This window comes from Pelomonas dachongensis, from assembly GCF_043555865.1.
Taxonomy (GTDB): Bacteria; Pseudomonadota; Gammaproteobacteria; order Burkholderiales; family Burkholderiaceae_C; genus Pelomonas; species Pelomonas dachongensis.
On record NZ_JBIGHY010000003.1, the window covers coordinates 1 to 54,999 of the forward strand.

The 54,999-nt window shown below is 68.7% G+C and carries 53 protein-coding genes, 1 pseudogene and 1 riboswitch (1 of these 55 only partly in view); of the genes and pseudogenes, 33 read left to right on the top strand and 21 right to left on the bottom strand.

Annotated elements, in window-relative coordinates:
- Positions 1-376: pseudogene (locus ACG02S_RS09235) on the bottom strand (IS481 family transposase); the annotation flags it as partial.
- 538 nt (positions 377-914) lie between these two features.
- On the opposite strand from ACG02S_RS09235, the gene ACG02S_RS09240 reads away from it, so the two are divergent.
- From ACG02S_RS09240 to ACG02S_RS09250, 3 genes are read left to right on the top strand one after another with little or no spacing between them, the layout of a single operon-like run.
- Positions 915-1,268 (top strand): GntR family transcriptional regulator, encoded by a 354-nt coding sequence (locus ACG02S_RS09240; protein ID WP_394470162.1) that lies wholly within the window; start codon positions 915-917, stop codon positions 1,266-1,268.
- Entirely contained in the window at positions 1,265-2,134 is an 870-nt protein-coding gene (locus ACG02S_RS09245) for an ABC transporter ATP-binding protein (RefSeq protein WP_394470163.1), read from the top strand. Before ACG02S_RS09240 ends, ACG02S_RS09245 begins: the two co-directional genes overlap by 4 nt.
- Positions 2,135-2,145: 11 nt before the next feature.
- Positions 2,146-3,030, top strand: coding sequence for a hypothetical protein (locus tag ACG02S_RS09250; RefSeq protein WP_394470164.1), 885 nt, complete (start codon positions 2,146-2,148; stop codon positions 3,028-3,030).
- Between the two features lie 74 nt (positions 3,031-3,104).
- On the opposite strand, the gene ACG02S_RS09255 is transcribed toward ACG02S_RS09250, so the two are convergent.
- Together ACG02S_RS09255 and corA are read right to left on the bottom strand one after the other, a co-directional pair.
- Complete coding sequence (locus tag ACG02S_RS09255; protein ID WP_394470165.1) at positions 3,105-3,962, bottom strand: ferritin family protein; 858 nt, start codon at positions 3,960-3,962, stop codon at positions 3,105-3,107.
- Between the two features lie 479 nt (positions 3,963-4,441).
- The gene (gene corA / locus ACG02S_RS09260) at positions 4,442-5,431 is read right to left on the bottom strand and encodes a magnesium/cobalt transporter CorA (RefSeq protein ID WP_394470166.1); all 990 of its coding nucleotides are present in this window, start codon (positions 5,429-5,431) and stop codon (positions 4,442-4,444) included.
- A 381-nt stretch (positions 5,432-5,812) separates the two neighbouring features.
- On the opposite strand from corA, the gene hpf reads away from it, so the two are divergent.
- The 3 genes from hpf (at position 5,813) to hprK (ending at position 7,956) form a co-directional block, all read left to right on the top strand.
- On the top strand, positions 5,813-6,154 hold the full coding sequence (gene hpf / locus ACG02S_RS09265) for a ribosome hibernation-promoting factor, HPF/YfiA family (protein WP_348009756.1): 342 nt from the start codon (positions 5,813-5,815) through the stop codon (positions 6,152-6,154).
- A gap of 241 nt (positions 6,155-6,395) precedes the next feature.
- Positions 6,396-6,866 carry a PTS sugar transporter subunit IIA gene (locus ACG02S_RS09270; protein ID WP_394470167.1) on the top strand — a complete coding sequence of 157 codons (471 nt, stop codon included), beginning with the start codon at positions 6,396-6,398 and terminating at the stop codon, positions 6,864-6,866.
- 133 nt (positions 6,867-6,999) lie between these two features.
- Positions 7,000-7,956: an HPr(Ser) kinase/phosphatase gene (gene hprK / locus ACG02S_RS09275; protein ID WP_394470168.1), complete on the top strand. Its 957-nt coding sequence runs from the start codon at positions 7,000-7,002 to the stop codon at positions 7,954-7,956.
- Positions 7,957-7,972: 16 nt separating this feature from the next.
- Here hprK and fur read toward each other — a convergent pair whose 3' ends face one another.
- Positions 7,973-8,419: a ferric iron uptake transcriptional regulator gene (gene fur, locus ACG02S_RS09280; RefSeq protein ID WP_394470169.1), complete on the bottom strand. Its 447-nt coding sequence runs from the start codon at positions 8,417-8,419 to the stop codon at positions 7,973-7,975.
- Positions 8,420-8,519: 100 nt separating this feature from the next.
- On the opposite strand from fur, the gene ACG02S_RS09285 reads away from it, so the two are divergent.
- The 9 genes from ACG02S_RS09285 to ACG02S_RS09325 all read left to right on the top strand — a co-directional run bounded on the left by ACG02S_RS09285 (position 8,520) and on the right by ACG02S_RS09325 (position 18,325).
- Complete coding sequence (locus ACG02S_RS09285; RefSeq protein WP_394470170.1) at positions 8,520-9,092, top strand: outer membrane protein assembly factor BamE; 573 nt, start codon at positions 8,520-8,522, stop codon at positions 9,090-9,092.
- Positions 9,092-9,829 carry a 4-hydroxy-tetrahydrodipicolinate reductase gene (gene dapB / locus ACG02S_RS09290; RefSeq protein WP_394470171.1) on the top strand — a complete coding sequence of 246 codons (738 nt, stop codon included), beginning with the start codon at positions 9,092-9,094 and terminating at the stop codon, positions 9,827-9,829. Before ACG02S_RS09285 ends, dapB begins: the two co-directional genes overlap by 1 nt.
- Before the next feature lie 93 nt (positions 9,830-9,922).
- Positions 9,923-10,561, top strand: a complete 639-nt coding sequence (locus ACG02S_RS09295; protein WP_394470172.1) for a MotA/TolQ/ExbB proton channel family protein — start codon at positions 9,923-9,925, stop codon at positions 10,559-10,561.
- On the top strand, positions 10,561-10,986 hold the full coding sequence (locus tag ACG02S_RS09300; RefSeq protein ID WP_394470173.1) for an ExbD/TolR family protein: 426 nt from the start codon (positions 10,561-10,563) through the stop codon (positions 10,984-10,986). The genes ACG02S_RS09295 and ACG02S_RS09300 overlap by 1 nt, the downstream gene beginning before the upstream one ends.
- 40 nt (positions 10,987-11,026) lie before the next feature.
- Positions 11,027-13,657, top strand: a complete 2,631-nt coding sequence (leuS, locus tag ACG02S_RS09305) for a leucine--tRNA ligase (protein WP_394470174.1) — start codon at positions 11,027-11,029, stop codon at positions 13,655-13,657.
- Positions 13,658-13,661: 4 nt separating this feature from the next.
- A complete protein-coding gene (locus ACG02S_RS09310) occupies positions 13,662-14,228 on the top strand; it encodes an LPS-assembly lipoprotein LptE (RefSeq protein WP_394470175.1) in 567 nt (188 codons plus the stop codon).
- The gene (gene holA / locus ACG02S_RS09315; RefSeq protein ID WP_394470176.1) at positions 14,228-15,298 is read left to right on the top strand and encodes a DNA polymerase III subunit delta; all 1,071 of its coding nucleotides are present in this window, start codon (positions 14,228-14,230) and stop codon (positions 15,296-15,298) included. Before ACG02S_RS09310 ends, holA begins: the two co-directional genes overlap by 1 nt.
- 39 nt (positions 15,299-15,337) lie before the next feature.
- Positions 15,338-15,925, top strand: coding sequence for a methylamine utilization protein (locus ACG02S_RS09320; protein WP_394470177.1), 588 nt, complete (start codon positions 15,338-15,340; stop codon positions 15,923-15,925).
- A gap of 6 nt (positions 15,926-15,931) precedes the next feature.
- Positions 15,932-18,325 carry a putative bifunctional diguanylate cyclase/phosphodiesterase gene (locus tag ACG02S_RS09325; protein ID WP_394470178.1) on the top strand — a complete coding sequence of 798 codons (2,394 nt, stop codon included), beginning with the start codon at positions 15,932-15,934 and terminating at the stop codon, positions 18,323-18,325.
- A gap of 71 nt (positions 18,326-18,396) precedes the next feature.
- Here the strand turns inward: ACG02S_RS09325 and ACG02S_RS09330 are convergent, their stop codons facing one another.
- From ACG02S_RS09330 to thiL, 3 genes are read right to left on the bottom strand one after another with little or no spacing between them, the layout of a single operon-like run.
- A complete protein-coding gene (locus ACG02S_RS09330; protein ID WP_394470179.1) occupies positions 18,397-18,894 on the bottom strand; it encodes a CinA family protein in 498 nt (165 codons plus the stop codon).
- 4 nt (positions 18,895-18,898) lie between these two features.
- Complete coding sequence (locus tag ACG02S_RS09335) at positions 18,899-19,426, bottom strand: phosphatidylglycerophosphatase A family protein (protein WP_394470180.1); 528 nt, start codon at positions 19,424-19,426, stop codon at positions 18,899-18,901.
- Complete coding sequence (thiL, locus tag ACG02S_RS09340; RefSeq protein ID WP_394470181.1) at positions 19,423-20,361, bottom strand: thiamine-phosphate kinase; 939 nt, start codon at positions 20,359-20,361, stop codon at positions 19,423-19,425. The genes ACG02S_RS09335 and thiL overlap by 4 nt, the downstream gene beginning before the upstream one ends.
- A gap of 97 nt (positions 20,362-20,458) precedes the next feature.
- On the opposite strand from thiL, the gene ACG02S_RS09345 reads away from it, so the two are divergent.
- The 3 genes from ACG02S_RS09345 (at position 20,459) to ACG02S_RS09355 (ending at position 23,842) form a co-directional block, all read left to right on the top strand.
- Entirely contained in the window at positions 20,459-22,756 is a 2,298-nt protein-coding gene (locus ACG02S_RS09345; RefSeq protein WP_394470707.1) for an NADP-dependent malic enzyme, read from the top strand.
- Positions 22,757-23,048: 292 nt separating this feature from the next.
- Positions 23,049-23,390: a guanyl-specific ribonuclease gene (locus ACG02S_RS09350; protein WP_394470708.1), complete on the top strand. Its 342-nt coding sequence runs from the start codon at positions 23,049-23,051 to the stop codon at positions 23,388-23,390.
- Between the two features lie 56 nt (positions 23,391-23,446).
- Positions 23,447-23,842 carry a barstar family protein gene (locus tag ACG02S_RS09355; RefSeq protein ID WP_394470182.1) on the top strand — a complete coding sequence of 132 codons (396 nt, stop codon included), beginning with the start codon at positions 23,447-23,449 and terminating at the stop codon, positions 23,840-23,842.
- Between the two features lie 217 nt (positions 23,843-24,059).
- Here ACG02S_RS09355 and rsmA read toward each other — a convergent pair whose 3' ends face one another.
- From rsmA to ACG02S_RS09370, 3 genes are read right to left on the bottom strand one after another with little or no spacing between them, the layout of a single operon-like run.
- Positions 24,060-24,842 carry a 16S rRNA (adenine(1518)-N(6)/adenine(1519)-N(6))-dimethyltransferase RsmA gene (gene rsmA / locus ACG02S_RS09360; RefSeq protein ID WP_394470183.1) on the bottom strand — a complete coding sequence of 261 codons (783 nt, stop codon included), beginning with the start codon at positions 24,840-24,842 and terminating at the stop codon, positions 24,060-24,062.
- 54 nt (positions 24,843-24,896) lie between these two features.
- Positions 24,897-26,207: a peptidylprolyl isomerase gene (locus tag ACG02S_RS09365; RefSeq protein WP_394470184.1), complete on the bottom strand. Its 1,311-nt coding sequence runs from the start codon at positions 26,205-26,207 to the stop codon at positions 24,897-24,899.
- On the bottom strand, positions 26,204-28,468 hold the full coding sequence (locus ACG02S_RS09370) for an LPS-assembly protein LptD (protein ID WP_394470185.1): 2,265 nt from the start codon (positions 28,466-28,468) through the stop codon (positions 26,204-26,206). The genes ACG02S_RS09365 and ACG02S_RS09370 overlap by 4 nt, the downstream gene beginning before the upstream one ends.
- A 201-nt stretch (positions 28,469-28,669) precedes the next feature.
- Between ACG02S_RS09370 and ACG02S_RS09375 the strand changes: the two genes are divergently transcribed.
- Entirely contained in the window at positions 28,670-29,221 is a 552-nt protein-coding gene (locus tag ACG02S_RS09375; protein ID WP_394470186.1) for a hypothetical protein, read from the top strand.
- 3 nt (positions 29,222-29,224) lie between these two features.
- Here ACG02S_RS09375 and ACG02S_RS09380 read toward each other — a convergent pair whose 3' ends face one another.
- Entirely contained in the window at positions 29,225-30,172 is a 948-nt protein-coding gene (locus ACG02S_RS09380) for a LysR family transcriptional regulator (protein ID WP_394470187.1), read from the bottom strand.
- 11 nt (positions 30,173-30,183) lie between these two features.
- The gene (locus tag ACG02S_RS09385; protein WP_394470188.1) at positions 30,184-31,659 is read right to left on the bottom strand and encodes a M20 family metallopeptidase; all 1,476 of its coding nucleotides are present in this window, start codon (positions 31,657-31,659) and stop codon (positions 30,184-30,186) included.
- Positions 31,660-31,747: 88 nt separating this feature from the next.
- On the opposite strand from ACG02S_RS09385, the gene ACG02S_RS09390 reads away from it, so the two are divergent.
- The 4 genes from ACG02S_RS09390 (at position 31,748) to ACG02S_RS09405 (ending at position 37,132) form a co-directional block, all read left to right on the top strand.
- On the top strand, positions 31,748-33,520 hold the full coding sequence (locus ACG02S_RS09390; protein WP_394470189.1) for a GGDEF domain-containing protein: 1,773 nt from the start codon (positions 31,748-31,750) through the stop codon (positions 33,518-33,520).
- A gap of 79 nt (positions 33,521-33,599) precedes the next feature.
- Positions 33,600-34,937 (top strand): hypothetical protein, encoded by a 1,338-nt coding sequence (locus ACG02S_RS09395; protein WP_394470190.1) that lies wholly within the window; start codon positions 33,600-33,602, stop codon positions 34,935-34,937.
- Positions 34,934-36,685 carry an MORN repeat-containing protein gene (locus tag ACG02S_RS09400; protein WP_394470191.1) on the top strand — a complete coding sequence of 584 codons (1,752 nt, stop codon included), beginning with the start codon at positions 34,934-34,936 and terminating at the stop codon, positions 36,683-36,685. The genes ACG02S_RS09395 and ACG02S_RS09400 overlap by 4 nt, the downstream gene beginning before the upstream one ends.
- A gap of 246 nt (positions 36,686-36,931) precedes the next feature.
- Positions 36,932-37,132: a hypothetical protein gene (locus ACG02S_RS09405; RefSeq protein ID WP_394470192.1), complete on the top strand. Its 201-nt coding sequence runs from the start codon at positions 36,932-36,934 to the stop codon at positions 37,130-37,132.
- A 241-nt stretch (positions 37,133-37,373) separates the two neighbouring features.
- Here the strand turns inward: ACG02S_RS09405 and metW are convergent, their stop codons facing one another.
- From metW to ACG02S_RS09425, 4 genes are all read right to left on the bottom strand, one after another.
- Complete coding sequence (gene metW / locus ACG02S_RS09410; RefSeq protein WP_394470193.1) at positions 37,374-37,949, bottom strand: methionine biosynthesis protein MetW; 576 nt, start codon at positions 37,947-37,949, stop codon at positions 37,374-37,376.
- A complete protein-coding gene (gene metX, locus ACG02S_RS09415; protein WP_394470194.1) occupies positions 37,946-39,124 on the bottom strand; it encodes a homoserine O-succinyltransferase MetX in 1,179 nt (392 codons plus the stop codon). Before metX ends, metW begins: the two co-directional genes overlap by 4 nt.
- A 45-nt stretch (positions 39,125-39,169) precedes the next feature.
- Positions 39,170-39,245, bottom strand: a riboswitch (SAM riboswitch).
- Between the two features lie 49 nt (positions 39,246-39,294).
- Positions 39,295-40,854 carry a methyl-accepting chemotaxis protein gene (locus ACG02S_RS09420; protein WP_394470195.1) on the bottom strand — a complete coding sequence of 520 codons (1,560 nt, stop codon included), beginning with the start codon at positions 40,852-40,854 and terminating at the stop codon, positions 39,295-39,297.
- A 121-nt stretch (positions 40,855-40,975) separates the two neighbouring features.
- Complete coding sequence (locus ACG02S_RS09425; protein ID WP_394470196.1) at positions 40,976-41,596, bottom strand: glutathione S-transferase; 621 nt, start codon at positions 41,594-41,596, stop codon at positions 40,976-40,978.
- 43 nt (positions 41,597-41,639) lie between these two features.
- Here ACG02S_RS09425 and ACG02S_RS09430 point away from each other — a divergent pair, with 43 nt between their 5' ends.
- Positions 41,640-42,113, top strand: coding sequence for a hypothetical protein (locus ACG02S_RS09430; protein WP_394470197.1), 474 nt, complete (start codon positions 41,640-41,642; stop codon positions 42,111-42,113).
- Between the two features lie 138 nt (positions 42,114-42,251).
- A complete protein-coding gene (locus ACG02S_RS09435; protein WP_394470198.1) occupies positions 42,252-43,631 on the top strand; it encodes a hypothetical protein in 1,380 nt (459 codons plus the stop codon).
- A gap of 56 nt (positions 43,632-43,687) precedes the next feature.
- Here ACG02S_RS09435 and ACG02S_RS09440 read toward each other — a convergent pair whose 3' ends face one another.
- The 5 genes from ACG02S_RS09440 to bufA2 all read right to left on the bottom strand — a co-directional run bounded on the left by ACG02S_RS09440 (position 43,688) and on the right by bufA2 (position 47,546).
- Positions 43,688-45,076, bottom strand: coding sequence for an amidase (locus ACG02S_RS09440; protein ID WP_394470709.1), 1,389 nt, complete (start codon positions 45,074-45,076; stop codon positions 43,688-43,690).
- Positions 45,076-45,603 carry a peroxiredoxin gene (locus ACG02S_RS09445; RefSeq protein ID WP_394470199.1) on the bottom strand — a complete coding sequence of 176 codons (528 nt, stop codon included), beginning with the start codon at positions 45,601-45,603 and terminating at the stop codon, positions 45,076-45,078. The genes ACG02S_RS09440 and ACG02S_RS09445 overlap by 1 nt, the downstream gene beginning before the upstream one ends.
- A gap of 67 nt (positions 45,604-45,670) precedes the next feature.
- The gene (locus ACG02S_RS09450; protein WP_394470200.1) at positions 45,671-46,426 is read right to left on the bottom strand and encodes an HvfC/BufC family peptide modification chaperone; all 756 of its coding nucleotides are present in this window, start codon (positions 46,424-46,426) and stop codon (positions 45,671-45,673) included.
- Positions 46,423-47,238 (bottom strand): MNIO family bufferin maturase, encoded by an 816-nt coding sequence (gene bufB / locus ACG02S_RS09455; RefSeq protein ID WP_394470201.1) that lies wholly within the window; start codon positions 47,236-47,238, stop codon positions 46,423-46,425. The genes ACG02S_RS09450 and bufB overlap by 4 nt, the downstream gene beginning before the upstream one ends.
- 53 nt (positions 47,239-47,291) lie before the next feature.
- Positions 47,292-47,546, bottom strand: a complete 255-nt coding sequence (bufA2, locus tag ACG02S_RS09460) for a BufA2 family periplasmic bufferin-type metallophore (RefSeq protein WP_394470202.1) — start codon at positions 47,544-47,546, stop codon at positions 47,292-47,294.
- Between the two features lie 218 nt (positions 47,547-47,764).
- Between bufA2 and ACG02S_RS09465 the strand changes: the two genes are divergently transcribed.
- The 8 genes from ACG02S_RS09465 to ACG02S_RS09500 all read left to right on the top strand — a co-directional run.
- Positions 47,765-48,646, top strand: a complete 882-nt coding sequence (locus tag ACG02S_RS09465) for an N-acetylmuramic acid 6-phosphate etherase (protein ID WP_394470203.1) — start codon at positions 47,765-47,767, stop codon at positions 48,644-48,646.
- Positions 48,643-49,914: an MFS transporter gene (locus tag ACG02S_RS09470; protein WP_394470204.1), complete on the top strand. Its 1,272-nt coding sequence runs from the start codon at positions 48,643-48,645 to the stop codon at positions 49,912-49,914. The genes ACG02S_RS09465 and ACG02S_RS09470 overlap by 4 nt, the downstream gene beginning before the upstream one ends.
- A complete protein-coding gene (locus tag ACG02S_RS09475; protein WP_394470205.1) occupies positions 49,911-51,044 on the top strand; it encodes an acyltransferase family protein in 1,134 nt (377 codons plus the stop codon). Before ACG02S_RS09470 ends, ACG02S_RS09475 begins: the two co-directional genes overlap by 4 nt.
- 4 nt (positions 51,045-51,048) lie before the next feature.
- On the top strand, positions 51,049-52,311 hold the full coding sequence (locus ACG02S_RS09480) for a glycoside hydrolase family 10-like protein (protein ID WP_394470206.1): 1,263 nt from the start codon (positions 51,049-51,051) through the stop codon (positions 52,309-52,311).
- Between the two features lie 12 nt (positions 52,312-52,323).
- Complete coding sequence (locus ACG02S_RS09485) at positions 52,324-52,836, top strand: GrpB family protein (RefSeq protein ID WP_394470207.1); 513 nt, start codon at positions 52,324-52,326, stop codon at positions 52,834-52,836.
- A gap of 139 nt (positions 52,837-52,975) precedes the next feature.
- Entirely contained in the window at positions 52,976-54,265 is a 1,290-nt protein-coding gene (locus ACG02S_RS09490) for a glycerophosphodiester phosphodiesterase family protein (RefSeq protein WP_394470208.1), read from the top strand.
- Between the two features lie 210 nt (positions 54,266-54,475).
- The gene (sugE, locus tag ACG02S_RS09495) at positions 54,476-54,790 is read left to right on the top strand and encodes a quaternary ammonium compound efflux SMR transporter SugE (protein WP_394470209.1); all 315 of its coding nucleotides are present in this window, start codon (positions 54,476-54,478) and stop codon (positions 54,788-54,790) included.
- A 142-nt stretch (positions 54,791-54,932) separates the two neighbouring features.
- On the top strand, positions 54,933-54,999 hold the 5' end (the start) of the coding sequence (locus ACG02S_RS09500) for an alpha/beta hydrolase family protein (protein ID WP_394470210.1). The gene runs 1,925 nt beyond the window's last position; only the first 67 of its 1,992 coding nucleotides appear in the window; the start codon lies at positions 54,933-54,935; the stop codon falls past the right edge of the window.

A 54,999-nucleotide genomic window follows, 5' to 3' on the forward strand; every position in this document is an offset into this window, starting at 1 on the left:
CGCCAGCGGCCTCACGGGCTGCGGCTTGCAGCTCGCGCAGGCTGCCCACCCCGTGGCGTCGCAGGCACCGATCCAGCCCCGAGCGAGAGACGGCCGGGTTGATGAACTCACGCACTACCACCAAGAGATCGTCCAGTGGAATCAGCGTCAGGCGGCGCACCTCGGCCACGATGGCTTCTTGCCCCTCAGTCAGCGTGGTGCTGAGTTTGTGGGGCCGGTGCGAGCGGTCCTGCACGTCCTCCCGGTTCTTCCACTTCGACGCCGTGCTGCGGCTGATGTTGTAGCGTTCGGCCAGGGCCACCACGCCCAACTCGGAATCGCGAATCTCCATGCGGGTCAGAGGTGTGGTACGGGCTTGGGCGTGGACTCGGCTCATGCGACTTTGACGACCGACTGCTCGGCCTTGAGGGTTCGGATCAACTCCCGCAGCACGTCCCTGGCTTTGAACAAGGCCCAGCTGCGAGTGGGCACATGATCACATGAGACCCAACACCTAGCTATCGCTGTTTGAGGTGGCAGGAGGGGCCACTCTCAAGCCAGTGACAAACACTTGACCAGCCGCACCAGGAAGATCGGCCACCTGCCTGATCACGGGACGGCGCAGCGCTCGACTGCCGCGCCGAGAGCGATCTTGGTCGGCAAGTCTTCACCGGTGATCCTGGCTGATCGCCCTACAACTTCCGCCGTTTGGTCCGCAACGGCTCTGAGCGTCTGCGTCACAACAAGGCGCGTCAACGTCTTCGACGCGCATGGCAGTTCCAAGTTAAGCGCAAACAGTTCCAAGTTCTGCGCAAACCGACACCGACAATCGTGCAGCTCATCCCGCCAATTCAACGGTCTGTCGCGCCGCGCTAGGTCCGCCCCAGCCCCGGGAGATATGGTGTGCTACATCAGCAACACACCCCGGAGCGCCCATGACTCCCCCCTGGACCGACCAGGCACCGATCTACCAGCAGTTGGCCGACCGACTGGCCGTGCAACTTCTGGACGGCAGCCCCTCTGAAGGCGAGGCCCTGCCCTCGGTACGCGCGCTGGCAAGCCAATACGTCATCAACCCGCTGACCGTGACGCGGGCACTGCAGGCACTCAGCGACCACGGCCTCATCGAGACGCGCCGTGGGCTGGGCATGTTCGTTACGACAGGCGCGCGACAACGCCTGCTCAAACAGGAGCGCGAGCAGTTCCTGCAGAAGGATTGGCCCGCGCTGCGCGCCAAGCTCAAGCGGCTGGGGCTTACCGCCAAGGATCTGAACTGGGAGTCGACATGAACCTCATCGAAGTCAAGAACGTCTCGCTGCGCTACGGCAAGAAGACCGCGCTGAACGACGTCTCCGTCACGGTGCCCAAGGGCCGTGTCGTCGGGCTGCTGGGCCACAACGGCGCTGGCAAGACGTCGCTGATGAAGGCGCTGGTGGGCCTGCTACCGGTGCAAGGCGACATGACGGTGCTGGGCCTCAACCCGTGCCGCGACCGCCAGAAGCTGCTGGAGCAGTTGAGCTACATCCCCGACGTGGCGGTGCTGCCGCGCTGGGCTAAGGTGCATGAGCTGATCACGCTGATGAGCCAGCTGCAGCCCAAGTTCTCGGCCGAGCGCGCGCGCACATTGCTGAAGCGCACCAGCGTGAGCGAGAACGACAAGATCAAGAGCCTGTCCAAGGGCATGGTGGCGCAGACGCATCTGGCGCTGATCGCCGCCATCGACGCGAAGCTGATGATCCTGGACGAGCCGACGCTCGGGTTGGACGTGGTGTCGCGCAAGAGCTTCTACGAGATGCTGATCGACGAATGGTGCGACGGCGAGCGAAGCGTGCTGCTCTCGACGCACCAGGTCGAGGAGGTGGAGGTGCTGCTGAGCGACGTGATCATGCTGGACGAGGGGCGCGTGGCGCTGTCCATCAGCCTGGAGGACATCGACCGCCGCTTCGTCGCGCTGAACCACGATCCGGCCGCCGCCGAGGCGATGGCTGCCGCCCACCCGCTGCTGCGCTATCGCGAGCAGGGGCGCACGACGTCGCTGTTCGACGGCGCGCCGCCCGAGCATGTCGCCAGCCTGGGCCAGCGCGTGCGCCCCAGCCTGGTCGACCTTTTCATGGCGCTGACCCGCAACCCGGCGCTGAACAGCAAGCAAGCCTGAGGACAACTGCCATGAAGACACACATTCCGACTCTGCTGCAACGCGAATGGATGCAGCACAAGCGTGGTTGGCTGATCTCGGCGTTCGCACCGCCACTGCTGTTCCTCGCGGTGCTGCCGTTCGCGCAGTTCCAGGGCGGGAAGTTCACCAGCAACTGGAATCTGGACAGCCAAGAGTTGCAGTCGGCGCTCATCGTGCTGGCAAGCGCGATCACGGTCTACGTGATCGCCATGCTGGTGGCGCTGTTCCAGCTGCCAGGCCTGGCCCGCCGCGACACGCAGGATCGCTCGATCGAGTTCTGGCTGTCTTTGCCAGGCCGCCCCGGCGAGAGCGTGCTGGCCACGGTGCTGGCCCATGCCTGGCTGGCACCGCTGCTGTGCGCTGCGATCGGCGTCCTGCTCGGCATTCCCATCGCGATGGGCGTACTGAGCCGGATCAGCGGCGTCGACACGATCTTTGCCGTCAACTGGGGCGAAGCCTTGTTCATGACCTTGCCGATCCTGCTGCGCGGACTGGCTGGCACGGTGCCGCTGATGCTGTGGCTGTCGCCGCTGATTTTTGTGCTGATGGCCGCATCCAGCTGGCTCAAGCGCCTCGGCGTGCCGGTGGTGCTCGTGGGCGGCGGCGTGGCGGTGGCGGTGCTCGACAACGTCTATGGCATCCAGTGGCCTTGGCAAGCCTTGCAGGGCCTGAACGATCAGATCGGCCGCGCCATGATCCACGACGGCGCGAGCCTGGGCACTGCCATGCAGTCGGGCACCAACCTGATGGCCTGGGCGATGCAGGACCTCGGTGGCGCGCTGGCTGAACTGGCGTCACTGCAGTTCCTGGTCTGGGCGGCGATCGCTGTCGCTGCTTTCGCCCTGGTGGTGTTGAAGCGCTCGCGCGGCGGTTGATCCAGGCTCAGCGCTCAAAAGCAAATCGGGGCCTCTCTTGAGGCCCCGATTTGCTTTGGCAGATCAGCCAGCGATCACGCCGGCGCGCCCGCGGCCGGCGGCGTCAGCCGGGCCGCCATTTCCTTGCGGAAGCGGTTCAGCTCCTGCACGCTGGCGAAGCTGCGGTCCATCAGCAGGCTCATGTTGTGCAGGATGCGCTCGACGACCCGGTTCTCCCACACGGAATCGAACTGGATCTGCTTGTCCAGCCAGTGCTCCAGCCACTGAGGATCGGGCAGGCGGCTCTGGATGGTGTCGCGCGGGAACAGCGCGGCGTTGACGTGCAGGTTGGTAGGGTGCAGGGCCTGCGCGGTGCGCCGGGCGCTGGCCATCAGCACGCCGACCTTGGCGAAAGCAGCACGGGCCTCGTCACCGAACTTGACCATGGCACGCTTCATGTAGCGCAGGTAGGCGCCGCCATGGCGGGCCTCGTCGCGCGACAGGGTCTCGTAGATGGCCTTGATGACCGGCTCGGTGTGCCACTCGGCCGCGCGGCGGTACCAGTGGTTCAGCCGGATCTCGCCGCAGAAGTGCAGCATCAACGTCTCCAGCGCCGGCGCAGGATCGAAGTCGAAGCGCACCTCGTGCAGCTCGGCCTCGGTGGGCACCAGCTCAGGGCGGAAGCGCCTGAGGTATTCCATCAGCACCAGGCTGTGCTTTTGCTCCTCGAAGAACCAGACCGACATGAACGCCGAGAAGTCGCTGTCTTCGCGGTTGTCGCGCAGGAACATCTCGGTGGCCGGCAGGGCAGACCACTCGGTGATCGCGTTCATCTTGATGGTCTGGGCCTGCTCGTCGGTCAGCAGGCTGGCATCGAACTTGTCCCAGGGAATGTCCGTGTCCATGTTCCAGCGCACAGCCTCAAGTTGCTTGAACAGTTCGGGGTAAAGCATGGCAGATCCTCGTTTAGAGCCGGGATTCTAAAAGTTTGCGGCACCTGTCCATTTCTGCCTTCGCGCTGGCGTGCTTCGGGGCTGCTCAAGGCTGGCCGGCCCTCCGTTGCGGACACCATGGCGGCCCCCAAGGCCACTGTTTTCAATCGCCGTCAGCCGACCCGATGACAACGCCGGACACCCGCCATTGAGAACAACAATCGTCGCCAGAACTCGGGACAACCCCTTGGAACTTTGCGCCACGACCTCACTCTCAAGCTACACCGGTAAAAACCCGAGTCCACACCCGTTCACGACAACACCTCACCCGAATTCAGGCCGCTCAACCTCTCTGAGATCAGGGCAGAAATCCCGAAGCCGTTCTCCTCCTCCTCCCTCCCTCCCTCGTTGGCTTCGGGGCGTTCAGCGGCCACTTTTATTCAGGCAAAGGCCCGCGTCGATCACGACGCGGGCCTTCTTGCTGAAAGGGGTGCACAGGGCTACTTCAACCAGCCCTTGCGGCGGAAGTAGATGAACGGCGCCGCCACCGACACCAGCATCAGCCCCAGCGCGAACGGGTAGCCCCAGGCCTGTTCCAGCTCTGGCATGTTCTTGAAGTTCATGCCGTAGATGGACGCGATCAGAGTGGGCGGCAGCAGCGCAACGCTGGCCACGGAGAAGATCTTGATGATCTTGTTCTGGTTGATGTTGATGAAGCCGACCGTGGCGTCCATCAGGAAGTTGATCTTGTCGAACAGGAAGGCGGTGTGCGAGTCCAGCGAGTCGATGTCGCGCAGGATCTGGCGCGACTCCTCGAACTGCTCGGCGTTCAGCATGCGGCTGCGCATCATGAAGCTGACCGCGCGGCGCGTGTCCATCACGTTGCGGCGGATGCGGCCGTTCAAGTCTTCCTCACGGGCGATGGAGCCCAGCACCTCGCCGGCCTCGGCGTCGGTCACGTCGCTCTTCAGCACGCGGGCGCTGACGGCTTCGAGCTTGTCGTAGATGCCCTCCAGCACGTCGGCCGAGTACTCGGCGTCAGCGTCGTACAGCTTCAGCAGCACGTCCTTCGCATCCTCAATCAACGCCGGGATGCGCCGCGCCCGCAGTCGCAGCAGGCGGAAGACAGGCAGGTCCTCGTTGTGCACCGAGAACAGCACGTTGTTGAACAGGATGAACGCCACGCGCACGTTGCGCGCCGACTTGCCGTCGGGGCCGTCATCGCCCTCAATGAGGAAGTCGGAGCGGATGTGCAGCTCGCCGTTGTCTTCCTCGTAGAAGCGCGCCGACTCCTCCAGATCCTCGTCGACGATGTCCTCGGGGATGGTGAGGCCGAAGCGGTCGCGTATCCAGCCCTTCTCCTCGACGCTGGGGCTCTCCAGGTCCACCCATATCGGACGCGACTGGGCCAGATCCTCGGCGGTTTCGATCTCTTCCTGAAACAGACCGCCCTTCAGGCGCCCGTTATCCAGCGTGAATACGTTCAGCATGCATCGTCTCCAGCGGCGCTGGCAGGGGGACGACGGTGGCGCCGTCCGGGGTGGCGGGGTCAGGTCAACCGTCTCACTCCGGGCGGGTGGAGTGGACGGTCACCGAGGGTGATCGCTGTCCAAGAAGCTCTCCGAGGTCACGAATAGCCAACGATTATTGCATCGCGACAGGGTCTGAAAGAAGCAGCAAAAACGTGACCCGAAAGGACGCAAACCGTCACGGTCACCCCCTTGTCACGCGGGCCCTTCGCGCGCAAACTGGACTCGTCGATTTCCCCACTCCCATCCAACTCCGCTACCTGAAATTCCCTCCTGCTCTTTCCCGTTCTCAGTTCTTTCTAGGTTCTGTTTTTCCGACCCAACCCTCTGAAAGGAGGCTTTATGAATCTGACGATCAGTGGCCATCACCTCGAAGTCACGCCCGCTTTGCGCGAGTACGTTCTCACCAAGCTGGACCGTGTGACCCGCCACTTCGACCAGGTCGTTGACATCAACGTCCTGCTGACCGTTGAAAAGCAAAAGGAGAAGGACCGTCGCCAGCGCGCTGAGGTGACGCTGCACGTGAAGGGCCGCGACATCTTTGTCGAGCAGTCTCACGAAGACTTGTACGCCGCCATCGACCAGTTGATGGACAAGCTGGACCGTCAGGTCTGCCGTCACAAGGACAAGGTGCAAGACCACCACCATGCCTCGGCCAAGCGCCTCGAGGTACCCGCCCGCTGATTGACGCGGCACCGCAAAGCGGCCCGAGGGCCGCTTTTTGCTTTTTTGCGATGCGCAATCACTTGTTGCTGCAGTGCCGCAAAACCCCCTATTCCCGGTAAGCAGATGCTGATTTGCACGCCCAAGGGGCCAACCCGCCACCCCAAAACGGTCTGCAGTTCCATAATCCGGAGCTCTGATTGACCCACCCGCCCGGTGGCGGCCGCGCCCTCCAGCGCCCCCGACACTTGGCCTCAACCCAATGAATCGTCTCGCCGCCATCCTGCCCGCCGACAACGTGTTGGTGAATGTGGATGCGTCCAGCAAGAAGCGCGCTTTCGAACATGCGGGGCTGCTGTTCGAGAACCATCACCAGATGGCGCGCGCGCTGGTCACTGACAACCTGTTCGCACGCGAACGCCTCGGCTCGACCGGCCTGGGGCACGGCGTTGCGATCCCCCATGGCCGCGTCAAGGGGTTGAAGAATCCACTCGCCGCCGTGCTGCGGCTGGTGCAGCCCATCGGGTTCGACGCACCGGATGACGAACCGGTCAGCCTGCTGATCTTCCTGCTGGTGCCCGAGGCCGCCACACAGCGTCACCTGGAAATTCTGTCGGAGATCGCCGAGATGCTGTCCGACCGGGAGTTGCGCGAGCAACTGAAGACTGAAGCCGAGGCTGCCACGCTGCACAAGCTCATTGCGGCCTGGGAGCCGCTGAAGTCCGTCGCCTGATGCCGCCAATGGGCGCCTTGCGCAAACCCTTCATCAACAACAAGACATCAGCGGGTCGAGCGCCGGCCAGTCCCAAGCCGGCCCGCGATCCCCTCGGGGGATCGGTCGGCGCACCCGCCGGCCGAGGGGCTCCATGAAACCGACCTCGATCAGCGCCGAACGGCTCTTCGAAGAGCATCGCGAAGCCCTCCGCTGGGAGTGGATCGCTGGCCATGCCCACCCGGAGCGCCGTTTTGACGAGGCCGCCGTGCGCGACGCGCAGAGCGCGGCCGACCTGGTGGGCTACCTGAACTACATCCATCCCTACAGGGTGCAGATCGTGGGCCGCCGCGAGGTGGCCTACTTGAGCCAGGAAACCACCGACATCCAGGACCGCCGCATCTCGCGCATCGTCACGCTGGAGCCACCGGTCATCATCGTCGCGGACGACTCCGTGCCCCCGCCGCGCCTGATCGCGATGTGCGATCGCGCCGAGATCCCGCTGTTCCGCACCGCCGATTCGGCCGGCCACGTCATCGACCTGGTGCGCGGCTACCTGTCGCAGCTGTTTGCCAACCGCACGACGCGCCACGGCGTGTTCATGGACATCCTGGGCCTGGGTGTGCTGCTGACCGGCGAATCCGGCCTGGGCAAGAGCGAGCTGGGGCTGGAGCTGATCTCGCGGGGTCACGGACTGGTCGCTGACGACGCGGTGGACTTCTTTCGCATCGCCCAGACCGCCATCGAGGGTCGCTGCCCCGATCTGCTGCTGAACCTGCTGGAGGTGCGCGGCATCGGGCTGCTGGACATCAAGGCCATCTTTGGCGAGACCGCCGTGCGCCGCAAGATGCGCCTCAAGCTCATCGTGCACCTGGTGCGCAAAGAGACGATGGAGCGCGACTTCGAGCGCCTGCCCTACGAGCCGCTGCACGAGGACGTGCTGGGGATGCCGGTGCGCAAGGTCGTCATCGCCGTGGACGCCGGCCGCAACCTGGCCGTCCTGGTGGAGGCCGCCGTGCGCAACACCATCCTGCAGCTGCGCGGCATCGACACGTACAAGGAATTCGTCGAGCGCCACCAGCGCGCCATCGACAGCGGCGCCATCGACTGACGCCGGGCCTGACCGGTCAGCCCTTGTTGGGGCAGTCCGTCTTGATGCAGGTCGCGTACAGCGCCAGCGAATGCTCCTGCAGCTTGAAACCGCGCTCGCTGGCGATGCTGTGCTGGCGCTCCTCGATGCCGGGGTCGAAGAACTCCTCGACCTTGCCGCAGTTCAGGCACACCAGGTGGTCGTGGTGATGGCCTTCGTTGAGCTCGTAGACGGCCTTGCCGGTCTCGAAATGGTTGCGGCTCAGCAGGCCGGCCTGTTCGAACTGCTGCAGCACGCGGTAGATGGTCGCCAGGCCGATGTCGCCACCCTCGGTCAACAAGGCCTTGTAGACATCTTCGGCGGTCATGTGGCGCTGCGCCGAGCGCTGGAAGATCTCGAGGATCTTGATGCGCGGCAGCGTTGCCTTGAGGCCGCTGTTCTTGATGTCGCTGGACTGGTTCTTGTTGAAGGTCGTGGTAGGCATGGCGCTGTCCCGGAGCTGGGGAGGGGCCCCGCTAGAATCCGCCCGATCATAGCCAGCCGGCCTCCCGGCCGGCACCTCGCTCCCCTTCTGTAGCCGCCCCATGCGTTCCCTGCTTGCCTCTCTCCCGTTGCTCGCGCTGCTTGGCGGCTGCTCCTACCTGCCCACCTGGGCCCAGCTGCCGACCGTCACGGGCGACAAGGTGCTGGGCTTCGTGACGCCCTACCGCGTCGAGGTCGTGCAAGGCAACGTGCTGACCAAGGAGATGGTCGCCCGGGTCAAGCCCGGCATGCCCAAGGCGCAGGTGCGCGACCTGCTGGGCTCGCCGCTGCTGACCGACGTGTTCCACGAGTCGCGCTGGGACTACCCATTCACCATCCGCCGCCAGGGCGCGCCGGAGCAGCAGCGCTTGGTCATCGCGGAGTTCGATGGCGACAAGCTGAAGACGCTGACCGTGCCGGACGACCTGCCGACCGAGAACGAGTTCGTCGCCTCCATCAACACCTTCAAGCCCGACGGCAAGCAGCCCAAGCTGGAGTTGAGCGAAGCGGAACGCAACGCGCTGCCGCCGCCCAAGAAAAGCGCCGAGGCGGCGCCGACTGCGGCCGCCGAAGGCCCCGCGCCCGGCCGCACCTACCCGCCGCTTGACGCTGCGCCGGCCAAGACGGGCTCCTGATGCTGAAGGTCGCCATCACGGGCGCCTCGGGGCGCATGGGCAAGATGCTCATCGAGGCCATCCAGGCCGCCGACGACTGCACGCTGCACGTCACGCTGGACAAGGGCGACGACGTCCGCGCGGGCCTGGCCGGTGCCGACGTGCTGATCGACTTCACCCGCCCCGAGGCGACGCTGGAGCATCTGGCCGCCTGCGCCGAGCTGGGCGTGAAGGCCGTCGTGGGCACCACCGGTTTCGACGACGCGCAGAAGGCGCAATTGGCCCGTTTGGCCGAGCGCACGGCCATCGTGTTCGCGCCCAACATGAGCGTGGGTGTCAACGTGGTGCTGAAGCTGCTGGACATGGCGGCCCGCGCGCTGAACGAAGGCTACGACATCGAGATCGTCGAGGCCCACCACCGCATGAAGGTCGATGCGCCCAGCGGCACCGCGCTGCAGATGGGCCAGGTCGTCGCTGAGGCGCTGGGCCGTGACTTGAAGGCATGCGCCGTCTATGGCCGCGAAGGCGTCACCGGCGCGCGCGACCCGTCCACCATCGGCTTCGCCACCGTGCGCGGCGGCGACATCATCGGAGACCACACGGTCATGTTCGCCGGCATCGGCGAGCGCATCGAGGTCAGCCACAAGGCCACGAACCGCTCGATCTACGCGCAAGGCAGCCTGCGCTGCGCGCGCTTCCTGGCGGGCAAGCAGACCGGCCTGTTCGGCATGAACGACGTGCTGGGTTTCACCGCATGACCAGGCGGCAGCGGGCCGAGCGCCGGGCCGCCCCAAGCCGGCCCGCATCCCCTGGGGGGATCGGCCGGGGTACTCGCTGGACGAGGGGCTGACATGCCTGCGGACTTCTGGGCACAAAGCGATCTGGTCGGTCGCGCAGTCGCGTTGCTGCTGCTGGCCATGTCAGTCAGCGTCTGGGCCCTGATCCTGTGGAAGACCTGGCTGCTGCGCCGTGCCCGGAAGGGCGTCGCGCGCGCCGTGCCGGCGTTCTGGGCCGCTGCCGGCGTGGCCGAGGGCCGCAGCGCGCTGCAGAGTTTCGACACCGAGGCCGTGCTGCTGCCGCTGCTCGACGCCGCCACAGCGCAAACCCATGCGGCCACGCTGGACGCCGCCGGCAGGCGCGACTCGCGTCTGACCCGCCGCCTGCGCGACGCGCTGCACCTCGTGCTGGCCAAGCTGCAGTTCGGACAGGTGCTGCTGGCGTCCGTCGGCGCCACCGCGCCATTCGTGGGTCTGTTCGGCACCGTCTGGGGCATCTACCACGCGCTGGTCAGCATCTCGGCGGCCGGCAACATCACCATCGAGAAGATCTCCGGCCCGGTCGGCGAGGCGCTGATCATGACCGCCGCCGGCCTTGCCGTGGCCATCCCCGCCGTGCTGGCTTACAACGTCTTCGGCAAAATGGTGGCGGCCTGCGAGGCAGATCTCGAAGGCTTTGCGCATGACCTGCGCGAGCTGCTGGACCACGACTGATGGCATTCGGTCGGCTTGAACGGACCGACGCCGCTCGCCCCATGAGCGACATCAACATGACGCCGTTGATCGACGTGATGCTGGTGCTGCTGGTCATCTTCATGATCACCGCGCCGCTGATGACGGCCTCGCTGCGGCTGGACCTGCCCAAGAGCGAGGCGGCCACACCGAGCGACGCGCCCAGCTCGATCGCGGTGGCCATCACGCCGGATGGCAAGCTGCACCTGGACGACGACGTCCTGGCACCGGAAGCCTTCCAGCAGCGCATCAACGAACTGGGCCGCGCAAACCAGCAGATGGAAGTACAGCTGCGCGCCGACCGGGCAGTGCCGTACGGCCAAGTGGCCGAGCTGATCGGCTGGGTGCAGGCCGCCGGGCTGAACCGCATCGCGTTCGTCGCACAAGCCGCCGCTTCGGCGCCCTGAGCGACAGGTCGCGCTGAAGGCGCCACCTAGAATTCGGCGCATGAACGCCAAGACCGAAGCGCCCAGCTACAACCCGAACGAGATCGAAGCCGCTGCCCGTGCCTACTGGACGGAGCGCGACGCTTACCGCGTCACGGAAGACGCCAGCAAGCCGCACTTCTACGCCTGCTCCATGCTGCCCTACCCCTCGGGCAAGCTGCACATGGGCCATGTGCGCAACTACACCATCAACGACATGCTGGCCCGCCAGCTGCGCATGAAGGGCTACAACGTCCTCATGCCCATGGGCTGGGACGCCTTCGGCCTGCCGGCCGAGAACGCCGCGATGAAGGGCAAGGTTCCGCCCGCGCAGTGGACCTACTCCAACATCGCCCACATGAAGGGCCAGATGCAGGCCATGGGCCTGGCCATCGACTGGAGCCGTGAGGTCGCGACCTGCCAGCCCAGCTACTACAAGTGGAACCAGTGGCTGTTTCTGAAGATGCTGGAAAAGGGCATCGCCGAGCGCCGCACGCAGGTCGTCAACTGGGACCCGGTGGACCAGACGGTGCTGGCCAACGAGCAGGTCATCGACGGCCGCGGCTGGCGCTCGGGCGCGCTGGTCGAGAAGCGCGAGATCCCGGGCTACTACCTGAAGATCACGCAGTACGCCGAGGAGCTGCTCTCAGCCGTCGCTGATCCGGCTGACCCGAACTACCTGAGCGGCTGGCCCGAGCGCGTGCGGCTGATGCAGGAAAACTGGATCGGCAAGAGCCAGGGCGTGCGCTTCGCTTTCCCGCACACCATCGAAGGCGGCGGCGGCCGGCTGTGGGTGTTCACGACCCGCGCCGACACCATCATGGGCGTGACCTTCTGCGCCGTGGCGCCGGAGCATCCGCTGGCCACCCTCGCGGCCAAGGACAAACCCGAGGTCGCCCGCTTCATCGAGGAATGCAAGGCCGGCGGCACCACCGAGGCCGAGCTGGCGACGCAGGACAAGAAGGGCGTGCCGACTGGCCTGTTCGTCACGCACCCGATCACGGGCGCGCAGGTCGAGGTCTGGGTCGGCAACTACGTCCTGATGAGCTACGGCGACGGCGCCGTCATGGGCGTGCCGGCGCACGACGAGCGCGACTTCGCGTTCGCGCTGAAGTACCAGCTGCCGATCAAGCAGGTCATCGACGTCGACGGGCAGGCTTACGACGACAAGCAATGGGCCGAGTGGTACGGCGACAAGCAGAAGGCGCGCTGCATCAACTCCGGCGTGCTGGACGGCCTGGGCCATGTGGACGCTGTCAACAAGGTCGCCGATCTGCTGGCCGAGAAGGGCCTGGGCGAGAAGAAGACCACCTGGCGCCTGCGCGACTGGGGCATCAGCCGCCAGCGCTACTGGGGCACGCCGATCCCCATCATCCATTGCGACGACTGCGGCGTCGTGCCGGTCCCCGAGAAGGACCTGCCCGTCGTGCTGCCGGACGACCTGATCCCGGACGGCAGCGGCAACCCGCTGAACAAGCACGCGGCCTTCCTGAACGTCGCCTGCCCCAGCTGCGGCAAGCCCGCCAAGCGCGAAACGGACACGATGGACACGTTCGTCGACTCGTCCTGGTACTTCATGCGCTATTGCGACCCGACCAACGACCAGGCCATGGTCGCGGACGGCACGAAGTACTGGATGCCGATGAACCAATACATCGGCGGCATCGAGCACGCCATCCTGCACCTGCTGTACGCGCGCTTCTGGACCAAGGCGATGCGCGACCTCGGCCTGGTGACGATCAGCGAGCCGTTCGAGAAGCTGCTGACGCAGGGCATGGTCTTGAAGGGCGCGTTCTTCCACAAGCCTGAGGGCGGCGGCAAGGACTACTACTGGGACCACGAGATCGACGTCATCCACGACGACAAGGGCGGCATCGCCGGCGCCACGCTGAAGAAGGACGGCACGCGTCTCGAATACGAGATGACGACGATGTCCAAGTCCAAGAACAACGGCGTGGACCCGCAGGCGCTGATCGACCAGTACGGCGCCGACACGGCCCGCCTGTTCGTCATGTTCGCGTCGCCGCCGGAGCAGACCCTGGAGTGGAACGACGCCGCCGTCGAAGGTGCGCACCGCTTCCTGAAGCGCGTGTGGAACTTCGGCGCGCGCAACGCCGAGGCCATCAAGACCGGCGGCACCGACTACGCGACGCTGAACGGCGACGGCAAGGCGCTGCGCCGCGAGGTGCACAACGTGCTGAAGCAGGTCAGCTACGACTACGAGCGCATGCAGTACAACACCGTCGTCTCCGGTGCGATGAAGCTGCTGAACGCGCTGGAAGGCTTCAAGGCCGAAGGCCAGGCGGCAGCGATTCGTGACGGCTTCTCGGTGCTGCTGCGCGTGCTCTACCCCGCCACGCCGCACATCAGCCACACGCTGTGGCAAGACCTGGGCTTTGCCGCAGAACTGGGCGACCTGCTCGACGCGCCCTGGCCCACCGTGGACGAAGCCGCGCTGGTGCAGGACGAGATCGAGTTGATGCTGCAGGTCAACGGCAAGCTGCGCGGCTCGGTGAAGGTGCCGGCCGGCGCCGACAAGGCCGCCATCGAGGCTGCCGCACTGGCAAACCCGGAGTTCGCCAAGTTCAGCGAAGGCAAGGCGCCGAAGAAGGTCGTCATCGTGCCCGGTCGTCTCGTCAACATCGTCGTCTAAGACCATGAGCCCCCACGCTCGCTTTCGCTCGCTGCCCCCCGAGGGGGCGCCAGCCGCCTCGGGGCGGCCCAGCGCCGGCTGGATGCAACGCCGTCACCTCCTGTCGCTCGGTGCCGTTGCGCTCGCCGGCTGCGGCTTCGAACTGCGCCGTGAGCCCGAGCTCCCGTTCGGCACGCTGGCCCTGACCGGCTTCCCGCCGGACTCGCCGCTGGCTGCCGGGCTGAAGCGCCAGATCAAGCGCACACCCGTGCAGCTGCTGGAAGACCCGGCCCGCGCGCAGGTGGTGCTGGAAGCGCTCAACGAGCACCGAGACCGCTCGGTCGTCGCCTCCACCAGCGTGGGCCAGGTGCGTGAATGGCAGCTGAGGCTGCAGTTTGACTACCTGATCCGCAAGGCCGACGGCGAACTGCTGGCGCCCAAGGTCGAACTGCGCCTGTACCGCGACATGAACTACACCGAGACCAATGCGCTGGCCAAGGAGCAGGAAGCCGCCAACCTGTACGGCGCCATGCACTCCGACGCCGTCGCGCAAGTAATGCGGCGCCTGGCCGCGGTCAAGATCGCCAGCTGATGCAACTGCGCGCGGAAGGCCTCAGTGCCCATCTCGCCAAGGGCCTGGCCCGCATCTACACGGTGTACGGCGACGAGCCGCTGCTCGCGCAGGAAGCGGCCGACCAGATCCGCGCGGCGGCCCGCGTCCAGGGCTTCAGCGAGCGCCAGGTCTTCATCGTCAGCGGCGCCTACTTCGACTGGGGCCCTGTGCTGGCCGCCGCGCAGGCGATGAGCCTGTTCGCCGACCGGCAGTTCATCGAGATCCGCATCCCGAACGGCAAGCCCGGCAAGGACGGCTCCGAGGCGCTGCAGCGGTATGCCCAGGCCGCACCCGACGACGTGCTGACGCTCGTCACGTTGCCGCGCCTGGACAAGACGCAGCTGAGCAGCGCCTGGTTCACCGCGCTGGACGGCAGCGGCGTGTCCCTGCGCGTCGAGCCGGTCGAGCGCCGCGCGCTGCCGGCCTGGCTGGCGCAGCGGCTCAAGGCCCAGGGGCAATCAGTGCCCGAGGGCGAGGACGGCCAGAAGGCGCTGGCCTTCTTCGCCGACCGCGTGGAGGGCAACCTGCTGGCCGCGCACCAGGAGCTGCAAAAGCTCGCGCTGCTGCACCCCCCGGGCGAGCTGACGCTGGCGCAGATCGAGGCCGCCGTGCTGGACGTGGCGCGTTTCGACGTGTTCAAGCTCAGCGAGGCTGTGCTGTCGGGCAACGTGCCGCGGCTGCTGCGCATGCTGGACGGCCTGGAGGCCGAGGGCGAGGCGGCCGTGCTGGTGCACTGGAACCTGGCCGAGGACGCGCGCGCGCTGGCCCGCGTGCGCGGCGCGCTGGATGCCGGCCGGCCTCTGCCCATGGCAATGCGCGAGGCGCGCGTCTGGGGCGCCAAGGAGCGCCTCATCGAGCGCATCGCGCCGCGGCTGGACAGCAGCCAAGCGGGCGCGCTGGTGCAGGCGGCCCAGGTTTGCGACGGCCTCGTCAAGGGCCTGCGCCACCCGGACTGGCCCGGCGATCCCTGGGCAGCGCTGCGGCGCCTGGCATTGATGCTCGCCGAAACCGCCAGCGGCAGAAACGGGTCAGTTCTCACGGTCCGCTGAGGCCTGATCGGCTATCGTCGTGGCGGAAGTCCCGCCGCCATGCCTTCAGCCATCCGCCTCCTCACCGCCCTCACCGCTCTGGCCCCGGTGGCCGCTGCGGCTGTTCCTGTCACGGTGCAAATGCGCGGACCCGGCGGCCAGCCCGTGGCGAACGCCGCCGTGGCTGTCGAGGTGCGCGGCCGCACCGGCAAGACCGGCAGCGCCAAGGCCGAGATCGGACAGCGTGACCGGCAGTTCACGCCGCAGTTGCTGATCGTGCAGACGGGCACCGCCGTCAGCTTCCCGAACTTCGACACCGTGCGGCATCACGTCTACTCGTTCTCGCCGATCAAGGTCATCGATATCAAGCTCTACACCGGCACGCCGACCGAGCCTGTCGTGTTCGACAAGCCCGGCGTCGCCGCGTTGGGCTGCAACATCCACGACACGATGAGCGCCCACGTCGTGGTCGTCGACACACCGCTTTTCGCAGTGAGCGACACCAAGGGCCAGGCCACGTTCGACCTGCCGCCCGGCACGCACGCCGTGAAGGCCTGGCATGCCGGGCAGAAGACCCCCACCTTGCAGCGCCTGAAGCTGGAGGTGCCCGGCACCGGCGGCGCCGTCGCGCTGACCCTGGAGGAGTAGGCGCCGATGCGCTGGCCGGCCTGGCTGCACCTGAACCGCCTGCAAGGCCGCATCGTGGCCTTGTTTCTGGCCCTGCTGCTGGCCGTGCAGCTGGTCAGCTTCAGCGTCATCCGGGCCAGCATCACGCACAACGCGCAAGCCTCGCTGGCCGCCGATCTGCAGACCGGCGAGCGCGTGCTGCGCCGGCTGCTGGCCCAACAGTCCGGCAAGCTGCATGACGCCGCCGAGCTGCTGGCCAAGGACTACGGCTTTCGCGGCGCGGTGGGCCTGTCGCTGGCCGAGGCCGATGCGGTCGAGACCATCAAGGATGCGCTGGACAACCAGGGCGCCCGTATCGGCGCTTCGGTCGTCGCCTATTTCGACCAGCAGCTGACGCTCGTGGCCGCCACGCGGGACGGGGCGGCGGCCTTCGGCCCCGTGCTGCGGGATCTGTCCAGCCGCGGGGAAAGCACCGCGCTGGCCGTGCAGGGGCGGGAGGCCTACCAGTTGGTGGCCGTTCAGGTGCGCACGCCGGCACCAGTGGGTTGGGTCGTCATGGGCTTCGCGTTGAACCGCGAGGTGCTGGACGACCTCAAGGCCTTGTCCGACCTGGACAGCGTGTTGCTGCTGCAGCCGGCAGGCCGCCCGTGGCTGGACATCGTGGGCAACCTCAGCCCCGCATCCACGGCCGCGCTGAAGACCGACCTGGGCGCCGAGCCACCGGCCGATGGCGTGCTGGAGCTGGCCGGCGAGCGCATGCGCGCCCGTTTTGTCGCGCTGCCCGTGGGCGAGCAGCGGCTGGGCGTGCTGTTGCTGCGCTCGCTGGACGCCGCGCTGGCCCCGTACCGCCAGCTGCAGCTCATCCTGCTGGGGCTGACGCTGCTGGGCGTGGGCGTCTTCGCGCTGGTCAGCGTGCTGCTGGCGCGCGGCATCAGCGGGCCCATCACCAGCCTGTCGGCCTCGGCGCGCCGGCTGGAGGCGGGTGACTACGAAACCCCCGTCCCCGCGGCGTCGGATCTGGCCGAGGTGGGCGAGCTGGCGGTGGCGCTGGAGGGCATGCGCGAAGGCATCCGCCGCCGCGATGCGCTGGTCAACAACCTGGCCTACGTGGATCCGTTGACGCAATTGCCCAACCGCGCGCGCTTCGCGCAGGTGCTGCAGCTGCACATGGACCGCACCCACACGCCGGCGGCCGTGCTGATGCTGGACCTGGACCGCTTCAAGCGCGTCAACGACGTGCAGGGCCACGACGTGGGCGACCGCCTGCTGCAGGCCGTGGCGCTGCGGCTGCAGCAACTGTGCGAGCCCATGCAGTCGGTGCCGGCGCGACTGTCCGGCGACGAGTTTGCGCTGTTGCTGCCGCAGGCGGACGCGCGCACCGCCAGCGAGGTCGCGTTGGTCATCCTGAAGGACTTTGAACGCCCTCTTCAGATTGATGACGTGACCATCGACCTGGGCGCCGGCATCGGCATTGCGCTGTTTCCGGAGCATGGTCAGGAGGTCAACACGCTGCTGGGCCGCGCCGAACTGGCCATGTACGCGTCCAAGAGCCGCCAGTGCGGCAGCCTGATCTATCACGCGCAGCTGGACCCCGGCAGCCAGGTGTCGCTGTCACTGCTATCGGACCTGCGCCATGCCATCAAGCATGAAGAGTTGCGCCTGTACCTGCAACCAAAGATCGACCTGCAGTGGGGCCGCGTGGTGGGCGCCGAAGCACTGGTGCGCTGGCAGCATCCGACGCGCGGCCTGGTACCGCCGATGCAGTTCATCCCGTTCGTCGAGCAGACCAGTTTCATACGCAAGATCACCGCATGGGTGCTGGAGAGGGCAGCACAGTTCGCACGCGAGGCCCGCGATGCTGGCCTGAACCTGAGGCTGTCGGTCAACCTGTCCACGCGCGACCTGATGGACCAGGACCTGCCGGGCAAGATCGAGGCACTGCTGGCGCCGCTGCAGGTGCCGCCGGCGTCGCTGTGCCTGGAGATCACCGAGAGCGCCATCATGGACGACCCCGCGCGCGCGCTGTCCACACTGGAGCACCTGCACGCGATGGGTTTCAAGTTGTCCATCGACGACTTCGGCACCGGCTACTCGTCGCTGGCCTACCTGAAGCGGCTGCCGGTGGACGAGCTGAAGATCGACAAGAGCTTCGTCATGGCGATGGAGCGCGACCTGGACGATGCGCGCATCGTGCGCTCCACCATTGAGCTGGCGCACAACCTGGGCCTGAGCGTCGTCGCCGAAGGCGTGGAAACGGCCAAGGCCTGGGGCCTGCTGTCGCGCCTGGGCTGCGACGAGGGCCAGGGCTACTTCATCGCCAAGCCCATGCCGCAGGACGAGTTCATCCTGTGGGCGCGCAACTGGCAGCCGCCGGAGGCGGAGGCGCTGATGGCCGAGAGCGTGATGGCCAAACTCGGCTGAGGTGCCCTCGCCCGACGGGCCGGCTTGGGGCGCGGCCCAGCGCTCGGCCCGCAATGCCAAATGCCGCTGCGTCAGTTGTCGCGGTCTTCGAGGGCTTCACACAGCGCGTTGAGCGCCGCCGTCACGGTCTGCACGCGCACCGCATGGCGATCACCGCCGAAGTTCTCGCGCCACACCTGCGCCGGCCGGCCGGCGTGCACCAGCGCCAGCCACACTGTGCCCACCGGCTTAGCCTCGCTGCCGCCCGTGGGCCCGGCCACGCCGGTGACGGCCAGGGCCCAGTCGATGGGCGCATGCGCCAGCAGGCCGCGCGCCATGTGTTCCGCCACCTCGCCGCTGACGGCACCATGCAATGCGATGAGCCCCTTGGGCACGCCCAGCAGCTCGGCCTTGGCCTCGTTGCTGTAGCTGACGACGCCGCGCTCGAACCAGGCACTGGAGCCCGACAGGCTGGTGCACGCCGCGGCAATGAGGCCACCCGTGCAGCTCTCGGCCGTGCCCATGCGCTCGCGGCGGCGGATCAGCGCGACGGCGATGCGGTCGATCAGGGCGTCGGCGTCGGAAAACATGGCATCACCCCATCAGGAAGCGGTACAGCGCGATGACGGCAAGCGTACAGCCGGCCGCGACGAAATCGTCGATCAGGATGCCCAGCCCCTGCCGCCAGCCGACGGCCACCCCGCGCTCGGCCTTGAAGAGCCGGTCGGCCCAGCCCACCGGCCCCGGCTTGGCCGCGTCGAAGAAGCGGAACAGGCCAAACGCAATGGCCTGGCCGACGAACGACGCCGGCGCAATCAGCCACAGCACCACCCAGAACGCCAGCACCTCGTCCCAGACGATGGATCCCGGGTCCGGCGTTTTCATGTGCTGCGCACAGCGCGTGCAGGCCCACCAGCCCACCACCGTGCCGATGCCGATCAGCAGCGCCCAGGCCGCATCGCTCATCCACGGCGACAGCACGGCGAACGCTGCCCACGCCCACAACGTACCGACCGTGCCCGGCGCGCGCGGCGCCAAGCCGCTACCGAAGCCAAGCGCAATCCAGCGCGCCGGGTGCCGGGCCATGAAGGCCAGCGTCGGCCGGACCGGTGCGCCGGTCATGCCGCAAAATGGTCGAAGCTGCGCAGGCCATGCGCGACCGCCGTGCCTCGCGCGTCGACCACGCGCAGCCCCGGGTCGGCCTCGATGACGCCGATGCGCGTCAGCGCCACGCCCACGTCCGGCAACGCGGCACCGCGCGGCGCCGTGAAGACCAGTTCGTAGTCGTCGCCGCCCGCCAACCCGCATTCACGCTGCAGCGCCTGCGGTTGCGCGGCCAGCACGGCGCTGCGCGGCAGCGCGTCCACCTCCACACGGGCGCCCACGCCCGACGCCGACAGGATGTGCCCCAGATCGCCCAGCAAACCGTCGGAGACGTCGACCGCCGCCGTCGCGATGCCACGCAACGCCTGGCCCAGCGCGACGCGCGGCGTCGGGCATTCCATCGCGGCGCGCACCACCTCAAAGCCATCGCCCGCCAGCGCCACCGTGCCGCGGAAAACTTCCAGCGCGAGCCGCGCATCGCCCAGCCGGCCCGACACCCAGATCTCGTCGCCCACGCGCGCACCGCTGCGCAGCAAGGCCTGCCCCGGCGGCGCTTCGCCGAAGACGGTGATGCAGATGTTCAGCGGGCCCTGCGTCGTGTCGCCGCCGATCAGCGGGCAGCCGTGCGCATCGGCCAGCGCCAGCAGCCCGCGCGAGAAGCCGGCCAGCCAGGCCTCGTCCGCGCGCGGCAGCGCCAGCGCCAACGTGAAGCCGCGCGGTGTCGCGCCACACGCCGCCAGATCGCTGAGATTGACAGCCAGCGCCTTGTGGCCCAGCCGTGCCGCATCGACCGTGGACAGGAAGTGCCGGCCCTCCACCAGCATGTCGCTGGAGACCAGCCAGCGCGCGCCGGGCGTCGGCACCAGCACGGCGCAGTCGTCGCCCACGCCCACCTCGACGCCGGCCACGGCGGGGCGCTGGAAGTAGCGCCTGATCAGATCGAATTCACCCATGGAAGGTATTCTCGATGCGCATGACCGGGGGACAGCTTTGACAGCTTGCGGTGGCATGATTCCCACCCCGCCGGCCGGCCTTAGCTTGTTCCACGTCATGAAGAGCCCCGAAGAAAAACGCGCCCAACTCCGCCAGGCCGCTCTCGAATATCACGAGTTCCCGACGCCCGGCAAGATCGCCATCGCGGCGACCAAGTCACTGGTCAACCAGCGCGACCTGGCGCTGGCCTACTCGCCCGGCGTGGCTGCGGCTTGCGAGGAGATCGTCGCCGACCCGGCCAACGCGTTCCGCTACACGTCGCGCGGCAACCTTGTCGCCGTGGTCTCCAATGGCACGGCCGTGCTGGGCCTGGGCAACATCGGCCCACTGGCCTCCAAGCCGGTCATGGAAGGCAAGGGCGTGCTGTTCAAGAAGTTCGCCGGCATCGACGTCTTCGACCTCGAAGTCGATCAGAACGATCTGGACAAGCTGGTCGACTGCATCGCCGCGCTGGAGCCCACCTTCGGCGGCATCAACCTCGAAGACATCAAGGCGCCGGACTGCTTCTACGTCGAGCGCGAGTTGCGCAAGCGCATGAAGATCCCCGTCTTTCACGACGACCAGCACGGCACGGCCATCGTCGTGGGCGCGGCCTTCCTGAATGGCCTGAAAGTGGTCGGCAAGAGCATCACCGACGTCAAGCTGGTCACTTCGGGCGCCGGTGCCGCCGCACTCGCTTGCCTGGGCCTGCTGGTCAAGCTCGGCCTGCCGCGCGAGAACATCTTCGTGACCGACCTGGCAGGCGTCGTCTACGAAGGCCGCACCGAGCTGATGGACCCGGACAAGGCCGAGTACGCCCAGCAGACCGACGCGCGCACACTGCGCGAAGTCATTCAGGGCGCCGACGTGTTCCTGGGCCTGTCCGCCGGCGGCGTGCTGAAGGCCGACATGGTCGCGACGATGGCCGCCAAGCCGCTGATCTTCGCGCTGGCCAACCCGACGCCAGAGATCCTGCCGGAAGAGGTGCAGGCGGTGCGCAGCGACGCCATCATGGCCACCGGCCGCACGGACTACCCGAACCAGGTCAACAACGTCCTGTGCTTCCCGTACATCTTCCGCGGCGCGCTGGACTCGGGCGCGACGACGATCAACGTCGAGATGGAGATCGCCGCTGTCCACGCCATTGCAGATCTGGCGCAGGCTGAACTGAGCGAAGTGGTCGCCGCCGCCTACGTCGGCGCGACGCTGAGCTTCGGTCCCGAGTACCTGATCCCCAAGCCCTTCGACCCGCGGCTGATGATGCGCATCGCGCCCGCCGTGGCCAAGGCCGCCGAGGACTCCGGCGTCGCCGCGCGGCCCATCCAGGACTGGGACGCCTACCGCGAGAAGCTGCAGAGCTTCGTCTACGCGTCGGGCAACACGATGAAGCCGATCTTCTCTGCGGCCAAGCGGGCGCCGAACAAGCGCATCGCCTACGCCGAGGGCGAGGAGGAACGCGTGCTGCGCGCGGCGCAGGTCGTGGTCGACGAGAACCTGGCCCGCCCGACACTGGTAGGCCGCCCGGCCGTCATCGCCGAACGCTGTGAGCGCTTTGGCCTGCGCCTGCAGCAGGGCCGCGACTATGACGTCGTCAACGTCGAGCACGACGACCGCTACCGCGACTACTGGCAGACCTACCTGCGCATGACCGAGCGCAAGGGCGTCACTCAGCAGCTCGCCAAGATCGAGATGCGCCGCCGCCTGACGCTGATCAGCGCGATGCTGCTGCACAAGGGCGAGGTCGACGGCATGCTGTGCGGCACCTGGGGCACCACGGCCACGCACCTGGCCTATATCGACCAGGTCATCGGCAAGCGCGCCGGCGTCAAGACCTACGCCTGCATGAACGGCCTGATCCTGCCCGGCCGCCAGGTCATGCTCGTCGACACCCACGTCAACTACGACCCCGACGCCGAGCAGCTCGCCGAGATCACCATCATGGCCGCGCAGGAGATGTGCCGCTTCGGCCTGACGCCGAAGGCCGCGCTGCTGTCGCACAGCAACTTCGGCACCAGCGACAAACCCTCGGCCGTGAAGATGCGCGACACGCTGGCGCTGCTGCAGCAACTGGCGCCGTGGCTGGAGGTGGACGGCGAGATGCACGGCGACACCGCGCTGGACGCCGGCTACCGCAAGCAGCTGATGCCGCACAGCCCGCTGACCGGCGAGGCGAACCTGCTGGTGCTGCCCAACATCGATGCCGCCAACATCTCCTACAACCTGCTGAAAACGGCGGCCGGCGGCGGCATCGCTATCGGCCCGGTGCTGCTGGGCGCCGCCAAGCCGGTGCATGTGCTGACGCCGTCTGCCACGGTGCGGCGCATCGTCAACATGACCGCCCTGACCGTCGCCGACGCCAACGCGGCACGCCCCTGAGCCACGGGAAAGCGCCCCGACCCTCCCAATTGACAGAAGTTTGCAGTCGGAAAAGCGTGTCACAACGCCGACACGACTCAATTGAATCAAGCACTTAACGAGGTGTGAGCGCAGGCTCACATACCCCCACTCGCGCCTTCACCACTGAGGGCTGGCTTGAGCTTTCGGGGCCGCTTCGGTACCATGTTGGTTTCGAATTCAGGGTAAACCCGTGTTCTTGCTCCCGTGGTTGAGGCGTTCCGGCGCCTTGGCGGCCACCACCGCCCTGCTGATTTCCGGCTTTGCCGGCAGCGTGCAGGCCAAGGAAGCAGCACCCGGCACCGTGCCTGCTCTGGCTGACATCAGCTTGAGCGCGCTGCCCGTCCAGGCCCAGGAAACGTACCGCCTCGTCCACGCGGGCGGCCCGTTTCCTTACAGCAAGGACGGCACGGTGTTCGGCAATCGCGAACGGCTGCTGCCCCGCAAGGCGCGCGGCTTCTATCGCGAATACACGGTCAAGACCCCTGGCGCGCGCAACCGCGGCGCCCGCCGCCTCGTTTGTGGCGGCGAGCCGCCCCGCGCGCCCGAGGTCTGCTACTACACCGCCGATCACTACGCCAGCTTCCAGCGCATCCGCGCGGCAGCGGCGCGGTGAAGAGCGAGCGAAGACGAGTTTTGGCAGTTTTGTGACTTGAAAGGAGGAACGCGACCATGCTTTTGCAGACCGTCCGTCCCAATATCGTGCAGGCCATTCGGGCCTACCGGGTCGAGGACTTGATGCAGGCCGCCCACGAAGCGGGCCAGCATTTCCTGTACGCCAACCTGTCGGAGGCGCAGTCCAAGCAGGACGTCCTCGACGGCATCGCGCAGGCCTTCCTCTTCCCCGCCCACTTCGGCAAGAACCTGGACGCGCTGCATGACTGCATGACCGACCTCGTGCACAAGGCCGGCAGCCAGCCGGGCTTCGTCGTCGTGCTGGAACAGCTGCCGGACAACGTGCGTTTCGACCGGGAGGCCCGCGAGCAGCTGCTCGATGTCTTCCGCGACACGGCCGACTACTGGGCGGACAGGAAGGTCGCCTTCCGCTGTTTCTATTCTTTTCAGTAGCCCGCTCCCAAGAAAACGGGTCATGGGAGCGGGCTGCTGAGGTGGCCCCGGTGATTGAAAAGCCTGCCAAGACGGCGAAGACGACGATTGGCAACCCCAACTTCGGCGTGAACATGCCGATGATGTGCAGCGCCTTCGACACGTCCATGTGGCTGAGCGCAGCCTGACGGCGTCGCGCGCACCACGATGAAGAACGGGACCCTCGGGTCCCGTTTTTTCATGGCGACGTCGGCAGCTCCAGCGCCAGCGCGACGAACTCGGCGACCGGCACCTCCTCGGCGCGGCGCTGGAGGTCGAAGCGGCCTTCGTAGCCGCGTTCAGCCAGCCACTTGCCCAGGCTGTTGCGCAGCAACTTGCGGCGTTGCGAGAACGCACTGGCGACCAGCGCACCCAACAGCGCCGCATCCAGCGCCGGGGGTTCACGCAGCGGCTGCATGCGCACGATGGCTGAATCTACGCGCGGCGGCGGGTCGAAGGCCTCGGGCGGCACGTCCAACACGGACTCCACGTCGTAACGCCACTGCAGCATGACGGAAAGGCGCCCGTAGTCCTTGCTGCCGGGCCCGGCAGCCATGCGGTCCACCACTTCCTTCTGCAGCATGAAATGCTGGTCCACCACCACGTCCACGGCGCCCAACAGGTGGAACAGGATAGGCGTGGAGATGTTGTACGGCAGGTTGCCGACCACACGCAGCTTCGCGCCCTTGGCGGCGGCCAGCGCGTTGAAGTCGACCTTGAGCACGTCGCTCTCGATGACTTCCACGTCGCCGCGCGTGCGCAGCCGTGCGGCCAAGTCGCGGTCGAGTTCGATGACGGTCAGCGGCGCAGCACCTTGGGGGATGCGCGCCAGCAGCGGCAACGTCATCGCCCCCAGGCCGGGACCGATCTCGACCAGCGTCTGACCCGGCTGCGGGTCGATGAGGTCGATGATCGCGTCGATCAGCATCCGGTCCGTCAGGAAATGCTGGCCGAAGCGCTTGCGCGGAATATGCGATTTCATGGATTCACCCAGCCACTGCCGTGGAGCCGGCTTTGCCGGGCCGCTGGCAGTGCGTCAATCCAGCCACTCGCGCACCTCAACGAACGCCTTGGCGCGCAGGTCCGTGACCCACTCCTTGTAGGCTTCGTCGTACTTCTGCTCGCGCAGCGCGCCGCGAGCCTGCTCCCGCAGCTGCTTCGGGTCGACGTCGACGGAGCGGCGCTCCAGCACCTGGATCAGGTGCACGCCAAAGCGCGACACCACCGGCCCGGAGATGCCGTTCAGCGGCAGTGCGTTCATCGCTTCCTCGAACTCCGGTACGAAGCCGCCCGCGCCCATCCAGCCCAGGTCGCCCCCGGCCTCGGCGCTGCCGTCCTCGGAGTTGGCCTTGGCGATGTCCTCGAACTTGGCCTGGCCGGCCTCAATCTGGCGCTTGTACTCGGCCAGCCGGCGCGTGGCGACCTCCGCGGTCAGCTGGGCCGACGGCCGCAGCAGGATGTGGCGTGCGTGCGTCTGCAGCGTCTGGTTCAACGACGCGGAGCCCTGGCGCTCGATGACCTTCAGCACGTGAAAGCCCGCGCCCGTGCGCAGCAGCGTCGGCGCGACCTGGCCCGTCTTCAGGTTCTTGACGGCGTTGACGAAAACATCGGGCAGGCGGTCGGCGGGACGCAGGCCGATCTCGCCGCCGCGCGCCTTGTTGCCGTCCTCGGACACCTCACGTGCAACCTTGGCGAAGTCCTCACCCGCCAGGACGCGCGCCAGCGCCGCTTCGGCCTTGGCACGGCGCTCGGCCACGAGACTTTCCGCCGCTCCGTCGGGCACCGGCACCAGCACCTGGGCCAGGTTGATCTGGCCGCTCTGCTCCAGCGCGGCACGGCGCTTGTCCAGCCAGGCGTCAATCTCCGTGTCGGTGACCTTGATGCGGCCCTGCACTTCGCGCTCGCGCACGCGCTCGGTCATCATCTGGTCGCGCAGGTTCTCGCGGAAGCTTTTGTAGTCGGTGCCGTCCTGCTTGAGCCGCTCGCGCAACTGGGCCATCGTCAGCTTGTTCTGCGCCGCCACGTTGGCGACCACGCGGTCCAGCTCCGCCTCGTCAACACGGCTGCCGTTCTCGCGCGCATGCGTGATCTGCACACGCTCTTCGATCAGCGCCTCCAGCGCCTGCTTGCGCAGGCCGGCCGTCTCGGGCATGGCCTCGCCACGCTGGCGTGCCTCCTGGCGCAGCCGCTCGGTGCGCTGGACGACCTCGCTGGCAGCCACGACGTCCTGATTGACGACCGCGGCGATGTAGTCCCCCGGCTGCAGCGTGGGCGTCTGGGCGGCGGCGTTGAAGGCGGCCAGGGCCAGCGTCACGGCAAGGATGGAGGGAGCGAGGCGATGGATCATGGTAGGAAATCTGAACTCGCCGAGCGGTCGGAGCTCAGCCTGCGGTAACCGGGCACATTGTCCTTCAAGACTTTCAGGGCATTGGAGCCGAGCTGGGACAGGCCGACGAGCTCCAGCTGCAACATCATGCGCGTGTTGGTCTCGGCGCGGCCGGTGGACAGCCGCTCGACGCCGAAGCGCAGCAGCCAGCAGCCGGCGTCGTACTCGAAGCCGGCCACCGAGTCGGTCAGGCGCTTGTCGCGCAGCGAATACTGCACGCGCCCAGCGCTGTACCAGGCGCCGCCGCAGCTCTGGCCGTTGGCGCCGCGCTGCGTGACCGGCGTGCCGTAGATCGGCCATTGCCACGCGAACTCGACCTGCTCGCTCTGCGCCCGTGCCAGACGGTAGGCCACGCTGACCGTCTTGTACGGCCCCGGCGAGTAGCGCGCCCGCACGACCGAGCGCTCGAAGCGGCTGGTTTCCGGGTTCAGCTGCAGCGTGCTCTCGGCCCACCAGCGTTCGTCCAGTTGCGCAGCCGCAGCCAGCAGCAGGTCGGAAAAACGCTGCGTGACCGGCTGGCCGTCAGGCGTGACGCGCTGGTCGCGGAACAGCACGCGCTGCACCGCGCCCACGCGCAGGACTTCCCCGCCCTGCGACGCGCTGATCCAGCGGCTGGTGGCGCCAAAGCTCAGCGAGTGCAGGTCCGACACCCGGTCAACGCCCGAGAACTGGTTGTCGGTATAGATGGAGTCGAAGTTGAAATCCTTAGGCGCGGCGTCGAAGTTGGGCAGGCTGAGCTGCTCGCGGTACGGCGTGTTCACGTACAGCAGGCGCGGCTCCAGGCTCTGGCGCATCGCGCGGCCGAACAGCTTGGTGTCGCGCTCGAACACCCAGCCGTGGTCGATGCTGAACGTCGGGATGACGCGGTTCACGCGGCGCCGACCGTCGTCCAGCGCGCGGTCCAGGTCGTACGCCGCGGCGTTGACGGCCACTCGCGGGATGAACCACCAGCCTTCACCACCGACCGGCGCGGCCACATGGCCCAGCGCATGCATTCGCTGGCCGCCGCGTGCCTGGGCCGGCAGCGCCGAGCCTGGCAGATCAAAGCGGTTGTATTCCAGCTCCAGGCTGCCTTCCAGCCGCGCCTTGCGGCCCCAGGGCCGGAAGCTATCCAGCACTGCCTCGTCGGCCGCCGTCGTCACGCGCACACCCAACTGGGGGCTGCGCTGGTAGGGCGAATCGAACTGCGCCAGCGCGTCCGTGCCCTGCAGCGTCTGCCAGTGCTGCAGCCGCGCATAGGTGTCGATGACGCCCCAGGACAGCTCGCGCTGGCGGGCCAGCCGGAAATCGCTGGGGAGCAGCCGCGGCGTCTGGCTCTCGACGCGACGCGACAAGTCCTTCCAGTAATCGTCGTCGGACACGCGCTCGCTGTTGAGCCGGTAGCGCCAGTCGCCCAGCCGGCCGTCATTGGCCAGCCGCAGCGACCAGCGCGAATCGCCGAAGACGCGATCCTTGGGCAGGAGGCCGATGTTGATCTGGCCGGCATGGCCGGGCTCCAGGTAGCGGAACTCACCATCCACGCCCACACCGCGCTTGGTCATCACGAACGGCGCGATGGTCGCGTCGCGCTGCGGCGCGATGTTCCAGTAGTACGGCACGCCAAGCTCGAAGCCGCTGCGGTTGTCCAAGAAGATGTTGGGCGGCAGCCAGCCGGACTTGCGCGCGGAGCTGAGCGGGAAGCTCAGCGCCGGCGCGGCCAGGATGGGCACGCCCTGGAAGCGCAGCACCGCGCCCTCGGCCTGTCCCTCGTTGCCGGCCAGGTCCAGGCGCAGCTCGCGCGCTGTGATCTGCCAAGCCGGCTCCCGGTTGTCCACCACGGGGCAACTGCTGTAGCTGCCGTCAGTGGCGCTGAGGTGCTCGCTGTCCTGGAAGCGCACGATCTTCGCCTTGCCCGCGCCGCCTGTGGCCGCGAGGTAGAAGCTGGGTGTGAGGAACTCGCCCTCGAAGCGGCTCACGTACATCTGCAGCAGCGGGCCGGTGAAGATGTTGCCGTTGTGGTTGATGCGCACCTGGCCCTCGGCCCGCGCGAAATCGTCGGCGACGCGGTAGCTCAGCTTGTCCGCGTTCAGCAGCATCTCGCCGTAGCGCAGCTCCACCTCACCTTCGGCCTCAGCCTGCTGCTCGGTCTGCGCGGCGATCTGCCGTGCGCTGATGGCCAGCGCCGGCCTGCCGGCGCCGGGCTTCAGCGGCGCGCCCAGCATGCGACTGGTCTTCAAGGTCATGCCCTCGTCGGGCAGGGCCTGTTGGGCGTGCGCCGACCCCCAGGCACCCAGAGCCAGGGCAATCAGGGCGGACAGCGGAGCGGGAAGGGGGGCGGAGGGCGGGCGCGGCACGGGCGGCAGGAGGGGGCTACAGGCGCGCGCATCCGGGTGGATTGCCGGGCCGCCTTCTTAGAATTTCATTATCCACGAGCCCCCGCTGCCATGACATCCCCGACCGCCGACCTCATCGTTGCACTGCAAGCCAGCCCCGCCGACCACGACCGGCTGATGCGCGCCGCCTGCACCGCGCTGCTGGCCGACACCACCGCACCCCAGCCGCCCGACGCCGACGCGCTGCGCGCGGGCATGTCGCGCATCGCCGACACCGGCCTGGACGTGGTGTTGCAGCGCCTGCTGCTGGATGCCCCGCAGGGCTCCCCGACCGACGCACTGGCAGCGCTGCTGCGCCCCGCCGAACTGTCCTGGGACGAGCCGCAGGAAATCGACTGGGCCGTGCGCCACTGGCAAGACTGCCGCGCGGCCGGGCTCCTCGATGAAGAATCGGCCGCCGACTTCGGCGAGTACTGGCGGCGCATTGAGTGGAGCGCGATGAGGCACCACCTGGCGCTGCTGGGCCAAGGGCACCCCGAAGAGCGCCGGCTGCTCGCCCGCATCGCCAAGATCTCGGCGCGCTATGTCGCCCTCGGGTTTCTGAAGCGGGCGATGGAAGCGCGCTACCCCGAGTTCTTCGACCTGGGCTTCAGCCTGCGGTAGTCCTCAGGACCGCGTCGCGCAGCCCGCTGCCACCAGCCACGGGTCCCTGTCCTCGCCGCCGAAGATCTGCAGCAGGAAGTCCAGGAAGGCGCGCGTGCGCGCCGGCACGTACTTGCGCGTGGGCATGCCGGCCCACAGCGTGATGCTGAACAGCCGCCACTGGGGCATCACGCGCTCCAGCGCCTGCTCCAGCAGCGCGTCCTCGACCATGAAGCTGGGCAGGCCGGCGATGCCCAGGCCGTGCAGGGCGGCGGCGTAATTGGTGTCCATGTGCGTGGTCGACAGCGTCGCGCGGCTCGGCAGCATGGGCAGCGTGATCTCTTCGCTGCCGTCGCCGCGCTGCAGCGTCAGGCCGCGCGCCATCGCGGCCGTGGGCGGCACCAGCGCATCGTGCTGCTTCAGGTCGTGCGGATGCTCGGGCCGGCCGCGCCGGTCCAGGTAGTCGGGCGACGCGCACAGGATGAACTCGCTGCGCGCCAGCCGGCGTGCCACGAAGTCGCCGTCCAGCGGTTCGCGCGCCTGCCAGAGGGTCAGGTCATAGCTGTCGTCCACGGTGTCCACCGGGCCCGGCGACGTGATTTCCAGCGTCACGTGCGGGTAGTCGCGGTGAAAAGCCGGCAGGTGCTTGGCCAGCTGGTGCACGGCGATGGCCGGCGGGCACAGCACGCGCAGCAGGCCGCGCACCTCCTGCGTGGCGGAGGCGGCCAGCGCCGCCGCCTCGTCCACGTCGGAGAGGATGCGCCGCGCGCGCTCCAGGTAGGCCTCGCCGATCTCGGTCAGCGACAGCCGCCGCGTCGTGCGGTTCAGCAGCCGCGTGCCCAGGTGGTCCTCCAGCTCGGCCACCAGGCGTGTGACGACGGCGGGCGCCAGGTCCAGAGCCCGCGCGGCGCCGGCGAAGCTGCCTTCGTCGATGACGCGGACGAAAACGCGGATCGCGCGGAGCTGGTCCATCTCCTCGTCGTTCAGGGATGCGCTGCCATGACCTGCGCGACGGCGGCGGTGAGTCGCTTGCCGTAGGGCACATGCAGGAACTCGTTGGGGCCGTGCGCGTTGCTCTTGGGGCCCAGCACGCCGCAGACCATCATCTGCGCGCTCGGAAAGCCCTTCTGCAACATGCTCATCAGAGGGATGGTGCCGCCCTGGCCGATGTAGCCCACCGGCGCGCCGAAGTGCGCCTGGCTGGCGTCGTTCAGCGCCTGGCTGAGCCACGGCGACAGGTCGGGCGTGTTCCAGCCCGTCGCGCCGTAGGCACCGGCGCGGCCGTCGGGCGTGAACGTGACCTTGGCGTTGTAGGGTGCGTTGTCTTCGAGCAGCGCCTTCAGCTTCAGCGCCGCCTCGTTGCCGTCCACCAGCGGTGGCAGGCGAAGGCTGAGCTTGAAGGCCGTGTACGGCCGCAGCACATTCCCGGCGTTCTTCAGCTCGGGGAAGCCGTCGGCGCCCACCACCGACAGCGTCGGCCGCCAGGTGCGGTTCAGCAGCACCTCGACTGGGTCGTCCGTCACCGGCAGCACCGGGCCGCCGTCCGCGCCACAGGCCCAGGGCATGCGCTTGTAGACCTCGTCCTTCAGGATGGCCGCGGTCGCCTGCGCCTGCTCCAGGCGCACGCCCGGGATTTCGCAGTGGAAACTGTCCGGCAGCAGGCGGCCGGTCTTGCTGTCCTCCAGCCGGTCCAGCACCTGGCGCAGGATGCGGAAGCTCGACGGCACGGCACCCGACGCGTCGCCGCTGTGGATGCCCTCGGTCAGCACCTCGACCTTCAGCACGCCCGACACCATGCCGCGCAGCGAGGTGGTGAGCCACAGCTGGTCGTAGCTGCCGGCGCCGGAGTCCAGGCACACCACCAGCGACACATTGCCCAGGCGGGGCTTCAGCAGGTCCAGGTAGGCTGGCAGGTCGAAGGAGCCGCTTTCCTCGCAGGTCTCGATCAGCCCCACGCAGCGCGGGCGCGGGATGCCCTGCTGGTCGAGCGCCATGATGGCTGTCAGCGACGCGTAGACCGCGTAGCCATCGTCCGCACCGCCACGCCCGTACAGCAGGCCGTTTTCGTACTTGGGCGTCCACGGACCGAGGTCGTTGCGCCAGCCGCTGAACTCGGGCTGCTTGTCCAGGTGGCCGTAAACAACCACCGTGTCTTGCGAACCGGCCTTGGTGGACGGCACCTCGAAGAAGATCACCGGCGTGCGGCCGGGGATGCGGATGACCTCCAGCTTGAGCCCGGCGACCTTCTTGCTCTCGACCCACGCGGCGGCCTGCGTCAGCACCTTGTCGATGTGGCCGTTGGCGGCCCAGTCGGCATCGAACATCGGGCTCTTGGCCGGAATGGCGATGTAGTCGGTCAGCGCCGGGACGATCTCCTCGTCCCAGACACGTTCGGCAAAGGCCCCAAGCGCGGTCGCTTCGTCGGCTTGCAGGGGCAGGTGGGGATCTCGTGCGTTCATGGCGTACTCCTGTCGGTGCGCTCGTGGCGCGCCTGTGGACGGCCAATGAGTTTAGGCGCTCCCATAATGCGCCGTCACACGTCACCTCATGCGCCTGACCCGCCTGTTCCTGCTGACCACCGGCCTGTTGCTGGCGCTGGTTTCCGCCCTGCTGCTGCGCTCAGTCTGGGCCGACTGGCGCCAGGTGGCCGCGGCCGAGCTGGGCCTGGCGGCCATGCAGCGTGCCTACCTGGGCATGAAGGTGGCCGAGAAGGCGTCGGCCGAGCGCGGCCCGGCCATTCCGGTGCTGAACGACACGCAGCCCGCCGACCCGGCCAAGCGCGCGCGGCTGCAGGAGTTCCGCCGCATCACCGACGCGTCATTTGACGAGGCGCTGGCCGCGCTGGGGGACTCCACCGACCCGGCCTCGCTGTCCGCCCGCGCGCAGCTGGCGCAGGCCCGCCAGCAGCTGGACCGCGCCCGCGCCGAGGTCGACCGCGTCGCCGCGCTGCCGCATGCGCAGCGCAGCGCGCCCGGCCAGCGCCTCACGCGCGCGCCCATCGACCTGATGTTCGCCGTCATCGACACGGTGCTGGCCGGCGTGACGACGCAATCTGCCGCCGCCGAAGCCATCTACCCGGAGCTGGCGATGCCGCTGGTCGGCGCGCGCTATGCGGCCGAGCTGCGCGAGTACGCCGGCCGGCTGGGCTCGCAGTTCACGACCCCGCTGGCCACCGGCCTCGCGCTGGGCCGCGAGGAGCAGCGCGAGATCCCGCTGCTGACGGGCCGCATCGAGCAGCTGCGCAAGCTCATCAGCCTGCAGGCCCGCGCCAGCCGCGCCGAGGCACCGCTGCAGGCAGCCATCGCCAAGATGGAGGCGCAGTACTTCGGCACCGACCTGCCCTTCATCGCCGTGCTGACCGAACGCGGCCTGGCCGGCAACGACTATGGCGTGGACTCGGCCTCGTTCGTGGCCCGCTACGTGCCGCCTATGAAGAGCATCGTGGAGCTGCGCGACACGATGTTCAGCGCCGCGCGCGACGCGGCCCGCCAGCGCGTGGCCGACGCGCGCACGCGCATGGCCATCAACGCCGGCCTGGGCCTGGCGGTGCTGTGCATCGAGCTGGCCGTGTTCCTGCTGATCCGCCGCCGCGTGCTGCAGCCGTTGCTGCGCATCACGCGCGCCATGAACGCCGTCATGGAAGGGCGCGACCTGCCGGCGCGCGCGCTGGCCCGGGTGGTGCGCGACGACGAGATCGGCGACATGAAGCGCGCCGTGGTGGCACTGCAGGCCGCCACGCAGCGCCGTCGCGAGCTGGAGGCCGAGCGGGAGCAGCTCATTGCCCAGCTGCGCCATGCCAGCGACACCGATTTCCTGACCGGTCTGCTGAACCGACGCGCCTTCACCGAGCAGGCGGCCGGGCTGCTGGCGCAGGCGCGCCGCCATGGTTGGCCGGTGGCCCTGATCGTGTTCGACCTGGATCATTTCAAGCGCATCAACGACCAGCACGGCCACCCGGCCGGCGATGCCGCCCTGCGGGCGGTGGCCGACATCGCGCGCGGCCATGTGCGCCAGGGCGAGCTGCTGGCCCGCCACGGCGGCGAGGAGTTCATCCTGCTGGCGGTGGACTGCCGCGCCAGCGAAGCCCGCCAGCTGGCCGAACGGCTGCGCCAAACGCTGGCCGACGCGCCCATTCCGCTGCCGGACGGCGTCGTGCTGCACGTGACGTCCAGCTTCGGCCTGGCCTGGGTCGAGGCCCGCCGCATCGCCGACCTGGACACGCTCTACCGCGATGCCGACCGCGCCCTCTACCGCGCCAAGGCCGAGGGCCGCAACCGTGTGTGCAGCGCCGCAGACCCGCAGTCGCTCGACGTGACCTAAGCACGCCTGGCCGCAGCGGCGACGCCGGATCGGGGAAAACGACGGCCCGACCGGCACGTGCTGAACGTAGGCTCGCCGCATGCGTCTTCTGCTGCTGTTGCTGGCCGCCCTGCTGCTCGCCGGCTGCGCCTCTGGTCCCAAGTTCACCATCGACGACGGCCGCAAGGTCGACGAGACCCTGCTCGCCGGCATGCGTGCGTACGGCGCCGGCGAGCGCCTGATCCGCCCCGCCATCGCTCGCAGCGCGGCGCTGCAGGACAAGGTTTGCGACAAGCAGTGGGAGCTGCCCTTCGCCGTCGCCACCAGCGAGGGCTGGAGCACAGACGACCGCGTCGCCTGGATGCGCGCGCTGCAGGTGGACGAACGCCTGACCGTCATCGCCGCCACGACCGACTCGCCGCTGCCCACGGGCACGCGGCTCAACCATGTCGCCGGCCAGACCAGCGACGACGGCGAGAAGCTGCTGGCGTGGCTGGCCGAGGCGCGCGACGCCGGCAAGCCCTTCAACGTCGGCACCACGGCAGGCAAGGCGGTGCAGATCCAGCCCTTCGAGGTCTGCCGCGGCTACACGCGCTTTGCGCCGCCCAGCACGCCGCAAATGCAGGACTACCACTGGCTGCTGAGCCTGCACCCGCTGGAGGTCACGCTGGCCGAGCCCACGCCCGACGAGGCGCTGTGGCTGGTGCTGTGGACGCAGGGGCTGTCCGAGGAGGGCGGCGCGCGCATGAAGACCTACCACTACGCGGTCAAGATTGCCGGCACGCTCTACAACCTCGCCACGCTGGCCTCGGGCGTGAAGGCCGCCGCGCTGGCGGCTGATGCCGCCCTGAGCGCCGCCAAGAGCGCCGCGGCCAACGTGGCCAGCGAGTACCTGAAGAACCAGCTCATCGAGCAGGGCCGCGCGCTGGCAATGCAGCGACTGCGCGAAGGCCTGGTCGACGCCGCGCAGCAGCTGACGCGCCAGCAGGTGCTCGACGTGATGCAGGCGGCGGCCGCCAACCGCGGCTCGCTGAGCGGCATCTCGCGCATCGCAGCGACGGCTTTCGAACGCGCCGACGCCTGGGCCTTCACGCGCATGGCCGCGCTGGGTGCGCCGCCGCTGGCCGGCTTCACGCTGCACCACAAGCTGGTGCAGCGCAGCCTGGCCGCCAACTCGATGGTGTTCGACGCCGAGCGCTTGGCCGCGCTGAACCAGGTGGCAGCCGCCCGCGGCTTCGAGGCCGAGGTGACGGCCATCCTCGGCGGCTTGCGCGCCGACGCGTTGATTGCCGAGATCGGTGCGATGCCGCTGGCCTCGGCACAGACCCGCTTCTCCTTCGACAACCCCGACGACCCGGGCGCTGGCCGTTTCTCGCGCGGCCTGGTGGACGCCCTGTTGGACATGCCTGCCGAAAGCGGCGCCCGCAAGAAACCATGAAGTTTGCCCCTGCCCTGCTGTTGATCGCCGCGGCCACCGCCGTGGCGCAGATCCCGCCGCCCGAACCCGCGGCCTCCGCACCTGAGGCCTCCGCACCCGAGCCGCAGGCCGCGCCCGCGCCGCCGCCGCCCAGCTGTGCGCAGCTGACCAGCCGTGCGCTGTCCGCCGACCTGAAGGCCGCCACCGCGCAGTCGCAGCACCAGCCGCTGCAGGCCCAGGTCCAGCTGCACGACGCGGCCGTGGCCCAGTGGGGCGCGGCCATCACGGCCTGCGACGGCCGCGCGCGCGACCGCGCCCAGCGCAACCTGGCCGACAGCCAGAAGGCGCACGACGCGCTGGCCGAGAAGCTGCAGGCCGGCAGCCAGTGCGAAGGCGCCCACCGCGACGCCGGCGCGCTGCAGGAGCTGGCACGCAACGCGTTCGGCGAGCGCCGCTTCGGCGACGCGGCCAGCCTGTACCGCAAGGCCGAGGGCATGTGGGAACTGGCCGCCGAACAGTGCAGCGGGAGCCAGCAGCAGACCGCGCAGCGTCGCCGCGAGCAAAGCGAGATCGACGGACACAACGCCGAGTTCTGCGCGCCGCCGTTCGACCGCGCGCGGGAGTTCTCCACCAAGCTGCGCAACACCGGCGCCGCGCTGCCGCTGGCCGAACGCCAGACGCAGAGCCAGATCGCCGAGACGCTGTGGCGCGACGCGGCCGGCTTGTGCAAGGGCAGCGCGCAAGACCTGGCGCTGAACAACGCCCAGGCGCTGGCCCGCGAGCGCGGCACGCCCTGGGTGGCCACCGCGTTGCCCGGGGCGACGCCCAGGCCCCGGCTGCCTGCAGCCACCACGGCCGTTGCTGCAGCGGCCCTCAAGCCGGCCACGCCGTCGCCGGCCGCAGCCGCCCTGGCCACGGCACCGGCCCTCGCAGCCGCAGCCACCACCACGACCGCCTTGCCAACCGCGGCCGCGCCGCCGCTGCGCCAGGCCGCCGCCACACCCGTCGTGCCGCTGCCGGCCACACCGGCCGCAGAACCGCCTCTGTTCGACCGCACGGCCGGCGACACGCGCTACGTGGGCCGGTTCGTCCGCGAAGCCGACGACACGGTGACCGGCACGGGCCGCGTCGAATGGAAGAACGGCGATGTCTACGAAGGCCCGCTGACGCGCAGCGCGCGCAACGGCGTCGGCGAGATCCGCTGGGCCACCGGCCAGCGCTACAAGGGCGACTGGGTCAGCGACCGCGCCACCGGCCAGGGCCTGATGGTGTTCGCCAACGGCAACCGGTTCGAGGGCTCGCTGGTGGACGGCCAGCCCGAGGGTACGGGCAAACTGACCTACGCGTCCGGCGACATCTACACCGGACAGATCCGCCGCGGGCTGCCGCACGGCAAGGGCAGCTACGTGTGGGTCAGCGGCCAGCGCTACGAAGGCGACTGGGTGGACGACAAGCCACAGGGCGAGGGCCGCATGCGCTTCGCCAACGGCAACGCGTACGAAGGCCAGCTGCTGGCCGGCCTGCCGCATGGCCGCGGTCGCATGGTGTTCCCGGGCGGCGACATCTACGAGGGCACGTTTGCCGACGGCAAGGCGCACGGCAACGGCCACTACGCGTGGAAGAGCGGCGAGCGCTACGAGGGCGCGTGGTCACGCGGCCTGAAGCACGGCGCTGGCGTCTTCCACTGGCCCACCGGGGACCGGTGGGAGGGCATATTCAAAGACGACGAGCGCACGGACGATGGGCATGTGGTGCGCCAAGGGAGTTGAGCGCAGGGGTGCTCCCACCCGCGTTACGTGTCGCCCAGCGCCTGCCGTTGGTATGCCGGAATCTCCAGCAACAGCAGTGCACGATGAGCGCGGCCGACTCCCTGCCCGGAGATCCGTGGGGCTCAATCCAGGTGCCGCTGGCACGCCGCCGAACGCGGCGCCAAGGCACGCGACGCCGCCAGTGGTCAGACTGCGGACCGACAGTTTCACGCGCTACCGTCGTCGCATCTGCCGAAGGAGTCCTGCATGAAGACCTTGCTCATCGCGGCCACACTGGCCATCGCCCTCGCCGCTCCCGCCGCGCAGGCGCGCACCGCCCCGCATCACGACGGCAGCCAGCTCAGCAGCGCCGTGCAGGCCAAGGCCGGCAAAAAGAAGGTCGCCAGGGCCAACAAACACAAGAAGCACAAGAAGCACGCCAAGAAGGGGCACAAGAAGTCGGCCTGAGATCAACCGCGAATCGAGGGCGTCGGGCTCCTATCGGGCAGAGCGCCGGGCCACCAAGGGCCCGAGGCCCCTGGCCTGTCGTAGGCACAAGCAGTCCGCAGGGACTGCGTGTGTCCGACTCCAGTTCACCAAGCCGGCCCGTCTGGCGATGTGCGAGCGGATCGATGCCGGGAGCATCCGTCCCTCGGGGGACCGACGGGGATCGCCAGCGTTCAGCAGGGGCGATCCCGGGCGGGGGACTTCACTCCCGCTCGAACTTGAACACCGCCACGCTGGCCATCAGGTTGGGCAGCGTGCGCACCACCTGGCCGTCCTGCAGGCCGAAGCTGTCGAGGATCTTGAGTCGGTTCTTGCGCGCCAGCACGCCGAAGTCGGCATGCGTGCCGACGCGGATGTTGGGCGTGTCGTACCACTGGTAGGGCAAGGCCTTCGTGACAGGCATGCGGCCCACCAACACCTGCAGGCGGTTGCGCCAGTGTGCGAAGTTGGGGAAGCTGACGATGCCTATCTTGCCCACGCGCGCCGTCTCCTTCAGCATCTGCTCGGCATTGCGCAGGTGCTGCAGCGTCTCCAGCTGCAGCACGACGTCGAAGCTCTGGTCCTCGAAGATGGACAGGCCTTCTTCCAGGTTGCGCTGGATGATGTTGACGCCACGCTTCACGCCTGCCAGCAGGTTGGCGTCGTCCAGCTCCACGCCGTAGCCGGTGCAGCCCTTGTGCTTGATGAGGTGCTCCAGCAGCTCGCCGGTGCCGCAGCCCAGATCCAGCACGCGTGATCCAGGCGGCACCAGCGCCGCGATGGCGGGATCGAAGCTCATACCGCCACCCCTTTGATCTGCAGCGGCCGGGCCGCCGCCGGGCACAGGTTGCCGGCGATGCGCTCGAAGTAGGCGCCCAGCACGCCGTGGTAGCGCGGGTCCTCCAGCAGGAAGGCATCGTGGCCGTGCGGCGCGTCGATCTCGGCATACGTGACGTCCAGCCGGTTGTCCAGCAGGGCCTTGACGATCTCGCGCGAGCGCTCAGGCGAGAAACGCCAATCGGTCGTGAAGCTGGCGATGAGGAACTTGGCACGCGCCGTGGCGAACGCCCGCGTCAGGTCACCCCCGTGCTCGGAAGCTGGATCGAAGTAGTCCAGCGCGCGCGTGATGAGCAGGTAGGTGTTGGCGTCGAAATAGTCGCTGAACTTGTCGCCCTGGTACCGCAGGTAGCTCTCGATCTGGAACTCGATGTCCTGCGTCGAATAGCCCAGAGCGCCGGTCTTCAGCTCCCGGCCGAACTTCTCGGCCATGACGTCGTCGGACAGGTAGGTGATGTGGCCGATCATGCGCGCCACGCGCAGGCCGCGCTTGGGCACCACGCCGTGCTCGTAGAAGTGGCCGCCATGGAAGTCGGGGTCAGTGACGATGGCGCGACGCGCCACCTCGTTGAAGGCGATGTTCTGCGCCGACAAGTTGGGCGCCGTCGCGATGGCGATGCAGTGGCCCACGCGCTCCGGGTAGCGCAGTGCCCAGTCCAGCGCCTGCATGCCGCCCAAAGAACCGCCCAGCACGGCAGCCAGCTTCAGGATGCCGAAGCGCTCCACCACGCGGGCCTGCGCGTCCACCCAGTCCTGCACGGTCACGACCGGGAAGTCCGCCCCCCACGCGCGGCCGGTCGCGGGGTTCACGTGCATGGGGCCGGTGGAACCGAAGCAGGAGCCGAGGTTGTTGACGCCGATGACGAAGAACTTGTCGGTGTCCAGCGCCTTGCCGGGGCCGATCAGGTTGTCCCACCAGCCCTCGCTCTTCGCCTGACCGGGGTAGGTGCCGGCCACGTGGTGGCTGGCGTTCAGCGCATGGCAAACCAGCACCGCGTTGCTGCGCTCGGCATTGAGCTGGCCGTAGGTCTCGACCATCAGGTCGTAGGCCGGCAGGCTGGCACCGCTGCGCAGCGGCAGCGGCTCGTCGAAATGGAAACTCTGCGGCGACACGTCGCCGACGCTACGGCCCGTCATGGCCTCACTCCAGAAAAAACAAAACCGGCGCCACTTGCGGGACGCCGGTTGGTCGGAGCGCCCTGTTTAGCGGCATTTGTAGAGCGCCCGCAATCCGGAACAAATCGGCGCTATGGCTACATTCTAGGCCCGTCGCCCCAGGAGCGGCGCGGCCTGTGGCTGCCCAAGGGTCAGACCTTGAACTGAGCCACGGCGCCCGTCAGCAGCTGCAGCTGCTGGCGCAGGCTGTCGGCGGCCGCGGCGGACTGCTCCACCAGCGCCGCGTTCTGCTGGGTCATGTGGTCCAGCTGCGTGACTGCGCCATTGATCTGCACGATGCGCGCACTCTGGTCGGCCGCGCCGGTGGCCACCTCGCCGATCATGTCGCTGACCTGCTGCACGTTGTCGACGATCTCCTGCATCGTCTGCCCCGCATGCTGCACCAGCCGCGCGCCCGCTTCGGCGCGCTCCACGCTGGCGCCGATCAGCGTCTTGATCTCGCGTGCCGCGCCGGCCGAGCGCTGGGCCAGCGCCCGCACCTCGCTGGCCACCACGGCGAATCCGCGCCCCTGCTCTCCGGCGCGCGCGGCCTCCACGGCCGCATTCAGCGCCAGGATGTTGGTCTGGAAGGCAATGCTGTCGATCAGGCCCACGATGTCGCCGATGCGCCGCGAGCTGTCGTTGATCTGGTCCATCGTCGTGACGACCTCGGCCACCTCCTGGCCGCCGCGCCGCGCCACCTCGGCCGCACCCGCAGCCAGCTGGCGCGCCTTGCCGGCAGCATCGGCGCCGTGGCGCACGCCGCTGGTCAGGTCCTCCATCGAACTAGTCGTCTCCTGCAGGCTGGAGGCCGCCTGCTCGGTGCGCTGGCTCAGGTCCTGGTTGCCCGAGGCCACCTCGCTGCTGGCCGTCTCGATGCTGTGCGCCGAGGTCTTCACCTGGCGCACCAAGTCGCGCAGGCTGGACTGCATGGCGTCCAGCGCCCGCAGCAGGTCGGCCGACTCGTCGCGGCCTTCCACGCGGATGTTGTTGCCCAGCTGCCCGCCGGCGATGGACTGCGCCACCGTGCCGGCATAGCGCATGGGGTTGATGATGGTGGCGGCGTTGATCAGCGTCAGCGGCACCACCAGCACCATGACCAGCACCAGCACCGCCAGCGAGCGCCAACCGATGCGCGCAATCTCGGCACCGAACTCCGCCTCCGCGGCCAGCGCCTGCTGCTCGACCAGGCCGGCCACGCGCTCCACGCGCTGCTCGATCTCGCGCATGGCCGCTTTGGGGCGGTTCAGCATGCGGTCGGCCACCTTGGCGGTGTCGAAGCCGCCGGCCTCGATCTGGTTCAGCACGCCCTGCGCGCCATTGCGGTAGTCCTGCAAGAACTTCAGCGCCTCGGCGGCGGCGGCCTGGTTGTCCTCCTGCTTTCCGGCCTGCAAGCCCTGCAGCGACTTCTGCAAGCGCTCCGCAGCCTCGTTCCAGCGCTGGCGCAACTGCTTCACCTGGTCGGCATCCTCGTAGGCGATCACCATCTCCTTTTCCTGCAGGCGCACGTCCGCCAGCCCCTGCCGGATGGCGGCGAGGTTCTGCAGGTCGCGCATGGCGTGCGTCGTGACCTCGCTGTTGAGCGTCATGAGCTGCCGCCCGCCCAGCAGGCCCGTCAGGCCCAGCGCGGCGAACATCAGCAGCACCAGGGCGATCGCGCCGTGCATGCGGGTGCGGATCGTGAAACTGCGCATCCAGGTGGCCAGGTCCATGACGTCTCCTCGGTCGTGTGCCGGCCATGCTAATGAAGCGGCCGCTGATGGCAAGTGCCGGCGCCGACGCCAACGCCCACACCGGGCGTCACGGGACGCCCCACGCGGATCGTTGCGACGCTCAGGGCCAGTGGCGCTGGAACACGGCGGCGACGTCCGCGTGCTGCTCGACGCGCGCCAGCTGCGCGTGGAAGGCCGGCCGCTGCGCCAGCAGGTCCGCCCGCGCGCCGGACCACCGCGACACCACCGTGGCCAGCAACTCCAGCGCGCCGGGCGAGCCGGCGTCGAAGCCGATGCCGAACTCGTCGGCGAACACCTGCCAGTGGTGATGCAGCCGCGCGCGGGTGCCAGCCCGGATGCGCTCCTTCATCGCGTCATCGCAGGGCTCGCACCAGCGCTCGGGGTAGTCGAGCACGCTGATGGCCGCATAGCAGTTTGCCGCGATGTAGACCAGCCCGCGCAGTGCCCGTGCCCGCGCGCCGGCGTCCAGCGGCAGCAGCAGGCCCGGCGCCGCGGTCAGGCCCAGGTGGATGAGGATGGCGGCGCTCTCGGTCATCACCGTGCCGTCGGCCAGCACCAGCGTCGGGATCTGGCCCAAGGGGTTGACGCGCAGCAAGGCGTCGTAGCCGGGGCCGGGTGTCCAGGTGGCGGCATCCACGCCGGTGTAGGCCAGCCCCGCAACCACCAGCGCGGCCTCCACGGCGGCGCTGCCGGAACCCTTGCTGCCATAGAGGGTCAACATCGCAGACTCCTTCGTCGAACGTGCAGAATCGGCACACAAGATCATGTGCCCAGCACCTGCCCGGCCGCCATCCCGACGATCCACGCCCAGCTTCGGCCGTGTCAGCGTGAGCGTGCAGGGCCGCGTGCTGATGTCGCGCGCCGAAGGGCCGTTCGACGCGGGGCTGATGGCGGCCGTCAAGCGCGCCATCGCGCTGGCCGGCAAGCGGCTGCCGGTGGACCACCGCTTCGGCGACCTCGTCGAGATCCGCGGCAGCATGGCGATGGACGGCGACGCCCTGGCCCAGCTGCGCCAGAGCATCGAGGCGTTCACGTCGCGCGGACTGGTGGCCATTTCAACGGTGTTCGTCGTGCAGCCGGGCATTCCCGGCATCGAGCGCCTGCCGGCGCTGATGGACATCTGGCGCGCCACGCGGCCGGTGCGGCGCGCCGACAACTTCGAGGCCGCGTGGGAGATGGTCAATGCCGACCTGGTGGCCGCAGGCTTGCCACCGCAGGCACCACCACCGCGCGCCTGAGCGGCGCCGTGCCCCCTCGCCGGGGGCTGCGTTGGGTCCGTTAGCATGAACAGCAGGCCAGGACCGGCCGGTCGTGATCGGCCGCTTTCGGCCCGGCGGGTATTGATGAAACAACAGGCTCGACCGCCTCATGAAACGTTGAGCAAGAACCAAGGGAGCATCGTGTCAACATTCCTGAAGCCCACTGCGGCATTCGTGCTCGGATGGATGCCTGCGATGGCTTGGCTGGTCGCGATGCCGGCACGAGCGGACGTGAGCCTTCAGTTGGAGGTGGGCCGCCACGTCCAGGCGAAGGCCGGTGCGTCGGGCGTTCCTGCGGACCGCCAATCCACGCTGGACGTGGCGCTCAGCGACAAGTCCATCAGGGTTGCATCGGCCGACGCGACCACCGTCTACGACTTTGCTGCCCGCAAGCGTTGGGTGATTGATGGCCGCACGAAGACCCGCGTCGATTACTCGCTGTACGACACCGTTGGCTTTCGCACCTACGAACTCAAGAATCGCAACACCTTGGGAGCCGCGATGTCCGCAGCAAAGCTGGGCGACTCCGTCATGGCGCAAGTCGACAATGAACACAACCTGTCAGTGCAGGACAAGCCGTCCGCGCCGCTGCAGGTCAAGACCGAGGGCGCTGCCGAGGTGTTCTATGCCGGCCCGAACGTGATGTTTCGACGCGGCGCCCGCCTGATGCCCGCGTCACCCGGCGAGGCGCGGATGTTCGCCCAGCTGGTCCGGTACACATTTGGCGGCCATCCGCAGATTCTCAGTGCGCTCGCCCAGGCGGATTCAATCCCGGCGCAGTTCTCGCTGGTCACCTACGACGCCGGCGGAACCACCACGCAGACGGTGGTCGTTCGGCATGTGCACTCAAACCCGGTGCCCCCATTTGACGCGTCGGCATTCCCGCTGCGGCCGGCGTCCGGATCAGACCACCCAGTGGACCAGGCCCTGGACCGCGCGGCGGCGCTCACGCCGGACGACATGTCGAGCGCGCGACAGCGCAGCAAGGATGAGCTGGAGAGCGCGCTGCGCGAGGGACGGGGACTCGACGCCTTCCTGGGCTTCTATGAGTGGACCCTGATGACCGGCGAGGCCCCGGCGCCGCTGACGGCGGAGCAGAAACAGCTGATCCAGACCAACGACGCCGTGCGCCGGCTGACGGGAGCGCTGAGCGCCAAGTCCAAGGATGCCCTGACCCAGGCGATCGCCGACCTGGCCGATATCGGCAAAAGCACCACGACCAAGACGCACATGCTGCGGATCTTCGAGGCGAACAACCGCGCGATGCTCGGCGAGCGAGGGGCCGCTCAACAGCTCTTCGTTGAAGTTCTGAAATCCCATCCCTTCATCGCCGGTGCCTACAAGGATTTGGGCGACACCTTGTTTGTCGAGTACGACACGCCGCGCGCGTGGCGCTGCTGGGATATCGGCCGAAAGATGGCGCCTGGTTTTGCCAACTTCCGCGCCATCCAGCAGTTCGAGAGTTCGCTGGCTGCGCGGCATCCCGAGTTTTTCTAGGCAGATCGTCGGCCTGATCGTCCGATCAACGCGCGTCGGCTGGCGGCCCTGCGGCGTCACCTACCGTCCAGCGGCCACGGGCGCTGCGGCGGTCTCAGGCGCTCCCACCACGCGCCCAGCGCCAGCACACCGGCATCGTCGAAGCGGCGGCCGATGATCTGCAGGCCGATGGGCAAACCTGCCGCCATGTAGCCCGCGTTGATCGCCAGCGCCGGCTGCTCGCTCATGTTGAACGGCAGCGTGAACGCGATGTGCTCGAAGGGCCGCGCCGGGTCGTGCAGCGGGCTGGCCTGGTGGGCGGGGTAGGCCGGCATGGGGCTGACGGGCGACAGCACGAAGTCGAACGGTTGAGGCCCGTCCATGGCCGCGTTGGCTGCCTCGCGCAGCGCCTGCATCTGGCTGTAGCCGTTGAAGACGGCGGCGCCGTCGTAGCGGGCGGCGGGCGCCACCCAGTCGAGGATGTAGGGCAGCACCTTGACGCGACGCTCGGGCGGCAGGGCCGAAATGTCCAGCCACGAGCGCATGCGCCAGAAACGGTCAATGCCGTCGGCCATCGCGCGCGTCGTGAACGCGGGCACCGGCTCGACGATGGCGCCCTGCGACTCGAACGCGCGGGCGGCGGCAGTGACGGCCGCCAGCACCTCGGGTTGCGGTGCCTCGCCCCAGCCGGCGTCCAGCCACAGGCCGATGCGCAGGCTGCGCAGGTCCAGCGGGCGCGGCAGCACGGCACCGGGCGGCAGCTGCGTGGCGTCGCGCGCATCGGGCCGGGCCAGCGTGGCCAGCATCAGCGCGGCGTCGTCCACCGTGCGCGTCAACGGCCCGGCGACGCGGCCGGCGTAGGCCGGCTGGATGGGTACGCGCCCATGGCTGGGCTTGAGGCCCACCAGGCCGCACCAGCCCGCGGGCAGCCGGATGGAGCCGCCGATGTCGGTGCCCAGGTGCAGCGGGCCGTAGCCTGCGGCGGCCGCGGCGGCAGCACCGGCGCTGGACCCTCCGGGCGTCAGCGACGTGTCCCAAGGGTTTCGCGCTGGTTCGGGGTAGAGGCTGGACAGGCCCGAACTCAGCATGCCGTAGTCGGGCATGGTGGTGCGCGCCCAAGCAATGGCACCGGCCTCGCGCAGCCGCGCGGCGGGCGGGGCTTCGAAGCGCGCCACGGCGTCGTCGGGCGTCGCGGCCGTGCCCAGCCGGTAGGCCGCGCCGGGCACGGCGATGTTCTCCTTCAACGTGACGGGCACGCCGTCCAACGCGAGCGGTGTGCCGGCCCGCCAGCGCGCCTCGCTGGCCCGGGCAGCGACCAGCGCCGCATCGGCCTCAACGGCGCACAGCGCATGCAGCTCGCCTTCGCGCGCGGCGGCCTGCGCGAGCACCGCCTGCATCACGTCCACCGGCGACAGCGTGCCGCTGCGGTAGGCAGCCAGCAGCTCGGCCGCGCCGAGGGCCGAGATCACTTCTTCAGCTTCTCGGCGGCCTTCAGCATCGCGTCGATGTGGCCATCGGGGTTCATGCTGGCGTGCACAGCGGCGATCTTGCCGTCCGTGCCGATCAGGTAGGACACACGGTCGGCCATGGTGCCGGGCACCATCTTCAGGTTCACTTCGTAGTCCTTGATGGTCTTGCCGGCAGCATCCGCGGCGACGGCGAACTTGTTGCGGCAGGCCTCCACGCTGAACTTTTTCAACGTGTCGATGTTGTCGTTGGACATGCCGATGACGGTGGTGTTGAACGCCTTGAACTTGTCGGTGGCCTCGGCGAACTGATGGGCTTCGACCGTGCAGCCGCTGGTGAAGGCCTTGGGGTAGAAGTACAGCACCACGGGGCCTTTCTTCAGCGTCTCGGCGAGGCTGAACTTGAAGGCCTGGCCGCCCACGGCGGCTTCGGCAGTGAAGTCGGGCGCCGGCGCACCCACGCTCAGGGCCGCCTGGGCGGCGGGGATGAGCAGCGCGGTGAACAGGGCAGTCAGCAGTCGGGACATGGCAAGGCCTCGGTGGTCGGATGGGGCACAGGATAGCCAAGCCGGCATCACCCGGCGGCCGGGTAGGTCAAGTCGATCTCAACAAACCGTCAGCCAGCCATTGCTGCAGTGCGGCGACCACGGCCGGCGCGGTGCCGGCGCGCTCGCAAAGCATGGCGAACGGTTCGCCGTCGGCCACGGCCTGCAGCAGCACGGCCTCCAGCGGCTCCACCGAGCGCCAACGCGTCTCGCCGTGTTGGCGCCAGGCCAGCAGCGTGTGCTCGTGCGGCTGTGGCTCTTCCAATGTGGGCGGCTCGTCGCCGGACTCAGGGTCCCACTCGCGCAGCGCCCGCCAGCCGGGCTCGATGGCATGGGACAGCGGCACGCGCTGCGCGCCGGGGTGCAGGCGCAGCACCAGGCCTGCCCAGTCGTCCGGGCTCAGCGCGGCCAGCGTGGCGGAGTGCAGCAGCGGCGCGTCGGCGGCGTCGAAGGCGCTGCGCAGCGCCCAGTCCATGCGCGCGAAGTCGACGAGGCTGGCATGCGGCACGAGGTCGTCGCCAACCTCGGCCATGAAGTCAGCCAGTTGGTGACCGAACCAGCGGATGGACGGGTGGCGGCTGGGCCGTGCGGCGATGTAGGCCTGGGCCAGCGCATCGAAAGCCTCGTCGCCCAGCGCACGGGCCAGCGCGGTGTAGTTGTCGGCCAGCGCCTCGACCAGCCGCGCACGGTAGGCGTGGCGGTAGACCGCCAGGCCCGTGGAGAAGTCGCCGGCCAGGAGGTCGGTGGCGTCGGCGCCGTCGCGGATGGCGGCGGCAAGCCCCTGCTGTTGTGCGGCGACGTTCATGCGGCAAGCGCCCGCGCGCGACCCAGTTCGGCCAGCAGCTCGGGCAACGGCGGGATGTGGTCGTCGCGCTCGATCATGGTGGGCACGCGGCCGAAGCGCTTCAGCGCATGCGCGTACAGCGCCCAGACCTCGTCGCGCACCGGGTGGTCGTGCGTGTCAATGACGATGTCGCCCCGGTCCTCGTGGCCGGCCAGGTGGATCTGGCTCACCAGGGCCGCGGGAATCGCGTCCAGGTAGGCGACAGGGTCGAAGCCGTGGTTGCGGCCGGACACGTAGACGTTGTTGACGTCCAGCAGCAGCCGCGCGCCGGTGGCCTGCAGCAGCTGGACGATGAAGTCCCATTCCGTCATCTCGTCGGCCGTGAAGCGCACGTAGCTGGACACGTTCTCCAGCACCAGTGGCCGGCCCAGCAGGTCTTGGGCTTGCGCGATGCGGCCGCCCACGTGGTCCAGCGCGGCGCGGGTCAGCGGCACGGGCAGCAGGTCGTGCAGCTGGCCGTGCGCATCGGCGCTCCAGCAGAGGTGGTCGGACACCCAGCCGGGCTGCAGCCGGTCGGCCAGCCCCTTCAGCTCGCGCAGGTAGGCCAGGTCCAGGGGCTCGGGCCCGGCGACGGACAGCGAGACGCCGTGCATGACCAGGGGGTAGTCCGCGCGAATGCGCTCCAGGTGCGCCAGCGGCGGGCCACCCGGCACCAGGTAGTTCTCGGAAATGATCTCCAGCCAGTCAGGCCGCACGCTGGCATCGACACCGGCCTCGAAGGCGGCGTAATGCTCGGTGCGCAGCCCGAGGCCGAAGCCTTGGATTCGGTTCATGGCAGGGGAGGAACGGCGCGGCGTCTCAGGCCGCCGCGCCTCTGGCGATGGGCTTACTTTTCGACTTTTCCGCCGGCCTTGGTGCATTCGTCGGCGGTCTTCTTGCTGACCCAGCCCTGGCCCTTGCAGCCGTTCTGGCCCTTGCAGCCGCTCTTGGCGGTCTTGCATTCCGACGAGCCCTTGCAGCTGTTCACGCCGGAACACTTGACCATGCCGTCGGCCGCCGCGGCGGTGGTGGGCACGGCAGTCGCGAACAGAGCAGCAGCAGCGGCTGCAATGCCCAGGCCGTTCTTCAGGGATGCGTTCATGGAGGTCTCCAAAAGGATGAGTGGTTGAGATCGGGTTCACCACAGGTCGAGACGGGTTGCGCCGCATCGACTTGCCAGCCTGCGTCGGACGGAGCACAGCACTCCTTACAGCCGGCGCACGCATTCTGATTACCTGCCGTTATGGCCGCAATGCCGCGTGGCATTCGTCATGCCTCGATGCCAGGGGCTAGAGTGCGGCAGCTTTGCTGCCGCCCCCCATGCTGAACACCGAAACCCCGAGCACCCGCCACCCCGACCTGGACACCTACGCCACGCCCGCGCTGCTGGAGGCCTTCATCGACGACCAGAACGCCGCTGTCGCCGCCGTGAAGGCCGCGATGCCGCAGCTGGCCGCAGCGGTGGACGCCGCGCTGCCGCGCATCCGTGCGGGCGGCCGGCTGCTGTACGCCGGTGCCGGCACCTCGGGTCGCCTCGGCGTGCTGGACAGCGTGGAGCTGTACCCGACCTTCTCGTGGCCGCGCGAGCGCGCCGTGGCGGTAATGGCCGGGGGCGCGGGCGCGATGTTCGTCGCCGTCGAGGGCGCCGAGGACGACCGCGCGCAAGGCGGTGCCGACCTCGCCGCGCTGAAGCCCGGCCCCAACGACGTGGCCCTGCTGCTGGCGGCGTCGGGCGGCACGCCCTACGTGCTGGGTGCAATGGAAGCCGCACGCGCCGCCGGCGCACTGACCATCGGCTTTGCCAACAACCCGGATGCACCCGTCACGCAGCAGGCCGACATCGGCATCACGCTGGACACCGGCGCCGAGGTCATCTCCGGCAGCACGCGGCTGAAGGCCGGCACCTCGCAGAAGATCGCGCTGAACACGTTTTCGTCGGCGCTGATGGTGCGACTCAACAAGGTCTACGGCAACCTGATGGTGGACCTGAAGGCCACCAACGCCAAGCTCGTGAAGCGGGCGCTGGCGCTGACGGTGCGCGCCTCGGGCGCCAGCGAAGCCGACGCACAAGCCGCGCTGGCCGACTGCGACCACCATGTGAAGACGGCGCTGGTGATGCTAAAGCGCGGCATCGCGGCCGGCGAGGCACGGGCGCTGCTGGATGCGGCGGACGGCAGCGTCAGCCAAGCGCTGAGCGCATGAAACGCTCCCCCTGGGTCTGGATTCCCAGCCTCTACTTCGGCCAAGGCATTCCCTATGTCGTCGTGATGACCTTGTCGGTCGTCATGTACAAGAACCTGGGCTTCTCCAACACCGACATCGCGCTGTACACCAGCTGGCTCTACCTGCCCTGGGTCATCAAGCCGCTGTGGTCGCCACTGGCCGAGTTGTTCGGCACCAAGCGACTGTGGGTCACGGTGCTGCAGTTCTTCATCGGCGCGGCGCTGGCCGGCGTGGCGCTGACGTTACCCGGCGAGCGCGCCTTCCAGATGACGCTGGCGGTGTTCTGGCTGATGGCGTTCGCGTCGGCGTCGCACGACATCGCGGCTGACGGCTACTACATGCTGGCGCTGCCGCAGCACCAGCAGGCCGCCTTCGTCGGCGTGCGTTCCACCTTCTACCGCCTGGCCAACATCGGCGGTCAGGGCGGGCTGGTCTACCTGGCGGGTGAACTGACCGAGCGCACCGGCAGCGCCGTGCAGGCCTGGAGCTGGGTGTTCTGGCTGCTGGGCGGCCTGTTCGTGCTGCTGGCCCTGTGGCATGCGCTGGTGCTGCCGCGGCCGGCGGCGGACGTGCGCGGCGTGGGCGGCGGCGCCGCACGCGGCCTTGTGGCCGAGTTCTTCGCCGTGTTCGCGAGCTACTTCAAGAAGCCCGGTATCCTCGTCGTGCTGGGCTTTCTGCTGCTGTACCGCTTCCCCGAGGCGCAGCTGCTGAAGCTGGCCACGCCGTTCCTGCTGGACCCCGTCGATCAGGGCGGCCTGGGCCTGTCCACCAAGCAGGTGGGCATCGCCTACGGCACGGTGGGTCTGACGGCGCTGACGCTGGGCGGCCTGGTGGGCGGCTGGGTCATCTCCAGGTTCGGGCTCAAGCGCGCGCTGTGGCCGCTGGTGCTGGCCATGCACGTGCCCAACGTCGCCTTCCTGGCACTGGCGCTGACGCACCCGACCAGCCTGGCCGTCATCAGCGCCGCGCTGGCGGTCGAGCAGTTCGGCTACGGCCTGGGCTTCACGGCCTACCTGATGTACATGATCCTCGTGGCCGACGGCCCGCAGAAAACCGCGCACTACGCGATCTGCACCGGCTTCATGGCGCTGGGCATGATGATCCCGGGCATGTGGAGCGGCTGGTTGCAGGATCACATCGGCTATGTGCCCTTCTTCGCCTGGGTGCTGGTGGCCACCATTCCCAGCTTCGTCATGACGGCGCTGATCAAGGTGCCCGAGAACTTCGGGAAGAAAGCCGACGCGTGAACAAGCGCTTGCTGAGCCTGGACGCGTTCCGCGGCTTCGCGATCGCGGCCATGCTGCTGGTCAACAACCCGGGCGACTGGGGTCATGTCTACGCGCCGCTGCTGCATGCCAAGTGGCATGGCTGGACGTTCACGGACTGGGTGTTCCCGTTCTTCGTCTTCATCAGCGGCATGGCGATGACGATCAGCCTGGCCCGCCGCGCGCAGGCCGGTGCGGACAAGACCGCGCTGCTGCTGAGCACGTCGCGCCGGGCGCTGGTCATCATCGGCATCGGCTTGCTGCTGAACCTCATCCCCAGCTTCAACTTCGACACGGTGCGCATCCCCGGCGTGCTGCAGCGCCTGGGCCTTTGTACGCTGGCGGCGGCGCCCATCGTGCTGTGGTGCAACTCACGCGGCGTCGCGCTGTGGGCCGTGCTGCTGTTGGCGATCTATTCGCTGATTCAGCTGTGCCTGCCGGTGCCGGATGCGGACGGCGTGGTCCACACGGGCTTGCTGGAACCCGGCAAGGACGCCGGGGCCTGGCTGGACCGGTTGCTGATGGACGGCCACCTGTGGCGGCAGGCCAAGACCTGGGATCCCGAGGGCCTGCTGAGCACGCTGCCGGCCGTGTCCACTCAGCTGCTGGGCGTACTGGCCGGCTATGTGATTGCGTCGAACCGGCAACCGGCCGAGAAGACGATGACCTGGATGCTGTGGGGCCTGGCGTCGCTGTGGCTGGGGCAGGTGCTGGACGCGTGGCTGATGCCCATCAACAAGTCGCTTTGGACACCGCCCTTCGTGTTCACGATGGCCGGCTGGGCGCTGGTGGTGTTCGCCGTCTTCCACTGGCTGCTGGACGCGCTACCGCAGCCGCTGGCCCGCGCGCGCTGGGCGCGGCTGCTGCACCCGCTGGTCGTGTTCGGCATGAACGCCCTGTTCCTGTTCGTGCTGTCGGGCTTCATCGCCAAGATGCTCTACACGATCAAGCTGGCCGACGGCTCCAGCCTGGGCCGCGCGCTGTATGCGCCACTGCGCGATTCGGGGCTCGCGCCCGTCAATGCCTCCCTGCTCCACGCCCTCGCGTTCGTGCTCGTCATGTACGCGGTGGCGTGGCTCATGTATCGAAAGAACTGGTTCGTGAAGGTCTGATGCCATGAAACGCCGTGAACTGCTGAGCCTCGCCAGCCTGCCCTTGCTGACCGCCTGCGCCACACCGCCCGCCCCCGTGTCTCCCGGCGAGGCCGCGCTGAACGCCACGTCCGCGCCCGCCGCCGGACCGGCCGCCGTGATGGGCCCGCCGCCGCCGCGCGAATGGCGCGCCGCGTGGGTCGCCACCGTCGCCAACATCGACTGGCCCAGCAAGCCGGGCCTGAGCGCCGAAGCGCAGCAGGCCGAGATCGTGGCGATGTGCGACACGGCCCAGCGCATCGGCCTGAACGCGCTGATCCTGCAGGTGCGCACAGCCAACGATGCGCTGTACGAATCGAAGCTGGAGCCGTGGAGCGAGTACCTGACCGGCACGCAGGGCCAGCACCCCGGCTACGACCCGTTGGCCGTGTGGCTGCGCGAGGCCAAGGCGCGCGGGCTGGAACTGCACGCCTGGTTCAACCCCTACCGCTCGCGCCACAGCTCGGCCAAGTCGCCGGTGCACGAGAGCCACGTCAGCCGCACCCACCCCGACTGGGTGCGCCGGTACGGCGACCAGCTGTGGATGGACCCGGGCGAGCCGGCGTCGGCCGAGCACACGCTGGCCGTCGTGAGCGACCTGTTGAGCCGCTACGCGGTGGACGGCGTGCACATCGACGACTACTTCTACCCCTACCCCATCACCGACCCCGCCACCAAACTGGAGGTGGACTTCCCCGACGAGCCGAGCTGGCAGAAGTACGTGGCCAAGGGCGGCAGCTTGAGCCGCCACGACTGGCGCCGCTACAACGTCAACACGCTGGTGCAGCGCCTGTACGCGATGGCCCACGAGGTGCGCCCCGGCACGCGCGTGGGCGTCAGCCCCTTCGGCATTCCCAAGCCGGGCATGCGGCCGGCTGGCATCAGCGGCTTCAGCCAGTACGACAAGCTGTATGCCGACGTGGAGCTGTGGCTGCGCGAGGGCTGGATGGACTACCTCGCGCCGCAGCTGTACTGGCCGCGCTCGCAGACCGCCCAGGCCTTCGAGCCGCTGCTGCAGGCCTGGCGCGCCAACAACCCGCTGGGCCGGCCCATCCATCCGGGCCTGTTCACCAGCCGCATCAACGACACGCCACAGAGCTGGCAGCCCGACGAGGTGCTGGCGCAGATCGAGATCATCCGCCAGCAGTCACCCGGCAGCGGCCACATCCACTTCTCGATGGTGGCGCTGCAGCAAAACCGCAAGGGCCTGGCCGACGCGCTGCGCGCGGGGCCGTACGCGGCGCCCTGACGGCCGGCGCGCATGAGCGGTGTGCGCCTCGCCGAGCCCGACCCCGGGTGGCCGGCGCAGTTCGACGCCACCGCCGCCGCGCTGCGCGCGGTGCTGGGCGACACCCCTGGCGCCATCGAGCACATCGGCAGCACCGCCGTACCCGGCCTTTGCGCCAAGCCCGTGCTGGACTTGATGCTCGGCGTCGACAACCTGGCGGCCGTCGAAGCCCGTACAACCGCACTGGCGGCGCTGGGCTATCGCTACCGGCCCGCGTACGAGACCGAACTGCCCGAGCGGCGCTACTTCGTGCGGGATGCGACGGGTGACATGCCGCGTGTGCACCTGCATGCCGTCGTGCGTGGCGGTGTGCTGTGGCGCGATCACCTGGCGTTTCGCGACGCGCTGCGGGCCGACGCCGCACTGGCACAGCGCTACGGCGAGCTGAAGCGCGCGCTGGCCGCTCGGCATGCGGCGGACAAGGCGGCCTACACCGAAGCGAAGGCGCCGTTCATCCGTGCCGTCCTGGCGGCCGGGAGGTGCTGAGTGACACGCGCATGACGGCGACAGGGCGCTTGCGTCTGTTGCATCTCGCTTCCCCCTAACCCCGCAGCGCCGCGCCTGTTGTCACGCCGGGTTCACGCGCACTGCCTAGCGTGCGCGCATCGACTCAACGGAGACCCCGATGCGCCATTTCCTCACCCGCCTGGCCCTGCTCGCGCTGGGCGCGGCCGCCCTGCCCGCCTCCGCCCACGACTTCGACAACGACCGCCGCGGCGGCCATCACGACCCGCGCGGCCGTGACGGTATCGCCAGCGTGCAGATGGGCCCGCGCCCGTTCTTCCTCGTCAACGAGATGGCGGACAGCCCGCTGAAGCAGCGGCTGCAGCGCTGCGCCGCCACGCGCGAGCAGTACCAGCCCACGCTGTTCTCTATCGGCCACCGCGGTGCGCCGCTGATGTTCCCGGAGCACACCAAGGAAAGCTACGAGGCCGCGGCCCGCAGCGGCGCCGGCATCGTCGAGTGCGACGTGACGTTCACGAAGGACAGGCAGCTGGTGTGCCGCCACGCGCAGAACGACCTGCACACCACCACCAACATCCTCGCCACGCCGCTGGCAGCCAAGTGCGTCACGCCGTTCACGCCGGCGCAGTTCGATGCGGCGGGCACGCTGGTCGCCCCGGCCGCGGCCGAGTGCCGCACATCGGAGCTGACGCTGGCCGAGTTCAAAACGCTGCGCGGCAAGATGGACGCGTTCAACCCGCGCGGCCGCACGGTGGCCGAGTACATGGCCGGTACGCCCAACTTCCGCACCGACCTGCACGCCGGCCCCACCAGCGGCACGCTGCTGACGCTGAAGGAGGCCATCGCGCTGTTCAAGCAGCTGGACGTGAAGATGACGCCCGAGCTGAAGTCGCCCAGCGTGCCCATGCCGTTCAACGGCTACACGCAGGCCGCCTACGCGCAACAGATGATCGACGAGCACAAGGCGATGGGCGTGCCGCCGCGCGACCTCTGGCCGCAGAGCTTCGACATCAACGACGTGCTGTACTGGGTCAGGAACGAGCCGGCCTACGGTCGCCAGGCCGTGTACCTGGACGACGCCAACGTGGTGGCCGACCTGCCCACCGCGCAGCAGCTGAAGGCCTACCGCGCCGCCGGCATCCGCATCGTCGCCCCGCCCATCTTTGCGCTGCTGGCGGCTGACAGCAGCGGCAACCTGATGCCCTCGGCCTACGCCCGCAACGCCAGGGCGGCCGGGCTGGACATCATTGCCTGGTCGCTGGAGCGCAGCGGCATCCTGGCCGATGGCAACAACGGCTTCTACCTGCAGACGGTCGATGCCGCCATCAAGCGCGAGGGCGATGTCTACCGCGTGCTGGACGTGCTGGCCGAGCAGGTCGGCGTGATGGGCGTGTTCTCGGACTGGCCTGCCACCACCAGCTTCTACGCCAACTGCACGGGCCAGCGCTGAGCGGCCGGCTGGCCCGGCTTTCGACCGCCGGCCACTGTGGCGGCGCAACCACCCATGCCGCCCTGGGGCATGGGCCGCGCCCACAGCACGCCTGCCTACACTGAGCCCGCGCCTTCCACCCGGAAGCCGCCGGCCCGGACGACCGGGCCCGCCTGACCGACGCCCGGGACGACCCGGGCATTGCGCGCACGACGCGCCAGGAGACGGGCCATGGCCTGGCTGCTTCTCGTCATTGCCGGCCTGTTCGAGGTCGGCTGGGCCATCGGCCTCAAGTACACGGACGGCTTCACGCGCCCCTGGCCCACCGCCGGCACCGTGGCGGCCATGGTCATCAGCGTCGCGCTGCTGGGCGTGGCGATGCGCACGCTGCCGGTGGGCACCGCCTATGCAGTGTGGACCGGCATCGGGGCCGTCGGCACGGTGGTGCTGGGCATGGTGCTGTTCCACGAGCCCGCCACGGTCGCCCGCCTGACCTGCGTGGGCTTCATCCTGGCCGGCATCGTGGGCCTGAAGCTGACCGCCTGAGCGGTGTGTGAACCATTCACCCACCGAGGTGCCGCAGGCGGATAGCGCTGTCTTTCTCTCCATAATCCGCGCGCCAAGAACGCACAAGGAGACAGGGATGGATGGGCTGAGCCGGGCGCTGGCATGCGCGACTGCAGTGACGATGGCACTGACACTGGCGATCGCACTGGGCGGAGTCGCTCCGGTGCAGGCGGCGGCTGACACGCCGC

Excerpts from the sequence above, each read along its gene's own strand:
- ACG02S_RS09465 (WP_394470203.1), top strand. The coding sequence starts at position 47,765 with ATGCTGAACACCGAAACCCCGAGCACCCGCCACCCCGACCTGGACACC.
- ACG02S_RS09430 (WP_394470197.1), top strand. The coding sequence starts at position 41,640 with ATGTGCCCAGCACCTGCCCGGCCGCCATCCCGACGATCCACGCCCAGC.
- ACG02S_RS09285 (WP_394470170.1), top strand. The coding sequence starts at position 8,520 with ATGCGTTCCCTGCTTGCCTCTCTCCCGTTGCTCGCGCTGCTTGGCGGC.
- ACG02S_RS09395 (WP_394470190.1), top strand. The coding sequence starts at position 33,600 with ATGCGTCTTCTGCTGCTGTTGCTGGCCGCCCTGCTGCTCGCCGGCTGC.
- bufA2 (WP_394470202.1), bottom strand. The coding sequence starts at position 47,546 with ATGAACGCATCCCTGAAGAACGGCCTGGGCATTGCAGCCGCTGCTGCT.
- thiL (WP_394470181.1), bottom strand. The coding sequence starts at position 20,361 with ATGGGTGAATTCGATCTGATCAGGCGCTACTTCCAGCGCCCCGCCGTG.
- ACG02S_RS09380 (WP_394470187.1), bottom strand. The coding sequence starts at position 30,172 with ATGGACCAGCTCCGCGCGATCCGCGTTTTCGTCCGCGTCATCGACGAA.
- ACG02S_RS09400 (WP_394470191.1), top strand. The coding sequence starts at position 34,934 with ATGAAGTTTGCCCCTGCCCTGCTGTTGATCGCCGCGGCCACCGCCGTG.
- ACG02S_RS09295 (WP_394470172.1), top strand. The coding sequence starts at position 9,923 with ATGCCTGCGGACTTCTGGGCACAAAGCGATCTGGTCGGTCGCGCAGTC.
- ACG02S_RS09445 (WP_394470199.1), bottom strand. The coding sequence starts at position 45,603 with ATGTCCCGACTGCTGACTGCCCTGTTCACCGCGCTGCTCATCCCCGCC.
- ACG02S_RS09250 (WP_394470164.1), top strand. The coding sequence starts at position 2,146 with ATGAAGACACACATTCCGACTCTGCTGCAACGCGAATGGATGCAGCAC.
- ACG02S_RS09320 (WP_394470177.1), top strand. The coding sequence starts at position 15,338 with ATGCCTTCAGCCATCCGCCTCCTCACCGCCCTCACCGCTCTGGCCCCG.
- corA (WP_394470166.1), bottom strand. The coding sequence starts at position 5,431 with ATGCTGAACGTATTCACGCTGGATAACGGGCGCCTGAAGGGCGGTCTG.
- fur (WP_394470169.1), bottom strand. The coding sequence starts at position 8,419 with ATGCCTACCACGACCTTCAACAAGAACCAGTCCAGCGACATCAAGAAC.
- leuS (WP_394470174.1), top strand. The coding sequence starts at position 11,027 with ATGAACGCCAAGACCGAAGCGCCCAGCTACAACCCGAACGAGATCGAA.
- ACG02S_RS09365 (WP_394470184.1), bottom strand. The coding sequence starts at position 26,207 with ATGATCCATCGCCTCGCTCCCTCCATCCTTGCCGTGACGCTGGCCCTG.
- ACG02S_RS09345 (WP_394470707.1), top strand. The coding sequence starts at position 20,459 with ATGAAGAGCCCCGAAGAAAAACGCGCCCAACTCCGCCAGGCCGCTCTC.
- ACG02S_RS09450 (WP_394470200.1), bottom strand. The coding sequence starts at position 46,426 with ATGAACGTCGCCGCACAACAGCAGGGGCTTGCCGCCGCCATCCGCGAC.
- ACG02S_RS09375 (WP_394470186.1), top strand. The coding sequence starts at position 28,670 with ATGACATCCCCGACCGCCGACCTCATCGTTGCACTGCAAGCCAGCCCC.
- ACG02S_RS09240 (WP_394470162.1), top strand. The coding sequence starts at position 915 with ATGACTCCCCCCTGGACCGACCAGGCACCGATCTACCAGCAGTTGGCC.
- ACG02S_RS09330 (WP_394470179.1), bottom strand. The coding sequence starts at position 18,894 with ATGTTTTCCGACGCCGACGCCCTGATCGACCGCATCGCCGTCGCGCTG.
- rsmA (WP_394470183.1), bottom strand. The coding sequence starts at position 24,842 with ATGAAATCGCATATTCCGCGCAAGCGCTTCGGCCAGCATTTCCTGACG.
- hpf (WP_348009756.1), top strand. The coding sequence starts at position 5,813 with ATGAATCTGACGATCAGTGGCCATCACCTCGAAGTCACGCCCGCTTTG.
- ACG02S_RS09255 (WP_394470165.1), bottom strand. The coding sequence starts at position 3,962 with ATGCTTTACCCCGAACTGTTCAAGCAACTTGAGGCTGTGCGCTGGAAC.
- ACG02S_RS09385 (WP_394470188.1), bottom strand. The coding sequence starts at position 31,659 with ATGAACGCACGAGATCCCCACCTGCCCCTGCAAGCCGACGAAGCGACC.
- ACG02S_RS09390 (WP_394470189.1), top strand. The coding sequence starts at position 31,748 with ATGCGCCTGACCCGCCTGTTCCTGCTGACCACCGGCCTGTTGCTGGCG.
- ACG02S_RS09355 (WP_394470182.1), top strand. The coding sequence starts at position 23,447 with ATGCTTTTGCAGACCGTCCGTCCCAATATCGTGCAGGCCATTCGGGCC.
- ACG02S_RS09335 (WP_394470180.1), bottom strand. The coding sequence starts at position 19,426 with ATGACCGGCGCACCGGTCCGGCCGACGCTGGCCTTCATGGCCCGGCAC.
- ACG02S_RS09270 (WP_394470167.1), top strand. The coding sequence starts at position 6,396 with ATGAATCGTCTCGCCGCCATCCTGCCCGCCGACAACGTGTTGGTGAAT.
- ACG02S_RS09405 (WP_394470192.1), top strand. The coding sequence starts at position 36,932 with ATGAAGACCTTGCTCATCGCGGCCACACTGGCCATCGCCCTCGCCGCT.
- ACG02S_RS09325 (WP_394470178.1), top strand. The coding sequence starts at position 15,932 with ATGCGCTGGCCGGCCTGGCTGCACCTGAACCGCCTGCAAGGCCGCATC.
- ACG02S_RS09490 (WP_394470208.1), top strand. The coding sequence starts at position 52,976 with ATGCGCCATTTCCTCACCCGCCTGGCCCTGCTCGCGCTGGGCGCGGCC.
- ACG02S_RS09480 (WP_394470206.1), top strand. The coding sequence starts at position 51,049 with ATGAAACGCCGTGAACTGCTGAGCCTCGCCAGCCTGCCCTTGCTGACC.
- sugE (WP_394470209.1), top strand. The coding sequence starts at position 54,476 with ATGGCCTGGCTGCTTCTCGTCATTGCCGGCCTGTTCGAGGTCGGCTGG.
- hprK (WP_394470168.1), top strand. The coding sequence starts at position 7,000 with ATGAAACCGACCTCGATCAGCGCCGAACGGCTCTTCGAAGAGCATCGC.
- bufB (WP_394470201.1), bottom strand. The coding sequence starts at position 47,238 with ATGAACCGAATCCAAGGCTTCGGCCTCGGGCTGCGCACCGAGCATTAC.
- metW (WP_394470193.1), bottom strand. The coding sequence starts at position 37,949 with ATGAGCTTCGATCCCGCCATCGCGGCGCTGGTGCCGCCTGGATCACGC.
- metX (WP_394470194.1), bottom strand. The coding sequence starts at position 39,124 with ATGACGGGCCGTAGCGTCGGCGACGTGTCGCCGCAGAGTTTCCATTTC.
- ACG02S_RS09370 (WP_394470185.1), bottom strand. The coding sequence starts at position 28,468 with ATGACCTTGAAGACCAGTCGCATGCTGGGCGCGCCGCTGAAGCCCGGC.
- ACG02S_RS09420 (WP_394470195.1), bottom strand. The coding sequence starts at position 40,854 with ATGGACCTGGCCACCTGGATGCGCAGTTTCACGATCCGCACCCGCATG.
- ACG02S_RS09485 (WP_394470207.1), top strand. The coding sequence starts at position 52,324 with ATGAGCGGTGTGCGCCTCGCCGAGCCCGACCCCGGGTGGCCGGCGCAG.
- ACG02S_RS09470 (WP_394470204.1), top strand. The coding sequence starts at position 48,643 with ATGAAACGCTCCCCCTGGGTCTGGATTCCCAGCCTCTACTTCGGCCAA.
- ACG02S_RS09300 (WP_394470173.1), top strand. The coding sequence starts at position 10,561 with ATGGCATTCGGTCGGCTTGAACGGACCGACGCCGCTCGCCCCATGAGC.
- ACG02S_RS09310 (WP_394470175.1), top strand. The coding sequence starts at position 13,662 with ATGAGCCCCCACGCTCGCTTTCGCTCGCTGCCCCCCGAGGGGGCGCCA.
- dapB (WP_394470171.1), top strand. The coding sequence starts at position 9,092 with ATGCTGAAGGTCGCCATCACGGGCGCCTCGGGGCGCATGGGCAAGATG.
- ACG02S_RS09425 (WP_394470196.1), bottom strand. The coding sequence starts at position 41,596 with ATGTTGACCCTCTATGGCAGCAAGGGTTCCGGCAGCGCCGCCGTGGAG.
- ACG02S_RS09245 (WP_394470163.1), top strand. The coding sequence starts at position 1,265 with ATGAACCTCATCGAAGTCAAGAACGTCTCGCTGCGCTACGGCAAGAAG.
- holA (WP_394470176.1), top strand. The coding sequence starts at position 14,228 with ATGCAACTGCGCGCGGAAGGCCTCAGTGCCCATCTCGCCAAGGGCCTG.